This is a genomic window from Methylocystis sp. (genome assembly GCF_051061225.1).
Lineage (GTDB): Bacteria > Pseudomonadota > Alphaproteobacteria > Rhizobiales > Beijerinckiaceae > Methylocystis.
The window spans coordinates 217,409-272,724 of sequence record NZ_JBPFEB010000005.1 but is presented as its reverse complement, the minus strand read 5'-3'; the positions used below and the strand labels follow the sequence as shown (position 1 = coordinate 272,724).

The 55,316-nt window shown below is 65.4% G+C and carries 54 protein-coding genes and 1 tRNA gene (2 of these 55 running past the window's edge); 25 read left to right on the top strand and 30 right to left on the bottom strand.

Annotated features, from left to right (window positions below; all coding sequences use genetic code 11):
- A protein-coding gene (locus ACR652_RS01835; RefSeq protein WP_434504813.1) for a glycosyltransferase family 2 protein crosses the window boundary here: on the bottom strand, positions 1-146 show its beginning. The gene continues 832 nt to the left of window position 1, outside the view; 146 of the gene's 978 nt are visible here — the first part of the coding sequence; the start codon lies at positions 144-146; its stop codon lies beyond the left edge, outside the window.
- Positions 147-206: 60 nt separating this feature from the next.
- On the opposite strand from ACR652_RS01835, the gene ACR652_RS01830 reads away from it, so the two are divergent.
- Positions 207-1,061 (top strand): ChbG/HpnK family deacetylase, encoded by an 855-nt coding sequence (locus ACR652_RS01830; protein WP_434504812.1) that lies wholly within the window; start codon positions 207-209, stop codon positions 1,059-1,061.
- On the opposite strand, the gene nadC is transcribed toward ACR652_RS01830, so the two are convergent.
- The 4 genes from nadC to nadA form a co-directional block, all read right to left on the bottom strand.
- Entirely contained in the window at positions 1,058-1,909 is an 852-nt protein-coding gene (gene nadC, locus ACR652_RS01825) for a carboxylating nicotinate-nucleotide diphosphorylase (RefSeq protein WP_434504811.1), read from the bottom strand. The two genes, ACR652_RS01830 and nadC, sit on opposite strands and share 4 nt — an antisense overlap.
- Before the next feature lie 130 nt (positions 1,910-2,039).
- A complete protein-coding gene (locus ACR652_RS01820; protein ID WP_434504810.1) occupies positions 2,040-3,584 on the bottom strand; it encodes an L-aspartate oxidase in 1,545 nt (514 codons plus the stop codon).
- Positions 3,585-3,587: 3 nt separating this feature from the next.
- Entirely contained in the window at positions 3,588-4,208 is a 621-nt protein-coding gene (locus ACR652_RS01815; protein WP_434504809.1) for a DUF4202 domain-containing protein, read from the bottom strand.
- A 158-nt stretch (positions 4,209-4,366) separates the two neighbouring features.
- A complete protein-coding gene (gene nadA, locus ACR652_RS01810; protein WP_434504808.1) occupies positions 4,367-5,440 on the bottom strand; it encodes a quinolinate synthase NadA in 1,074 nt (357 codons plus the stop codon).
- A 223-nt stretch (positions 5,441-5,663) separates the two neighbouring features.
- Here nadA and ACR652_RS01805 point away from each other — a divergent pair, with 223 nt between their 5' ends.
- Positions 5,664-6,608: an aspartate carbamoyltransferase catalytic subunit gene (locus tag ACR652_RS01805; protein WP_434504807.1), complete on the top strand. Its 945-nt coding sequence runs from the start codon at positions 5,664-5,666 to the stop codon at positions 6,606-6,608.
- Positions 6,609-6,651: 43 nt separating this feature from the next.
- The gene (locus tag ACR652_RS01800) at positions 6,652-6,999 is read left to right on the top strand and encodes a hypothetical protein (RefSeq protein ID WP_434504806.1); all 348 of its coding nucleotides are present in this window, start codon (positions 6,652-6,654) and stop codon (positions 6,997-6,999) included.
- 190 nt (positions 7,000-7,189) lie between these two features.
- Here ACR652_RS01800 and cysK read toward each other — a convergent pair whose 3' ends face one another.
- Together cysK and ACR652_RS01790 are read right to left on the bottom strand one after the other, a co-directional pair.
- A complete protein-coding gene (gene cysK, locus ACR652_RS01795; protein ID WP_434504805.1) occupies positions 7,190-8,170 on the bottom strand; it encodes a cysteine synthase A in 981 nt (326 codons plus the stop codon).
- A gap of 20 nt (positions 8,171-8,190) precedes the next feature.
- Positions 8,191-8,994, bottom strand: a complete 804-nt coding sequence (locus tag ACR652_RS01790) for a sulfite exporter TauE/SafE family protein (protein ID WP_434504804.1) — start codon at positions 8,992-8,994, stop codon at positions 8,191-8,193.
- 264 nt (positions 8,995-9,258) lie between these two features.
- Between ACR652_RS01790 and ACR652_RS01785 the strand changes: the two genes are divergently transcribed.
- The 5 genes from ACR652_RS01785 to ACR652_RS01765 all read left to right on the top strand — a co-directional run bounded on the left by ACR652_RS01785 (position 9,259) and on the right by ACR652_RS01765 (position 13,290).
- Entirely contained in the window at positions 9,259-9,744 is a 486-nt protein-coding gene (locus tag ACR652_RS01785) for an RrF2 family transcriptional regulator (RefSeq protein ID WP_434504803.1), read from the top strand.
- A gap of 80 nt (positions 9,745-9,824) precedes the next feature.
- Positions 9,825-10,541, top strand: coding sequence for a protein-L-isoaspartate O-methyltransferase family protein (locus ACR652_RS01780; RefSeq protein WP_434504802.1), 717 nt, complete (start codon positions 9,825-9,827; stop codon positions 10,539-10,541).
- A 118-nt stretch (positions 10,542-10,659) separates the two neighbouring features.
- Positions 10,660-12,105 carry a TolC family outer membrane protein gene (locus ACR652_RS01775; protein WP_434504801.1) on the top strand — a complete coding sequence of 482 codons (1,446 nt, stop codon included), beginning with the start codon at positions 10,660-10,662 and terminating at the stop codon, positions 12,103-12,105.
- 129 nt (positions 12,106-12,234) lie between these two features.
- Positions 12,235-12,903 carry a PopZ family protein gene (locus tag ACR652_RS01770; protein WP_434504800.1) on the top strand — a complete coding sequence of 223 codons (669 nt, stop codon included), beginning with the start codon at positions 12,235-12,237 and terminating at the stop codon, positions 12,901-12,903.
- Positions 12,904-12,975: 72 nt separating this feature from the next.
- Entirely contained in the window at positions 12,976-13,290 is a 315-nt protein-coding gene (locus ACR652_RS01765) for an FtsB family cell division protein (protein ID WP_434504799.1), read from the top strand.
- 18 nt (positions 13,291-13,308) lie between these two features.
- On the opposite strand, the gene ACR652_RS01760 is transcribed toward ACR652_RS01765, so the two are convergent.
- The 6 genes from ACR652_RS01760 to ACR652_RS01735 form a co-directional block, all read right to left on the bottom strand.
- On the bottom strand, positions 13,309-14,196 hold the full coding sequence (locus tag ACR652_RS01760; RefSeq protein WP_434504798.1) for an MBL fold metallo-hydrolase: 888 nt from the start codon (positions 14,194-14,196) through the stop codon (positions 13,309-13,311).
- Positions 14,197-14,282: 86 nt separating this feature from the next.
- Complete coding sequence (locus tag ACR652_RS01755; protein WP_434504797.1) at positions 14,283-14,768, bottom strand: SH3 domain-containing protein; 486 nt, start codon at positions 14,766-14,768, stop codon at positions 14,283-14,285.
- Between the two features lie 116 nt (positions 14,769-14,884).
- Positions 14,885-18,289, bottom strand: a complete 3,405-nt coding sequence (locus tag ACR652_RS01750) for an error-prone DNA polymerase (RefSeq protein WP_434504796.1) — start codon at positions 18,287-18,289, stop codon at positions 14,885-14,887.
- A 198-nt stretch (positions 18,290-18,487) separates the two neighbouring features.
- Positions 18,488-18,688 carry a hypothetical protein gene (locus ACR652_RS01745; RefSeq protein ID WP_434504795.1) on the bottom strand — a complete coding sequence of 67 codons (201 nt, stop codon included), beginning with the start codon at positions 18,686-18,688 and terminating at the stop codon, positions 18,488-18,490.
- Between the two features lie 250 nt (positions 18,689-18,938).
- Positions 18,939-19,430 carry a hypothetical protein gene (locus ACR652_RS01740; protein ID WP_434504794.1) on the bottom strand — a complete coding sequence of 164 codons (492 nt, stop codon included), beginning with the start codon at positions 19,428-19,430 and terminating at the stop codon, positions 18,939-18,941.
- Between the two features lie 173 nt (positions 19,431-19,603).
- Positions 19,604-19,999, bottom strand: coding sequence for a DUF1622 domain-containing protein (locus ACR652_RS01735; RefSeq protein ID WP_434504793.1), 396 nt, complete (start codon positions 19,997-19,999; stop codon positions 19,604-19,606).
- 115 nt (positions 20,000-20,114) lie between these two features.
- Between ACR652_RS01735 and ACR652_RS01730 the strand changes: the two genes are divergently transcribed.
- Positions 20,115-20,375, top strand: coding sequence for a hypothetical protein (locus ACR652_RS01730; RefSeq protein ID WP_434504792.1), 261 nt, complete (start codon positions 20,115-20,117; stop codon positions 20,373-20,375).
- Between the two features lie 107 nt (positions 20,376-20,482).
- Here the strand turns inward: ACR652_RS01730 and ACR652_RS01725 are convergent, their stop codons facing one another.
- From ACR652_RS01725 to ACR652_RS01710, 4 genes are all read right to left on the bottom strand, one after another.
- Positions 20,483-20,854 (bottom strand): response regulator, encoded by a 372-nt coding sequence (locus tag ACR652_RS01725; RefSeq protein WP_434504791.1) that lies wholly within the window; start codon positions 20,852-20,854, stop codon positions 20,483-20,485.
- Complete coding sequence (locus ACR652_RS01720; protein ID WP_434504790.1) at positions 20,851-22,893, bottom strand: PAS domain-containing protein; 2,043 nt, start codon at positions 22,891-22,893, stop codon at positions 20,851-20,853. Before ACR652_RS01720 ends, ACR652_RS01725 begins: the two co-directional genes overlap by 4 nt.
- Positions 22,890-23,447, bottom strand: a complete 558-nt coding sequence (locus ACR652_RS01715) for a heme NO-binding domain-containing protein (RefSeq protein WP_434504789.1) — start codon at positions 23,445-23,447, stop codon at positions 22,890-22,892. Before ACR652_RS01715 ends, ACR652_RS01720 begins: the two co-directional genes overlap by 4 nt.
- Before the next feature lie 380 nt (positions 23,448-23,827).
- Positions 23,828-23,903: transfer RNA gene (locus ACR652_RS01710), tRNA-Ala, on the bottom strand.
- A 157-nt stretch (positions 23,904-24,060) separates the two neighbouring features.
- On the opposite strand from ACR652_RS01710, the gene ACR652_RS01705 reads away from it, so the two are divergent.
- From ACR652_RS01705 to ACR652_RS01685, 5 genes are all read left to right on the top strand, one after another.
- Positions 24,061-24,342 (top strand): YggT family protein, encoded by a 282-nt coding sequence (locus ACR652_RS01705; RefSeq protein WP_434504788.1) that lies wholly within the window; start codon positions 24,061-24,063, stop codon positions 24,340-24,342.
- Position 24,343: 1 nt separating this feature from the next.
- The gene (locus ACR652_RS01700; RefSeq protein WP_434504787.1) at positions 24,344-24,673 is read left to right on the top strand and encodes a DUF167 family protein; all 330 of its coding nucleotides are present in this window, start codon (positions 24,344-24,346) and stop codon (positions 24,671-24,673) included.
- Between the two features lie 12 nt (positions 24,674-24,685).
- The gene (locus ACR652_RS01695; RefSeq protein ID WP_434504786.1) at positions 24,686-25,744 is read left to right on the top strand and encodes a MaoC family dehydratase; all 1,059 of its coding nucleotides are present in this window, start codon (positions 24,686-24,688) and stop codon (positions 25,742-25,744) included.
- 282 nt (positions 25,745-26,026) lie between these two features.
- On the top strand, positions 26,027-26,545 hold the full coding sequence (locus tag ACR652_RS01690; protein ID WP_434504785.1) for a PRC-barrel domain-containing protein: 519 nt from the start codon (positions 26,027-26,029) through the stop codon (positions 26,543-26,545).
- A gap of 212 nt (positions 26,546-26,757) precedes the next feature.
- Positions 26,758-27,222, top strand: coding sequence for an Hsp20 family protein (locus ACR652_RS01685; protein ID WP_434504784.1), 465 nt, complete (start codon positions 26,758-26,760; stop codon positions 27,220-27,222).
- 54 nt (positions 27,223-27,276) lie between these two features.
- Here ACR652_RS01685 and ACR652_RS01680 read toward each other — a convergent pair whose 3' ends face one another.
- Positions 27,277-28,251 carry a hypothetical protein gene (locus ACR652_RS01680; RefSeq protein ID WP_434504783.1) on the bottom strand — a complete coding sequence of 325 codons (975 nt, stop codon included), beginning with the start codon at positions 28,249-28,251 and terminating at the stop codon, positions 27,277-27,279.
- Positions 28,252-28,732: 481 nt separating this feature from the next.
- On the opposite strand from ACR652_RS01680, the gene gltB reads away from it, so the two are divergent.
- From gltB to ACR652_RS01665, 3 genes are all read left to right on the top strand, one after another.
- Positions 28,733-33,424 (top strand): glutamate synthase large subunit, encoded by a 4,692-nt coding sequence (gltB, locus tag ACR652_RS01675; protein WP_434504782.1) that lies wholly within the window; start codon positions 28,733-28,735, stop codon positions 33,422-33,424.
- Between the two features lie 232 nt (positions 33,425-33,656).
- Entirely contained in the window at positions 33,657-35,075 is a 1,419-nt protein-coding gene (locus ACR652_RS01670) for a glutamate synthase subunit beta (RefSeq protein WP_434504781.1), read from the top strand.
- Between the two features lie 6 nt (positions 35,076-35,081).
- Positions 35,082-35,291, top strand: coding sequence for a hypothetical protein (locus ACR652_RS01665; protein WP_434504780.1), 210 nt, complete (start codon positions 35,082-35,084; stop codon positions 35,289-35,291).
- A 142-nt stretch (positions 35,292-35,433) separates the two neighbouring features.
- Here ACR652_RS01665 and ACR652_RS01660 read toward each other — a convergent pair whose 3' ends face one another.
- Both ACR652_RS01660 and ACR652_RS01655 read right to left on the bottom strand, forming a co-directional pair.
- Positions 35,434-36,105 (bottom strand): L,D-transpeptidase, encoded by a 672-nt coding sequence (locus ACR652_RS01660; RefSeq protein ID WP_434504779.1) that lies wholly within the window; start codon positions 36,103-36,105, stop codon positions 35,434-35,436.
- Between the two features lie 109 nt (positions 36,106-36,214).
- Positions 36,215-37,492 carry an SGNH/GDSL hydrolase family protein gene (locus ACR652_RS01655; RefSeq protein ID WP_434504778.1) on the bottom strand — a complete coding sequence of 426 codons (1,278 nt, stop codon included), beginning with the start codon at positions 37,490-37,492 and terminating at the stop codon, positions 36,215-36,217.
- A gap of 133 nt (positions 37,493-37,625) precedes the next feature.
- Between ACR652_RS01655 and ACR652_RS01650 the strand changes: the two genes are divergently transcribed.
- Genes ACR652_RS01650 through ACR652_RS01640 form a run of 3 tightly spaced genes read left to right on the top strand, consistent with a single transcriptional unit; the run spans position 37,626 to position 39,744 of the window.
- Entirely contained in the window at positions 37,626-38,078 is a 453-nt protein-coding gene (locus ACR652_RS01650) for a hypothetical protein (protein ID WP_434504777.1), read from the top strand.
- Between the two features lie 31 nt (positions 38,079-38,109).
- Positions 38,110-38,895 (top strand): ribonuclease T2 family protein, encoded by a 786-nt coding sequence (locus tag ACR652_RS01645; RefSeq protein ID WP_434504776.1) that lies wholly within the window; start codon positions 38,110-38,112, stop codon positions 38,893-38,895.
- Positions 38,896-38,898: 3 nt separating this feature from the next.
- Positions 38,899-39,744 (top strand): 23S rRNA (adenine(2030)-N(6))-methyltransferase RlmJ, encoded by an 846-nt coding sequence (locus tag ACR652_RS01640; RefSeq protein ID WP_434504775.1) that lies wholly within the window; start codon positions 38,899-38,901, stop codon positions 39,742-39,744.
- Between the two features lie 338 nt (positions 39,745-40,082).
- On the opposite strand, the gene ACR652_RS01635 is transcribed toward ACR652_RS01640, so the two are convergent.
- Positions 40,083-41,156, bottom strand: a complete 1,074-nt coding sequence (locus ACR652_RS01635) for an alkene reductase (RefSeq protein WP_434504774.1) — start codon at positions 41,154-41,156, stop codon at positions 40,083-40,085.
- Between the two features lie 176 nt (positions 41,157-41,332).
- Here ACR652_RS01635 and ACR652_RS01630 point away from each other — a divergent pair, with 176 nt between their 5' ends.
- Entirely contained in the window at positions 41,333-41,926 is a 594-nt protein-coding gene (locus tag ACR652_RS01630; RefSeq protein ID WP_434504773.1) for a glutathione S-transferase N-terminal domain-containing protein, read from the top strand.
- 41 nt (positions 41,927-41,967) lie between these two features.
- On the opposite strand, the gene lysM is transcribed toward ACR652_RS01630, so the two are convergent.
- Together lysM and ACR652_RS01620 are read right to left on the bottom strand one after the other, a co-directional pair.
- Positions 41,968-42,483 carry a peptidoglycan-binding protein LysM gene (gene lysM / locus ACR652_RS01625; RefSeq protein WP_434504772.1) on the bottom strand — a complete coding sequence of 172 codons (516 nt, stop codon included), beginning with the start codon at positions 42,481-42,483 and terminating at the stop codon, positions 41,968-41,970.
- A 116-nt stretch (positions 42,484-42,599) separates the two neighbouring features.
- Positions 42,600-43,286 carry an outer membrane protein gene (locus ACR652_RS01620; protein ID WP_434504771.1) on the bottom strand — a complete coding sequence of 229 codons (687 nt, stop codon included), beginning with the start codon at positions 43,284-43,286 and terminating at the stop codon, positions 42,600-42,602.
- Between the two features lie 283 nt (positions 43,287-43,569).
- On the opposite strand from ACR652_RS01620, the gene ACR652_RS01615 reads away from it, so the two are divergent.
- Positions 43,570-44,352, top strand: a complete 783-nt coding sequence (locus ACR652_RS01615; protein WP_434504770.1) for an SDR family oxidoreductase — start codon at positions 43,570-43,572, stop codon at positions 44,350-44,352.
- A 7-nt stretch (positions 44,353-44,359) separates the two neighbouring features.
- Here the strand turns inward: ACR652_RS01615 and ACR652_RS01610 are convergent, their stop codons facing one another.
- Complete coding sequence (locus ACR652_RS01610; protein ID WP_434504769.1) at positions 44,360-45,538, bottom strand: hypothetical protein; 1,179 nt, start codon at positions 45,536-45,538, stop codon at positions 44,360-44,362.
- 227 nt (positions 45,539-45,765) lie between these two features.
- On the opposite strand from ACR652_RS01610, the gene tsaD reads away from it, so the two are divergent.
- Positions 45,766-46,827: a tRNA (adenosine(37)-N6)-threonylcarbamoyltransferase complex transferase subunit TsaD gene (gene tsaD / locus ACR652_RS01605; RefSeq protein ID WP_434504768.1), complete on the top strand. Its 1,062-nt coding sequence runs from the start codon at positions 45,766-45,768 to the stop codon at positions 46,825-46,827.
- A 5-nt stretch (positions 46,828-46,832) separates the two neighbouring features.
- On the top strand, positions 46,833-47,381 hold the full coding sequence (locus ACR652_RS01600; protein WP_434504767.1) for a phospholipase D-like domain-containing protein: 549 nt from the start codon (positions 46,833-46,835) through the stop codon (positions 47,379-47,381).
- 54 nt (positions 47,382-47,435) lie between these two features.
- Here the strand turns inward: ACR652_RS01600 and ACR652_RS01595 are convergent, their stop codons facing one another.
- From ACR652_RS01595 to ACR652_RS01575, 5 genes are all read right to left on the bottom strand, one after another.
- Complete coding sequence (locus tag ACR652_RS01595; protein WP_434504766.1) at positions 47,436-47,888, bottom strand: type III secretion system chaperone; 453 nt, start codon at positions 47,886-47,888, stop codon at positions 47,436-47,438.
- A gap of 3 nt (positions 47,889-47,891) precedes the next feature.
- Positions 47,892-48,404 carry a hypothetical protein gene (locus tag ACR652_RS01590; RefSeq protein WP_434504765.1) on the bottom strand — a complete coding sequence of 171 codons (513 nt, stop codon included), beginning with the start codon at positions 48,402-48,404 and terminating at the stop codon, positions 47,892-47,894.
- Between the two features lie 66 nt (positions 48,405-48,470).
- Entirely contained in the window at positions 48,471-49,817 is a 1,347-nt protein-coding gene (locus ACR652_RS01585; protein ID WP_434504764.1) for a hypothetical protein, read from the bottom strand.
- Positions 49,818-49,910: 93 nt separating this feature from the next.
- On the bottom strand, positions 49,911-50,354 hold the full coding sequence (locus ACR652_RS01580; RefSeq protein WP_434504763.1) for a type III secretion system chaperone: 444 nt from the start codon (positions 50,352-50,354) through the stop codon (positions 49,911-49,913).
- A gap of 35 nt (positions 50,355-50,389) precedes the next feature.
- On the bottom strand, positions 50,390-52,282 hold the full coding sequence (locus ACR652_RS01575) for a hypothetical protein (RefSeq protein ID WP_434504762.1): 1,893 nt from the start codon (positions 52,280-52,282) through the stop codon (positions 50,390-50,392).
- A 381-nt stretch (positions 52,283-52,663) separates the two neighbouring features.
- On the opposite strand from ACR652_RS01575, the gene ACR652_RS01570 reads away from it, so the two are divergent.
- Positions 52,664-53,653 carry an NAD(P)H-dependent glycerol-3-phosphate dehydrogenase gene (locus ACR652_RS01570; protein WP_434504761.1) on the top strand — a complete coding sequence of 330 codons (990 nt, stop codon included), beginning with the start codon at positions 52,664-52,666 and terminating at the stop codon, positions 53,651-53,653.
- On the opposite strand, the gene ACR652_RS01565 is transcribed toward ACR652_RS01570, so the two are convergent.
- Positions 53,654-55,316 carry the 3' portion of a CHASE3 domain-containing protein gene (locus ACR652_RS01565; RefSeq protein ID WP_434504760.1) on the bottom strand. The gene runs 233 nt beyond the window's last position, so only the last 1,663 of its 1,896 coding nucleotides appear in the window; the start codon falls outside the window, past its right edge — the gene reads right to left on this strand; its stop codon occupies positions 53,654-53,656.

Below are 55,316 nucleotides of genomic sequence, written 5' to 3'. Positions count from 1 at the left end.
CCGTCGTCGATGAAGATCGCCTCAAAGGCGACGCCCGCCTGCTCCAGCGCCGGGACAAGCCGGGCCGCCAGCAGGCGAATATTGGGGCCCTCGTTGAATACGGGGATGACGACCGATATATCGGGACGCTGGGCAAAGTCGCGCATGGCCCTTTTTCAAGCAGAAATTCAGAGGCGCGGCAAAGCGAAATCGAGAGGTCGGGACAAATGGCGAGGGACCGGGTCATCGCGCTCTGCGCGGACGATTACGGCCTGTCCTACGGGGTGAGCGTGGGCATTCTGGAGGCGCTGGACGCCGGCCGGCTGACGGCGGTCTCGGCTTTGGTCAACGGCCCGCGCTGGCCGGCGATGGGGCGCGAACTGCGCCGGCGCGGCGCAAACGCCGACGTCGGCCTGCATTTCAACCTCACGCTCGGCCGGCCGCTGGGGCCCATGCCGGTCTTTGCGCCGCAGGGCAACTTTCCGCCGGTTTCGACCGTCATCCGCCTGGCGCTGCGCCGCAAGCTGCCCATGGATGAAATCCGCGCCGAGATCGACCGCCAGCTCGATCGCTTCGAGGCGGTGATGGAGCGTCCGCCGGAGTTTGTCGACGGGCATCAGCATGTGCACGGCCTGCCGGGCATAAGGGAGGCGCTGGTCGAGGCGATGGCGGCGCGCCGGCTCGCAGGCAAGGCGTGGCTGCGCAACGCCGCCGATGGGCTGCATCGAATCGTGTTGCGCCGCGCCCAGGCGCGCAAGGCGCTCGCCGTGCGGGGGCTGTCGTCGGGCTTCCGCCACGTCGCCCAGCTCCATGGCTTCGCGACGAACGACAGTTTCGCCGGCTTCTCGGACTTCGATCCGGGGAAGGACTACGCCAGAGCTTTCGAGACCTATCTGCGCGCGCCGGGGCGGCGCCATCTGGTGATGTGCCATCCCGGCCATGTCGACGATGAGCTGAAGGCGCAGGACCCCGTGACGATCACGCGCGAGCAGGAACTCGCCTTCCTGCTCTCGCCGCGCCTGCCCGAAATGCTGGAAAAGCGGGGGCTGAGGCTCGCGCGGCTGAGCGAGGCGATGCGTTAGGCGATCGCGATGTCCAGCCCCAGATCGAGCACCTTCGCCGAATGGGTGAGCGCGCCGACGGAAATCAGGTCGACGCCCGTCTCGGCGATGGCGGCGACCGTGTCCAGGGTCACGCCGCCCGAGGCTTCGCAAATCATCGCGCCATCAATCAGCGTCACCGCCTGACGCAGCTCCTCTGGCGACATGTTGTCGAGCAGCACGGCGTCGGCGCCTTCCTGCAAGACCTCGCGGAGCTGATCCAGCGTATCCACTTCGATCTCGATCTTGGTGAGGTGGCCGACGAAGGCTCTGGCGGCGCGCAGGGCGGGGACAACGCCGCCAGCGACCGCGATGTGATTGTCCTTGATGAGCACCGCGTCGTCGAGGCCGAAGCGATGATTGGCGCCGCCGCCGCAGCGCACGGCGTATTTCTCGAACGCGCGGAGCAGCGGCGTGGTCTTGCGGGTGTCGCAGATCCTGGCCTTCGTATGGGCGATGCGCTCGGCGTAGCGGGCCGTCAACGACGCAACGCCCGAGAGGCGGCCCAGATAATTCAGCGCCACGCGCTCGGCGGAAAGAATGGCGCGCGCCGGGCCTTCGATCCGCGCGACGATCGCGCCGGGCGCCACCCTGTCGCCATCGGCGAGCGGAGCCTCGAAGCTGATGTCCGCGCTCATCTGCGCGAAAGCCGCGCGGGCGAGCGCCAGTCCCGCGACGACGCCGGTTTCGCGCGCGGCGAGATCGGCGCTGGCCGAGGCGGAAGCGGGGATGGTCGCCTGCGTGGTGACGTCGCCGGCGCGGCCAAGGTCTTCCGCCAGCGCCGCGCGGACGGCGTCTTCGACAAGAAAGGGGGGGAGTTCGAAGCTCATGCGGGGATCTGTCTCTGCAAGCTGCCGCGACGTTTCGGAAGAGCCGCCAGTCTCGCCGCTCTCATCCCTCCCCCTTGCGGGGAGGGTGGCGCGCGGAGCGAGACGGGTGGGGGTCCACGGCGCAAAACTCTCACGCGCCGATCTCTTGGGCGAGCTTCAGCGCCTCGGCCAGCGTGATGCGCGAGCGGCGCGCGAAGGCCGGATCGGCATGCGGGAAATCCGAGCGGAACTGTGCGCCCCGGCTTTCGCGCCGCAGCCAGGCCGAAGCCGCGATCATCAGCGCGGTCGTCAGCATGTTGGAAATCTCGATGTCGCTCGTGCGCGACGACAGCCGGCGGATGGCGTGCAGCGCCCCCGAGAGCCCGGCGGCGTTGCGGATCACGCCGACATTGGCCGACATGAGATCGCGAAGCTCCTCGACCACCGCGAAATCGCGGTCATGCGCCTGCGGCTCGTTGCGATCGGACGCGTCCCGCAAACGCGCCTCCGGCAGCGGCGTGGCTGCTATGTCGGCGGCCGCCCGCGCGCCGAACACCACGGCCTCGAGCAGGGAGTTGGAGGCGAGGCGGTTTGCGCCATGCACGCCGGTCGAGGCGACCTCTCCGATCGCCCAGAGGCCGGAGAGGCTCGTGCGGCCGCGGGCGTCGGTCCAGACCCCGCCCATATGGTAATGCGCGGCGGGCGCGATGGGGATCGGCTGGCGCACCGGATCAATCCCGGCGCCCATGCAACTGGCGTAGACCGTCGGGAATTTCGCCGGAAACGCCGCGCCGATGGCGGCGCGGGCGTCGAGGAAGGCGCCGCGCCCGGCCTTGATGCTGGCGAACACGCCGCGCGCGACAATGTCTCGCGGCGCCAGTTCGCCGGCCGAATCGACGTCGAGCAGGAAACGCAGGCCGTCGCGGTCCACGATCGTGGCGCCTTCGCCGCGCAGCGCCTCCGTTGCGAGCGGCGCCGGATCGGCGTCGATGTCGATTGCGGTCGGGTGGAATTGCACGAATTCGGCGTCCGCGACAATGGCGCCCGCGCGCGCCGCCATGGCGACGCCGACGCCCCGCGCCTCGACCGGATTGGTGGTGAGCCGATAGAGGTGGCCGACCCCGCCCGTCGCCAGCACCAGCGCCGAACAGGGAATGTCGCAAATGCGTCCCGAGGCGTCGCGCGCCCGCACGCCGACGACGCGGCGGTCGCGCGTGAGAATCTGCTGGGCGGAAAAGCCGTCGACGACGGTGACCGAGGGCGTCGTCGCAAGCTGGCGCCGCAGCGTCTCCATGATGGCGCGGCCGGCGGCGTCGCCCATGACCCGCACGATGCGGCGGCGCGAATGGGCCGCCTCCTGCGACGGCGCGAAGCCGCCGCCGTCACGGCGGTCGAAGGGCGCGCCCATGGCCGCGAGGTCCTCGACCCGGTCGCGCGCCTGCTGCGCCATGCCGAGCGCAATGTCGCGGTCGACGATCCCGGCCCCCGCCGCCACCGTATCCTCCGCGTGCCGCTCCGGCGTGTCGCCGTCCTCGACGGCCGCCGCAATGCCGCCCTGCGCCCAGTAGGAGGAGCCGCTCGATCCGACCGGCGTCGGCGCGAGAATGGCGACAGGATGCGGCGCGAGTTTCAGCGCGCAGAACACGCCGGCGAGTCCGCCCCCGACGATGATGATGGGAGGAAGATTGTGCGGCATGAGCTAATCGCGCGCCACGGCGGCAAGGCGCGCCAGCGCCGCCGCCTCCTTCGCCACCGCCGCCGCGACAAGGGTGCGGGCGCGCTCGGGCAGGGGCAGGGCGAGCGCCGCGGCATGACCCTTCGGGGACATCTTGCACAGCGTCTTGCCGAGAATGTCGACGATCTTGTCGTCGTCATAGCCCTCGTATTTGACGAGGAAGTCCTCGAAATAATGTTCGAGGAAAACGACCGCCGCGACATTCTCCAGCGCCTGGGATTCGGGGTCCTTCTTGAGCTGCTCCTTGCGGATCAGCGCGCCGACATGGGCGATGACGTCTTCGTCGTAACCATTCGCGCGCATGATTTCCCCCGCGAGCGTCGCGTGATGGACGCGGCAGGCGCGCCGCCAGTCGTTGTAGCCGCGCCGCCCCTCAGGATAGTCGCCCCGCGCGATGTCCCAGCGACGTAAGTGCTGGGCGCGTGCGGCAATTTTCAGGAGATCGGAAGCTTCGGGGTAAATCGACGCCAGACGGGCGCTCATGCGTTCCGCATAGAGGGTCTCGAAGGCGCGGCCGTCAACCTTGCGGGGATCTTCGGCGTTGGCGGCGTCGATGGCTGCGAGTGTCGCTGCGAGCGCGGGCATGTGGTTTTCCGTTGTGGGGGCTTACCCCCTCCCTGTCGATAAGGGAGAGGGACGCTCACGATCAGCGCTCTCGGCGAAGCCCGGCTCTGCTCCCTCTCCCGCCATAGCGACGGGCTTCTCTGAAGACGCCCTATGGCGGGGGAGGGGTGGGGAGGGCGTCACCCCAGATCGATCATCCGCTGCACGCTCAGCCGCGCACGCGCCGCAATGGCCGGATCGACGACCACTTCCTCTCGCACATTCAGCAGCGCGTCGAGAATCTTCGGCAGGGTGATCCGCTTCATGTGCGGGCAGAAATTGCAGGGCCGGATGAACTCCGTGCCTTTGGTCTCCGCCGCGACATTGTCGGCCATGGAGCACTCGGTCACGAGCATGACCCTTTTGGGCTTCTCGTTGCGGACATAGTCGATCATCGCCGCCGTCGAGCCAGAGAAATCCGAGACCTCCACGACCTCGCGCGGGCATTCGGGATGGGCGATGACCTTCACCCCCGGATGATCGGCCTTGAAGCCGAGGATCTCGTCGGCGGTGAACAGTTCGTGCACCTCGCAGGCCCCGTGCCAGGCGATGATCTTCACCTGCGTCTGCGCGGCGACATTCTGCGCCAGGAAGCGGTCCGGGACCATGATCACGCGATCCGCGCCGAGGCTCTCGACCACCTTCACCGCATTGGACGAGGTGCAGCAGATGTCGACCTCGGCCTTCACCTCGGCGGAGGTGTTCACATAGGCGACGATCGGCACGCCCGGATATTCGCGGCGCAGGGCGCGAATGTCGGCGGCGGTGATGGAGGCCGCGAGCGAGCAACCCGCTTCCGCGTCGGGAATCAGGACCGTCTTGTGCGGATTGAGGATTTTGGACGTCTCGGCCATGAAGTAGACGCCGCCCTGCACGATCACCTCGGCGTCCGACTGCGCGGCGAGCTTCGCGAGCTGCAGGCTGTCGCCGATGTAGTCGGACACACAGTGATAGATTTCAGGCGTCTGATAATTATGCGCCAGAATCACCGCATTGCGCGTCTTCTTGATGTCATTGATGGCCTTTACATAAGGCGCGTGAAACGGCCATTCGACCGGGGGAATGACCTTCGCGACCCGCTCGTAGAGATGGGCCGTCGCGGCCTCCACTTCTGGAGTCCATTCGAGGCCGGGGCGAGGCAGGACGGGCAGGCGGGCGGCCGGATGCGCGGGCGTCGCCGGCGCAACTTCGATTTTGGCGGAATGGAAGGTCATGACTCCCGTGCCTTGTCTGTCTTGCCCTTCTTATGCTCAAAGTGAGTATAAGGAGGCCCTACAAAAACCCCGTGGCGGTCTCCGCCCGGAGCGCTCAGTCAGCCGAAGCTTAATGACAGGCGGCCCTGCCCGCAACCCCGGTTGTGTCCGGCAAATATGCTCGCGGGGAGCATAAATCAAGCGACGGGGTCGCGGGCCGCGCCAAAACTGCTATAGACGGCGCATGCAGCCGGACGTCCGAATTTTTCCGCACCGCCACCTTCTGGGCATCGAGGGGCTCAAGCGCCCCGACATCGAGACGCTGCTCGACATGGCCGAGCAGGCGGTTGAAGTGTCGCGTCAGGTGGAAAAGAAGAAGTCGAATCTGCGCGGGCGCACGCAGATCAATCTCTTCTACGAACCCTCGACCCGCACCCAGGCCTCCTTCGAGATCGCCGGCAAGCGCCTTGGCGCCGATGTGATGAACATGTCCGTCGCCCGGTCCTCCGAATCGAAGGGGGAGACGCTGCTGGACACGGCGACGACGCTCAACGCCATGCGGCCGGACATCATCGTGGTGCGCCACGCCCAGGCGGGGGCGGCGCATCTTCTGGCCCGCAAGGTCGACTGCTCGGTGGTGAACGCCGGCGACGGCGCGCATGAACATCCGACGCAAGCGCTGCTCGACGCGCTGACCATCCGCCGCAACAAGGGCCGCATCGAGGGGCTCACCGTCGCCATCTGCGGCGACATCCTGCATTCGCGCGTGGCGCGCTCCAATCTCATCCTGCTTTCGGCGCTGGGCGCGCGGCTGCGGGTGGTGGGGCCGTCGACGCTTGCGCCCGACAGCCTGTCGCGCCTGGGCGTGGAGGTGCATCACGACATGCGCAGGGGCCTCGCTGGCGCGGACATCGTGATGATGCTGCGTCTTCAACGCGAGCGCATGTCGGGCGCGCTGGCGCCGAGCGCGCGCGAATATTTCCATTTCTTCGGCCTGGACGAAGAGAAGCTCGCCCATGCCGCGCCCGACGCGCTGATCATGCATCCGGGGCCGATGAATCGCGGCGTCGAGATCGATTCGGCGGTGGCGGACAGCGCGCGCTCGCTGATCCGCGAGCAGGTGGAGATGGGCGTCGCCGTGCGCATGGCGGTTCTGGAGGCTCTCGCGCAGCACCTGCCGAATGTGTAATATCGCCTTAAAACAGGGTCCGCGGACCTATACGGGGTGAGAAATGCTCAAGTTGATCCGTTTTCTCGGGCTGGTGTCGCAGTCGATCTTCATCCAGTTCGTCCATCTCTTCGGCCTGATCGCCTTCGTGGCGTCGGCCGCGCTCGGCTGGTTCCGCCTGCCGTCCTGGCTGGTTCCCATCCTCGCCATCGTCTGCGGCGTCATCTCGGACAAATTCGTGGATGAAAGCTCCGTCAGCAGCCTGCTGGAAAAGGCGCAGAACGCCAATCAGCGCGGTGGATTCCTGATCGTCGTCTACTTCGTGATCTGCGCCGTCGGCTATGTGGCGGGGGCCTATGGCCGCCATTATCTGCGCGAGAAGAGGATGATCGCCGCTGCTTCCAAGAAATAAGGGGGCAGGGGGCATAACCGCCCCCACCCCAACCCTTCCCGCCATAGGGCGTCTTTAGAGACGCCCGTCCAACAGACAGGCTATGGCGGGAGAGGGAGTTAGATTCGGGCCTTCTTGAACCAGAATGCGGATCGCGAGGGTCCCCTCTCCCGCGCAGGGATGGGGAGGGGGCTCGCCCCTCCCTGATTTGTCACAGTCCCTCGAACAGCGCGGTCGACAGATAGCGCTCGGCGAAGGATGGGATAATCAGCACGATATTCTTGCCCGCCGCCTCCGGACGGCTCGCGATTTCGAGCGCGGCGGCCACGGCGGCGCCCGACGAGATGCCCACCGGAATGCCTTCGACGCGCGCCAGCAGCCTGGCCGTCTCGAAGGCGGTCTGATTGCCGATCGTCACGATTTCGTCGATCACGCCGCGATCCAGGATCGGCGGCACGAAGCCCGCGCCAATGCCCTGAATCTTGTGCGGTCCCGGCGGACGGCCGGACAGCACGGCGGAGTCCTCGGGCTCGACGGCCACGACGCGCAGGGCGGGGTTGCGCTGCTTCAGCACCTGGCCGACGCCGGTGATGGTGCCGCCCGTGCCGACGCCCGAGACGAAATAATCGACATGGCCGTTGGTGTCGTTCCAGATTTCCTCGGCGGTCGTGACGCGGTGGATTTCCGGATTGGCGGGGCTCTCGAACTGCTGCGGAATGACCGCGCCGGGGGTCTCGGCGGCCAGTTCGGAGGCTTTGGCGAGCGCGCCCTTCATGCCTTGCGCGGCCGGGGTCAGCACAAGCTCGGCGCCGAGCAGCGCCAGCATCTTGCGCCGCTCGATCGACATGGATTCGGGCATCACCAGAATCAGCCGGTAGCCGCGCGCCGCCGCCACGAAGGCCAGCGCAATGCCGGTGTTGCCGGAGGTCGGCTCGATCAGGACGGACTGGCCGGGCGTGATCTTGCCGGCGGCTTCGAGCGCGTCGATCATGGCGACGCCGATACGGTCCTTGACGCTCGAGATGGGATTGAAGAATTCGAGCTTGGCGAGAAGATTGGCCTTCACGCCCTTCTGCTCCGCAAGCCGATCGAGACGCACGAGCGGCGTGTCGCCGATGGTCTGGGTGATGGAGTCGTAAATCCGGCCGCGCCCCGGCTTTGCGGGCGGCGTGAAGGCCTTGTCAGTGGACATATGCTCCTCCCAAGCGGTTTCTAGATCGACAATTTGACGCCGACCGCCGCCATCATCGTCGCAAGGACCGGCCGCAGGAAGTGGTCCGGCACGCGCGCGGCGAGATGGCTCCCAATGGCGATGCCGGGCAGGGAGCCGACGAGCAGCGAGAACAGCAGAAGCCAGTCGACGCCGCCAAGCAACCAATGCCCGAAGCCCGCCACGAAGGTCAATGGCACCGCATGGGCGATATCCGACCCGACAAGCCGCACCGTTTGCGTGCGGGGATAGAGCGCGAGCAGGATCGTCATTCCGAGCGCGCCCGCGCCCACGGAGGAGATCGACACCAGCACGCCGAGGAAGACGCCGAGCGTGATCGTCAGCCAGCAGACCCGCGTCTCGCTGAGATTGTCGAGATGGCGGGAGATGTAGTCGAGAATGACGCGCCGAAACAGAATGGCGACCGCCGTCAGCAGCAGCGCGAAGCCCAGCGCCGAGGTGATCAGGCCATTGGCCGCGTGGGTCGCCTTGTGGCCGAGCCAGGACAGGGTCAGCAGCGTCGCGATCGTGGCCGGGATCGAGCCCGTGGCCAGGCGTCGGGTGATGCGCCAGTCGACCGTGCCGTTGAGCGCGTGAACGAGCGTGCCATTGCTCTTGGTGATGGCCGCATAGAGAAGGTCCGTCCCGACCGCCGTCGTCGGCGCGATCCCGAACAGCAGCACCAGGATCGGCGTCATCAGCGAACCGCCGCCCACGCCGGTGAAGCCGACAAGGGCCCCGACCACAAAGCCCGAGACGGAATAAAGCGGATTGAACGCGTGGACGGCATCGGCGAAGGCGAACATGACAACTCTATTCCACTTTTGAATTCCGTGTATTACCCTGTCGCACAGCCCAGGATTGTCAATTCAGTGACCCAAAAGCGGCTGGCAGTCAATTCTTTATTCTACCTAAAAACTAAACTAGCTCACGCCTGCGTCAAGCCGCGGCCGGTATATTAAAAAAGGTTAATATGTGATTAAGTCACGCAGACATCGAAAATCACTGGAGTAATATGGCGTGTGTCGCGACGGTCGCGCGCGTCGAACGAATCTGTGGTAAGTTTTCGAATGCTTACGAAAAAGGCCAAATACGGTCTCAAGGCGATGGTCTATCTGGCCGGGATCGAACCCGGACAGACGGCGCTCGTCGCCGACATTGCGTCCGAAAACCAGATCCCCAAGAAATTTCTCGACGCCATTTTGAGCGAACTGCGCAACGCCGGTTTTGTTCACTCCAAGAAAGGCAAAGGCGGCGGCTACATGCTGGCGCGGCTGCCGGCCGAGATCAGCGTCGGCAATCTGGTGCGCGCGCTCGACGGGCCATTGGCCCCGATCCATTGCGCGAGCCGGAGGCTCTACCGCCGCTGCGACGACTGCGTCGACGAGACGCACTGCGCCGTGCGGCTGGTCATGCTCGAGGCGCGCGACGCGATCGCGCGCGTTCTGGACAATACGTCCCTCGAGCAGATGCGCGCGCTCGGCGCGGCTGGACTGGAGCTTGTCGAAGGCAAGACCAGGAAAAAGGCCTCCCGGGCGGCCATGGACATGGCGTGAGCCGGAACCTATAAAGCCCGCGCCGGCGCTCGCGTCGGCGAATCTGCGGAAATCAGAGGCCGGCGGGAGCCGGGAAGCGAATGTCGGAAGCAGCGGTGGCGACGGTTCGTCGGGATGCGGAGCAGGGTCAGGCGGCGGCCGAGTTGCGCCGCACAATGGTCGAGCGCCAGCTTCGTCCCTTCGACGTGACGGACGTTCCGCTGCTGGAGCGTTTCCTCAACATTCCGCGTGAGTTGTTCCTTCCCGCAAGCCAGGAGGCGGTGGCCTATTCCGATTTGGCCGTGACCGTGCGCGGCGCGGGCGGCCATAGGCGGACGCTGCTGCCGCCGCTGGTGCTCGCGCGTATGCTCCAGGGCGGCGCGCCGCGGCCGGGCGACAAGGCGCTCGTGATTGGCGGCGCCGGCTATTCCGCCGCGATTCTGTCGGACCTCGTCGGGGACGTCGTGGCGCTCGAGAGCGATCCGGAGCTTGCCGAGCGCGCGCGCGACGGCCTTGCGGCGCTCGGCGCCGGAAATGCGCGGGTCGAGGTGGGTCCGATGGGGCAGGGCTGCCCCTCCTGTGGGCCGTTTGATCTGATCTACGTCGAGGGCGGCGTGGAGACGGGCCTCGACGCGCTCTTCGCGCAGCTCACGGCGAACGGCCGCCTTCTGGCGCTGGTCACCCCGGAGGCGGGCGCGGGCCAGCATGTCGTGCGATATGAGCGGCTGGCCGGACAGCCGGCCGGACGCATCTCGCTCTTCAGCGCGAATGCGCCCGTTCTCGAAGGATTTGCGTTGGCGCCGTCGTTCACCTTCTGACGTCGCCGTTTCGTCCAACCGCGTTTCCAGCGTTCCTGTGTCGCGTTCGTCGGGCTTCGCCGAACGCAATTGGCGAGTCGTGACTCCAGCCTGGCTGGAGAGCAAAGGGAAGGCAAGAATGGACAGTGCGGCGTCGGGCAAGCCACAGGCGGCCGGTCTCCACACTCTCTCGAAGGGCGCGGCGGTCGTTGTCGCGCTTCTTTCCGGCGCGCCGGTCCAGGCGCATGCCGAGACGCTGCGATCGGCGCTGGCGCGCGCCTATTGTGGCAACCCGGACCTGAACCAGAGCCGCGCCGCCGTCCGCGTTCGTGACGAGGACGCGCCCAAGGCGCTGGCCGGCATGCGTCCGAAGGCGAATATCCAGGCCTCGGCCGGTCCGGAATACGCCAATCTGCGCTTTCCAGCCGGACGCGATCAGTCCGGCCAGCGGCTGTTCCAGCTCGAAAAATACACGGGCTGGCCGCGCGGCACGACCTTGAATCTCCAGCAGAACATCTTCGACGGCAACCGCACCGAAAACTCGGTGAAGCAGGCTGAATCGAACGTCTTCGCCGCCCGGGCGACCATGCGCCTCACGGAGCAGGCGATCCTCCAGAACGGCGCCACCGCCTATATGAACGTGTTGCGCGACACGGCGGTGATGAATCTGCGCAAGAACAACATCGCCGTGCTGGAGCAGCAGCTCAAGCAGACGCAGGACCGTTTTCAGGTCGGCGAGGTGACGCGCACCGACGTGGCGCAGGCGGAAGCGTCGGTCGCGCAGGCGCGTTCCGAGTTCTACGCCGCGCAGGCGCAGCTCAAGAACAGCATTGCAAACTACCATCAGCTCATCGGCGACGATCCGAAAAGTCTTCAGCCGGGCGCCTCGGTCGAGCCCTTGTTGCCGACGTCGCTCAACGACGCCATCGGGGTCGCGCTGATCGAGCATCCCGGCGTGGTGTCGGCCCTGCATCAGGTCGACGCGGCCGAGCTTGCCGTAAAGGTGGCCGAGAGCGCGCTGATGCCCAATCTTTCGCTCAACGCGCAGGTCTCCAACCAGTACGACTCCTTCCTGGGCATCCCCGGCACCCGCCAGTTTTCCGCGCAGGCGGCGGCGCAGCTGAATGTTCCGCTCTATCAGGGCGGCGCCGAATACGCCTCGATCCGGCAGGCGAAGGAGCAGCTTGGACAAGCGCGGCTCAACGCCGATTTGCAGCGCGACAGCGTGCGCGCCAGCGTCGTGTCGAGTTTCGGGCTGCTGGAGACGGCGAAAGCGTCGATCATTTCGGGCCAGGCGGCGGTGAAGGCGGCGGAGACCGCGCTCGCCGGCGTGCGGGAGGAGGCCAAGGTCGGCCAGCGCACCACGCTCGACGTGCTGAACGCGCAACAGGCGCTGCTCAATGCGCGCGTGAGCCTCGTCATCTCCCAGCGCGACCGTGTCGTGGCGTCTTACGCCGTGCTCGGATCGATTGGCCGACTTTCTGCACAGGAACTTGATCTCAACGTGACTTTGTATGACCCGACAATTCATTACGAGCAGGTGAAGACCAAATGGTGGGGCACGGACACGCCTGACGGGCGCTGATTGGAACGTCGACGGGGTGACAGCGCGGCGCGAAAGGTGTGGAATTCCAAAGAGCCAAGTTGATTCGCGACGGGCAGCCGGTCACATCTTGGGCTCGACACCACGCAACCTTTTGTAAGAAAGCACTCCATGAGCGCAGCGAACGCCTCCGTAGCCCCGTCGCCTTCTCTCCAGGATGAGACCCGCGCGAACGAGCCGTCCATGGAGGAAATCCTCGCCTCGATCCGGCGCATCATCGCCGACGACCAGACCCTTCCGGGCAATCGTCGGGAGCGCGAGGACCGCCGCCGCCGCGAAAGCGCGGACGCCGGCGTGGAGACCCCGGCCGCCGCGCAGAACTATCCCGAGCCTGCCGAGGCGATTGCGCTGGACGAGGATGAAATCGCGAGCGTCATGACGGTCGAAGAGGAAAAGCCTCAGCCGCCCGCCATCGCGGAAATCCGCCATCTGCGCCTCAACCGCGCCCTGGTCGAGCAGGCCGCCCCGGCCGAAGAGCCGGAAGAGGCGGAGGCGGAAGAAGAGGTCGAGGACGAGGAAGAGTTCTCTTCCGCGTATGAGCCCGACGAGGCGAGCGAGGGGGAGGCGCTGGTTTCTTCCAGCACGGCGACCTCCGTCGCCTCCCATTTCGAGGCGCTGGCGGCGAGCATGATTTTCAAGGACAGCGGCCTCCTCCAGCAATATGCGCAGGAAATGATGCGCCCGATGCTCAAGCAGTGGCTCGACGACAATCTGCCGGTCATTGTCGAGCGGCTCGTGCGCGCCGAGATCGAGCGGGTTGCGCGGGGCGGACGCCGCTGAGGCGCTTTAAGGGGCGTTAACGCTCGCTACAGGAGTTGGCGTTAGCATTCCCTTATGCACAGGCTCCGCGCGTTGATCCGATCGTTGATCCTCCCCGTCATGCTCTATTGCGTGGCGGGGACTGTCGCGTCCTACTTCGTCTGGCACGGCGTCAACGGCCAGAGAGGCCTCAAGACGGGCGAGGAATATGAGCAGAAGCTGGCGCAGCTTCGTCAGGAGCGCGATCTGCTCAAATTCCAGCGCATGCAATGGGAAGCCCGCATCGCTCTGATCAAGGGCGAGAAGATCGACGCCGACGTGCTCGAAGAGGAAGCCCGCAAGCGACTCGGGCGCGTGCACAAGAACGATGTCGTCATTCTGCTCCCGCAGGAGAGCGGGCAGCAGTAGGCCGCCAGCCTTTCCATCTCACTCAGCGCGCCGCGCATAACGGGCGAAAAGCGTCGGCGGGCCGTCGCTCTCGACGACGCCGCGCGCGACGAGGTCCTCGAGATGGGCGAAGACCGTCATGGCGGCGGCTCCATGCAGGCGTTTGTCGACGCTTTCATAAATCCGGGCGACCATGGCCGGGATCGTCGCATCGCCGTCCGAGAGGCGCTGGAGGATCGCCGCTTCACGCGCGCGGCGGTGATGCGTCAGAGCGCGCAGATACCGCTGCGGCTCGAGCACCGGATCGCCATGGCCCGGCCAGTAGATCTCATCGTCTCGCCGCCGCAGCCGCTCGATCGACTCCATGTAGTCCGTCATCGAGCCGTCAGGGGGCGCGATGACGGTCGTCGACCAGGCCATGATGTGATCGCCGGTGAACAGCGCCTTTTCCTCGCTGAGTTCGAAGCAGAGATGATTGGCGGTGTGGCCGGGCGTCTCCAGCACGCGAACCGTCGAGTCGCCGAGGTCGATCCGGTCGCCCTCGGCGAGGATCGCGTCGGGGGCATAGGCCGTGTCATGCGAGGCGTCGAGGCCGGGGCCGGTGACGACGATGTCCGGCGACGGCGCGTAAGGGGCGCAGCCGGCGATGACCGCCCCGGTCGCTTCCTTCAGCGCGCGGGCACCGGGCGCGTGGTCGCGATGCGTGTGGGTGACGAGAATATGGCGCAGGCGCTCGCCGCGGATGGCGTCGAGCAGGGCGGCGATGTGGCGGGGGTCGGCCGGGCCGGGGTCGACAATCGCGACCTCGCCCGAGCCGATGATGTAACTGCAGGTGCCCGTGTGGGTGAAAGGCCCGGCGTTGGGCGCGATCACGCGACGCACCCGCGCCGAAACGCGCTCCGATGCGTGACTCTCAGACGCGTTCATCTCTCCTCCTCCGCCGCTGCGGAGAAGATAGAAGCTTTGCGCCTGTTTCAAAAGCGGGCGGCGGCGGGCCGCCCGCTGCTCATGTCTTACATGGGGAACAGGGCGCCCTGGCGCTGGAGCAGAGTCTCCATCATGTAGCCGACCTTGCCGTCGTAATTCACCTGGCACCAGCGGGTCTGCCAGCCGGCGACGCAGCCGCCCTGGTTGACCGTGGCGCCGCCGGGAACGGCCGCGATCACCGGATAGCGCACGCCCGGGCCCTTGTAGAGATTGGCGAGTTCGGTCGTGACGACCGGCGCGACGACGACATTATTGCCGGAGGGCGCGAGGGCGCCGGCCGCCACGTAACCCTTGGTCGCGCCATAGGCGACCTTGCACCAGTCGCGTCGCCAGCCGCCGCCGCAGTTGAGCACCGTTACATCCGCGCCAGCGGGGATCGTGGCGACCACGGGCCATTTCGTGCTGGGACCGGAACGGACATTCGCCGGGCTGGAAACAGGCGCGGCGAGCGCCGCGCTCGCCGCGAAAGCCGCGGAGAGGGCGGCGAGGCGCAGAAGCGAAGAAAACATCATTGGAATCTCCCTGTTAACTCTTGTCGTTGAGCCAATAAGCCGAGACTAACGGCGTTTACGACGAATGGTTCCGGTGTGGCCACGATTGGCTTTGACCTTGGTAAATGTCTGCCAGTTCAATGAAAATTCCGCGCCTTGGGCATGGCTTCGCTCTTCGCGACGCGCATGGTTTCGAGAAGGCGCAGATCGGCGGAAAGATCGTCCACGCGCTCGGCCACGACATGGATGACGCCGCAGTCCTTTTGCAGCCGGCCGGTCACGGAAACGAAACGCGCGCCGATGACTTCCGCGCGCTGGCGTTCGAGGAGCTTCGGCCAGACGATGATATTGGCCTGGCCCGTCTCATCCTCGATGGTCATGAAGACGACGCCCTTGGCCGTGCCGGGCCGCTGCCGCAGCAGCACGAGGCCGGCGACCGTCACGCGGCGTCCGGCGCCGTCGGGAAAGTCCGTCAGGGACGCGCAGGGCAGGGCGCCGCGCGCGGCAAGGCGGGATCGCAGGAAGGCGACGGGGTGGCCTTTGAGCGAGAGCGAGAGAAAGCGATAGTCCTCGACGATCTCCTCGCCCGGCGGCATGGGCGGCAGATGCGCGTCCGGCTCCAGCGGCGAAAAAGAGAGGTCGCGCAGAAGCGGCAGATCGTCCCGGTCGCCGGCGCGGTTGAGCCCGGCCGCGGCCCAGAGGGCGTCCCGGCGCGAGAGGCCAAGCGAGGCGAAGGCGTCCGCTTCCGCCAGCCGCATCAGCGTCGCGGGCGACAGCTCGGCTCGCAACCAGACGTCGCGAACGGAATCATAGCCCTTGCCGCGTCGGGCGACGAGACGGCGCATGTCTTCTTCGCTGACGCCCTTGATCTGGCGGAAGCCGAGGCGAATGGCGTGGTGGCCATGGATATCGCCGGCCATGTCGGCGTGGCGGCGGTGGATGCGTTCAGCAGAGACCGCAATCTGCGTGTTCTCATCCCTCCCCCTCGCGGGGAGGGTGGCGCGCGCAGCGCGACGGGTGGGGGCTTGCCACAATGGCTGTGATGGGGCCTTACCCCACCCGACCCCGCCTTCGGCGGGGCTGCGCTCCCCGTAAAGGGGAGGGATAGGTGTTGCATCGGCGTTGTCGGAAACGCCCGGCTGCTCCGGTTGCCGCAACGTTTCACGCGTTGGCTCCAGCGTCGAGTCCCACTCCGAGGCGTTGATGTCCACAGGTCGGGTCTCGATCCCATGCTCCCGCGCGTCGCGCACGATTTGCGCGGGCGCATAAAAGCCCATGGGTTGCGAGTTCAGCAGCGCGCAGGCGAACACGTCCGGGTAGCGGCATTTCAGCCAGGCCGAGGCATAGACCAGCAGCGCGAAGGACGCTGCATGGCTTTCCGGAAAGCCATAGGTGCCGAAGCCCTCGATCTGGCTGAAACAGCGCTCGGCGAATTCGCGCGCATAGCCCTTGGCCGTCATGCCGGAAATCATCTTGTCGCGGAAACCGCCGATCAGCCCGGCCCGCTTGAAGGTCGCCATGGCGCGGCGAAGCTGATCGGCTTCCGACGGCGTGAAGCCCGCCGCGACAATGGCGATGCGCATCGCCTGCTCCTGAAACAGCGGCACGCCATAGGTCTTGCCGAGCACCTGCTCCAGCTCTCTGGAGGGATAGGACACCGGCTCCTTGCCCATGCGGCGGCGCAGGTAGGGATGCACCATGTCGCCCTGAATGGGGCCTGGCCGCACGATCGCGACCTCGATGACGAGATCGTAAAAGCAATTCGGCTTGAGCCGCGGCAGCATCGACATCTGCGCGCGGCTTTCGATCTGGAAGACCCCCACCGTGTCGGCGCGCGAGATCATCGCATAGACGCGCGGGTCTTCCGACGGGATCGAGGAGAGGCGATGCGCGATCCCGTAATGTCGCGCCAGAAGTTCAAGACCCTTGCGCAGGCAGGTGAGCATGCCGAGCGCCAGCACGTCGATCTTCAACAGGCCCAGCGCGTCGAGATCGTCCTTGTCCCATTCGATGGTGCTGCGGCCTTCCATGGCGGCGGGGGCGACGGGGACCACTTCGTCAAGCCGGTCGCGGGTGATGACGAAGCCGCCGGAATGCTGCGTCAGATGACGCGGAAAGCCTTCGATCTCCTCGGCCAGCGCCAGCGCCTTGGCGAAGCGCGGTTCGGCTGCGTCGAGGCCGAGGCGCGCAATATCCTCGCCGCGCGTGGCGGGATCGCCGCCGCGCCCGAAGGCGGCGGAGGTCAGGCGGCCGAGCAGATCGTTCGACAGACCGAAAGCCTTGCCGATTTCGCGGATCGCGCTCTTGCCGCGATAGGTGGTGACGGCGGCCGCGAGCCCCGCGCGCTCCCGCCCGAAGCGTGCGTAGATATATTGAATCACCTCCTCGCGCCGTTCATGCTCGAAGTCGACGTCAATGTCGGGTGGCTCGTTGCGCGCGGCCGAGACGAAACGCTCGAACAGCAGGTCGTGCTTCGTCGGATCGACCTCCGTCACGCCCAGACAGAAGCAGATGACCGAGTTCGCGGCCGAACCGCGCCCCTGCGCCAGGACGCCCTTCGAGCGCGCGAAGCGCATGATGTCGTGAACGGTGAGGAAATAGGCGGCGTAGTTCAGCTCCGCGACAAGCGTGAGCTCGCGTTCGAGCGTTGCGGACACATGCTCGGGAACGCCATTCGGATAACGCGCTTTCGCCCCCTCGCGCGCGAAGGCGGCAAGCGCCTCCTGCTCGCTTGCGAAGCCTTCGCGCAATTCGTCCGGATAGTCATAGGCGAGATCGGTGAGGCGGAAATCGAGCGCCTCGATGAAGCGCGCGCTTTCCGCGACGGCCTCGGGCGCCTCCTGGAACAGCCTCGCCATTTCGGCCGCGCCTTTGAGATGGCGCTCGGCGTTCGCCGCGAGACGAAAGCCCGCCTCGTTCAGCGTCGTCTTTTCGCGGATGCAGGTCAGCGCGTCCGCCAGCGGACGGCGCTCGGGAACATGCATATGCGCGTCATTGACGGCGACGAGCGGCAGGCCGAGCCGTTCGGCCAGAGCGATGCGACCGAGCAGGCGCGCGCGCGGGCGCGGGCCGTAAAGCGCCGTCCCGGCCAGCCAGAGGCGGCCCCGCAGCGTGTCGAGGAGCGCTGGCGGCGGGGCGCCATTCTCCATCACGATGACATGCTGGCCGTCGCCGAAATCGAGGAGGTCCTGAAGAACCAGCGCGCAATCGCCTTTCTGCGTGCGCATATTGCCGCGCGTCAACAGCCGGCACAGGCGCCCATAAGCCGCCCGGTCCTTCGGATAGCAGAGGATGTCGGGCGTTCCGTCGCGGAAGACGAGACGCGCGCCGATGGCGAGGCGGAAATCGCCGGCGCTGTCCCGATGCGCGCGCAGATAGGAGAAGGCGCGCACCACGCCCGCAAGCGAATTGGGGTCGGCGATCCCGATGCCGCAATGGCCGAGCGCCAGCGCCGTCGCCGCCATTTCTTCCGGATGCGAGGCGCCGCGCAGGAAGGAAAAATTGGTCGTCACGGCAAGTTCGGCGTAGCGGGGCGCAGACATTGGCGCGGGCATGGACGCAGCAGGGAGATGTTAGGATGTTCTCTTATTGTTCCCTTTTTCCGCTCTGCGTCAAGCCGCGCGGAAGAAAAAAAGCCCCGCCGAACAGCGGGGCTGAAGGCGCGCCGCCGAAACGGCGCCATCTAATTTTGTCTGAGCAAATACGCACTCAAATACATACGCCTGAAACCTTCGACCAATTCAGTCGAAGACCGCGCCGAGCGCCGCGCCCAGCAGGCCGACGACCACGGCCGCCGGCAGAATGGCGTAGTCGCCGATCAGAATGGCGCCGATCACGCCGCCGATCAGCGCCGCGACGCCGCCGCCGACAAACTTGCCCGTATTGCGTTCCGTCTTTTCCGCCTCAGCCGAGCCGGCCTTGTGCATGGTCTCGTTTGACATGGCGTCTTCCCCGACGATGCGATGATTGCCGCAGCAGGTTTTCACTAGCGATGTCATGTGAGAGCGCGATGAGGCTTTTGTGATCGACCGGTGAGACTTTCGTGAACGGCGCCGTTACCTGACCGTCGCGGGACTTTCGCAGCGGCGCACAAGCGTCTGGCGGAAAGGCCGTTCAACGCGGCCATATGAGCAAAAAAACAGCCGGCGCCTTTGGGGCGCCGGCTGAAAAATTTCGACCTGATCAGGCTGGTTATTGAGCCGCGGGCTCTTCCGCCGGAGCGTCGCCGGGAGCGGCGGCCTTGGGCTTCGGCTTCGCCTTGGGCTTCGGCTTCGCGGGGGCCTCGGCGGCGGCCGGTTCGGGGGCAGGAGCCGGCGTCTCGGCGGCGGCAGGCGCGGGAGCCGGTTCGGCCGCAGGCGCGGGCGCCGATTCTGCGGCCGGGGCCGGCTCGGCCGGAGCCGCGGCAGGCGTCTCGGCGGCGGCGGGCGTTTCAGCCGGGGTCGCCTCGCCGGGCGGCGCGGCGGAGACGTCCGGATTCGCCGGCGCTTCGCCCGGCGCGGCGTTTTCCGCGGGGGCGGGCGCGGCCTCGGCCGGCGGCTGCTCTTCAGACTTCGGCGCCGTCAGCTTGCCGATCGCCGCCCGAAGGGAGGCGACGCCTTCGCTCGGCGCCGCATAGACGCCGAGGCCAAAGCCAATTGCGCCTGCGACGAGAGCCGTCACAATGGTCGATACAATACGCGCCATCCGATGCGTTCCTCCAGAATGTTGGTTGTCATGCCCGAGCCGGGTGAACTGATGCCCGTTTACGAGTATCTATGGATCGTAGCAATTCTGAGACGGGAGTGGTGAGGCGAGGCCTTTTCTAGCCTGTCCCGGGACAGGCGCGCAAGCCGCTATTGTGAACGCATTTCATATCTTCAAAGCTGCTCGCGCTTTGCGTCTTCCCGCGCCCATGGCCAGCGACCCTCGATTTCCACCTCCAGCGAAAAACTGAGGAAGGTTCGAATCAGAACGATCAGGCCGAGCACCGCGAGGTTGTGCAGCGAGGGCGTCACGGCGACCGTGCCGATGATGTCGGCCGCGACGAGAAGCTCCAGCCCGAGCAGAATCCCGCGTCCGAGATTGGCGCGATAGCGGCGCAGGGCGGATTGCCAATCGCCGGACGTCAGGCCGCCGTGCAGAAAGGCGATTGTCGCCACGACCGCGGCGACGACGATCGACATCACTCCCGCCGCCTCGATCACAGCCGAGACCTGCGAAAGTTCCGGATTGAGCTCCGCGCGGGTCGGAAGATGAAAAGCTGCGAAATCCATGCGTGTCTTTGACCTATGGCCCAGATTGCGCAAGAGTGTGTGCGTGAACCAGAAAGCGCAATTGGCAAAAGAACTTGTCGCACTCTTTCCCGCCAGCGCCAAAACAGGAACGTCCATGATGAGGAAACATATCGGCGCGGCCGCGCTCGCGGGCGCCATGATCATCTCCGCCTGCGGCGTCGCGCATGCGCAGTCCGTCGCGCAGATGGAAAGCCGCTTCGCCGCCGCGGACAAGAATGGCGACGGCAAGCTGACGCTTGCGGAAGCACAGGCCGGCATGCCGCGCGTGGCGAAGAATTTCAGCAAGATCGACCGGGACGGCAAGGGCTATGTCACGGTTGACGACATCAAGGCGGCCATGGCCTCGATGATGTGAGCCGATCAGGCCTCCGCCCCTCGTGTTTCGAAAGCGCCTCTCGGCGCCGCCGGAAGCATGGGGGGTCGGATCGCGTTTCAGGCGCGACCGGCGTGTCGGACAGAGGGTCAGCCCTGAAGGAGATCCCGCAAATCCGCCATCTCCGCAGGCTTGACGAGATGGTGGTCGAAACCGGCCGCCAGAGTGCGTTCCCGATCTTCGTTGCGTCCCCACCCGGTCAGGGCGACGACCCGGAGCGGGCGCCGTAACGCGCGCGTGCGAATTTCCCGCACAGTCTGGTAACCGTCCATGTGCGGCATGCCGATATCAAGAAAGATCAGCTCCGGCGCGAAGGATGAGAAGGCGTCGAGTCCGGAGGCGCCCGAATAGGCGACGCAAACGTCAGCGCCGAGACGGCGCAGGATCATCGCGATCGTGTCGGCGCAGTCGATATCGTCGTCGATAACCAGAACGCGCCGGCGCTCGGGCTGAATGCTCATGCTCGTTTGCTTTCAGAGTCCGTCGCGAGCGGCATGGCGACGAAGAATTCACTGCCCTTTCCGACGCCGGCGCTCACGGCGCTGACGCGGCCGCCGTGAAGGTCCACGAGATTTCTGGCGAGAGCAAGGCCGATGCCGATCCCTCTCTTGTCGTCTGGCCGGCCGTATTCGACCTGCGCGAAGAGGTCCCAGATCGAGGCGAGCTTTTCGGGCGGGATGCCTCGCCCGTTATCGGTCAGCCGCACGGCCGCCTCGGCCCCCTCGATGGAGGCGTCGAGGCGAATGACGCCGCCCGGGGGCGTGTATTTGACCGCGTTGTCGAGGAGATTGGCGAACACCTGCACCAGCCGCACCTTGTCGCCGAAAATGGGCAGCGGGGCCGGGGACGCCTGATACAGGAGCCGGTGACCCTTGCTCTCCAGTTGCGGCCGCACCAGGTCGATGGCCTGCGGCAGGATCGTGAGCAGATCGGTCGGCTCCTTCTTCAGCGCGATCTTGCCATGGGTGATGCGCGCCACCTCGAGAAGATCGTCGACGAGCCTTGTCAAATGATCGACCTGGCGTTCGGCCTTTTTCAAAGCCGCCAGATTGTCCGCCTGGGCGCCGGGGTCTCCGCCATCCGGCATTTGGGCCAATTGCAGCGCGCTCTTGATCGGCGCGAGCGGGTTGCGCAGCTCATGCGCGAGGGTCGCGAGAAATTCATTCTTGCGCAGATCCGCTTCCTTCAGCACGCGGACACGACGCTGGTCGGTGATTTCCTCGACGAGCAAGGTGAGCCCGACGACCTCTCCGGTCTCGTCGAAGGCCGGATACCAGCTTTCGTTGAAATAGCGGACCACGCCCGGCTGGGCCCCGGTTTCGCCGGTAATGTCTTCGTAGCGGGAGGGGCGGCCGGTCTCGATGGCGATGCGCGCTTCCTCTTCGACGCGCGCCGCCACATTCGGCACGATCTCGCGCACGCCTTTTCCGATATGATCCTCGATGGGCACGCCATTGATCTCGGCGAGCCAGCGATTGACGCGGCGATAGCGCAGATCGCGATCGAAGAGGCAGATGCCGATGGGCGCGGTGTTGTAGATCCATTCGAGTTCGTCGCGCTGGCGCTGCGCCTCGTCGCGTTGGCTGCGGGCGTCCTTCTCGCTGCGCCGCAGCGCCTCCTCGGCGGCCTTGCGCTCGGTCACGTCTCTCCCGATGGCCATGAGGTTCGCGACTTTCTGCGCGTCTTCCGGCAATCGCTGCACCTCGATCGACAGCCAGTAGCGGCTGCCGTCGCGCCGCCTTTGCGGCAGTTCGGCGCGAAACACCTTTCCCTCGCGCAGGCAGGCGTCGGCGTCGCTGAAATCGACCGGCTCCGGCGCCGATTCGAGCAGAAAATCCCACAGCCGCCGGTGATGTACGTCCTCCGCCGGCCATCCCGTCATGCGCGTGAAGGCGTCGTTCGCCCATTCGAAACGCATGTCGGCGTTGGTCAGCATCACCGCATTGTCGGTGGAGGAGGCGACGAGCGCCAGCTTCCGGGCCCTGGCCTCCTGCTCGATCAGCGCGGCGCGCTTTTCGATGAGCTTCGCGTTCAATTGCCGCAGATCATTGGCCGCCGTTTCCTGCGTCTGCAACAGATGCAGGAGGTCGAGCGTCTGATCGTGAACCGCGAAATCGGTGAGCGCGAGGCCATATTCCAGAAGCTGATCGGACCGCGTGAGCCAGGGGGTCGCGAGCAGGACGCCGAGATCAGCTTCGGCGATCGACAGGAAGCCCCCACGCAGCAGCCGGAGATTGCTCCTGTCCTCGACGATGAACAACTGATCGGCGTTTTCGGCAAAGAAGGCCGGCGACAGCCTGCCGCGCGGCCGCACCAGCCGGAAAACATCATCGAGTCTTTCGCCCGGCCTCGCCATCGGGCAAATCTTCCGCAGGGACGGGCCCACTTCGGCCAGCACGCCGTCGCCGGTCCAGGCCAGATAGAAGGGGAAGGCGCGCAGGAACTCCTCGACAGGGAGGTTGCCTCCAAGCGCCTCCGGCTGCGGAATGACGGCCATCATGCCTCGGGGGCGCCCCAGGCCACCTCGAAGATGTCATGACTGGCGCCGGCATCCTTGGAGGCGACAAGCGCGATCTCCAGAGGCGTCTCGTAGAGCTTGCTCAGGCCTTGCAGCAATCCCACCATGAAGCTCGTGAGGCCCGGGCGCTCGGTGAAGTAATGGAGACGCAGCGAAGTCTCTCCGATGTCCGTGCAGGCGAACTCCGGCGGCCTGAGCTGCGGGTAGATCAGCGCGACGCGCGTGTGGAAGTTCGGCAATTTGATGAGAAAATCCTTCAGCGAGGCGCCGCCGGACTTGAGCAGCGCCCCGTAGGATTCCGCGCCGGTCTTGAGAACCCAGAATTCGCCGAAACGGACAAGGAATTCGTCGGCGGAACAGCCAAGCGTCTCGGCGGCCGCGCCCACCAGGCGGTAGGCGAGCTCATCCGGATAAGGCTCGTTGCCGACCAGAAAGTCGACCTCGACCCCGGCCTTTTCCTGGACGGCCTCCCATTGCGCGCCGCCGTGCTGCGAAACAATGAGATCGCCGATGGCTTTTGTAACAATGCCGTACATTGTGGAAAAATGTCTTCAGGTCAGAAGTTTGTCAATGGCCAAGCTGGCGCGAAGATGATACTTTTCCACGTTTGGGCGCAAATGTCAGAAACAGTCAGGCGCCACTCGTTTTTGAATGTTACCAAAAGACGCCCGGGCGCGGCCCGGCGGGATGACAGGGGCGCGCCTCCCGGCTCGATCTGCGGGCGGTTGCGTCTAGATTTTGAAGGAGCCGTCCCGTTCTGGCCAATGTGACGGTCAGGCCAAGGCGACGCTCGTCCACGGTCGCCGCCTTGGCCGTTTCAGCGACAGCGGTTCCCGGCCGCGCAGGGGCGCATGTCCGGGCAGGCCCGGCCTCGGCGCCAGGCGATGCAAGATACTGCGATGTCGTGGAATTTCCCTGGTGGAGCTGGGGGGATTCGAACCCCCGACCTCTGCAGTGCGATTGCAGCGCTCTCCCATCTGAGCTACAGCCCCAAGGTGACGCGGTGGATACTCGGCGGGGGTTTTCCTGTCAATCGCCCATTCTGCTTTCCGACAATTTTTCCTCGATCCCGCCTCCCTGTGTGAGAGGTTGCCGGGCGGGGGCAGGGAGGCTAGACAGGCGGCTGCCCTTCATTCGCGGGACGTTCTCATGTCTTATGCGGTCGTAAGCCTTCTGCTCACTGTCCTCGACCTTTACTGGTGGGTGGTGATCATCTCCGTCATCCTCTCCTGGCTCGTCGCCTTCGACGTGCTCAACACGCGCTCCCAGGCCGCCCAGACCATCTGGCGCGCCGTGGATGCGCTGACCGAGCCGCTGCTGCGCCCGATCCGCTCGGTGCTGCCGGCGGTTGGCGGGCTGGATCTGTCGCCGCTGATTCTGCTGCTCGGCATCCAGTTCCTGCAAAACCTCCTCAGCCACAGCGTGGGCTGATTTGGCCGAGGCCGACGCGCCGTGGACGGCCGAGCCTGACGGGGTCACGCTCTGGATCAGGCTCACCCCCAAGGGCGGGCGGGATGGAATCGACGGCGTGGACGTTCTCGCCGACGGCCGCGCCGTGCTGAAAGCGCGCGTGCGGGCCGCTCCGGAAGACGGACGCGCCAATGCGGCGCTGATCGAGCTCATTGCCAGGGCGCTCGCCGCGCCCAAAAAGGCGGTGACGATTCGCTCCGGCGACACGAGCCGCCTGAAGAAGCTTTTCATCGCGGGCGATCCCGCGCCCATCATCGACGCGCTGGCCCGGCTGGCGCCAACCAAAGGCTAAACGAGCGACAAGATGAGCAAGTCGAAAATCAACGTCGGCAATTTCTTCGAGGATTTCAGGATCGGCCAGATCATCCGCCACGCGGCGCCGCGCACCGTCACGGTCGGCGAGGTCGCGATCTATACGGCGCTCTATCTGCCGCGCTTCGCCGTCCAGTCCTCAAAGGCCTTCGCGCAGGCGATCGGCTACACGGACGCCCCGATCGACGACATGCTCGTGTTTCACCTGGTGCTCGGAAAGACGGTGCCGGACGTCTCGCTCAATGCGCTGGCCAATCTCGGCTACGCAGACTTCAAATTCCTCGCGCCGGTCTATCCGGGCGACACGCTCGACGCCGTGTCGGAGGTCATCGGCCTGAAGGAGAACTCCAACCGGGAAACCGGCGTCGTCTATGTGCGCACGACCGGCAAGAACCAGCGTGGCGAGACCGTCCTCTCCTACGCCCGCTGGGTCATGGTGAAGAAGCGTGACAAGGACGCGCCGGTCGGCCCGACGGTCGTGCCGGATCTGCCCAAGGCGGTCGCGCCGTCGGAGCTCGGCAAGGCCGTGCCGCCGATCAATGTCGTGGCTTACGACAAGGCGCTCGCCGGCTCTCCCTTCCTCTGGGGCGATTACGAGGTGGGCGAGAAGATCGACCACATCGACGGCATGACGGTGGAGGAGGCCGAGCACATGCTCGCCACACGCCTCTATCAGAACAATTCGAAAGTGCACTTCAACCAGTATTACGAATCGCAGGGCCGCTTCGGGAAGCGCATCATCTATGGCGGCCATGTGATCTCCATGGCGCGCGCGCTGTCCTTCAACGGACTCGAGAACGTCTTCCACGTCTCGGCGGTGAACGGCGGCAAGCATGTCAATCCGCTGTTCTCCGGCGGCACCATCTTCGCGTGGAGCGAGGTGCTGGACAAGGCCGAGATTCCGGGTCGCAGCGACATCGGCGCGCTCCGCCTGCGTCTCGTCGCGACCAAGGACAAGCCCTGCGCGGAGTTCCCGCTCAACGCCCCCGACGGCAAGCCGGACCCGGCCGTGCTGCTCGATCTCGATTACTGGGCCGTGCTGCCGAGGTAAGAACCGCCGGGCGCGCGCGCCTTCCCCTTGCGGGGAGGGCGGCGCGCCGCCTGCCGGCATCCATAAGGATTGATAGAAATTCATTTTTGTATTGCCTAAAGCGGCGCGCTCGGCTCGTTTTGTCGCCTCCCGCAACGCTAGGAACAACCTCCGGGTCCGTCTGTTGTTAGCGCACGTGAAATAGGTCTCTTCACGTAACCTGATCTGACAAGTGCGCGATTTCATATCGGGCGCATGCGCGGCATGCGGCCGGACGTCGCGCTGCGAGACGGAGTGACAGACATGATCAAGGCGATTGTGTTCGCGGCCACGCTGGCCACGGCGGGCGCTGGCGTTGTTTACGCGCAGCAGAGCGGCACGACCGGCGGATCGCCGGGAACGACGATGGGAACGGAGCGCGGAACCGGCGGGACGACCGGCACGATGGGCGGAACCAGCACGATGGGAACGGCCGGCAGGGCCGGGACGACCGCCCAGATCATGTCGACGCTACCGCAGCATGTGACGGCGGTGTCGAACTGGTACGACCAGAACGTCTATGACACGCAGGACAACAAGATCGGCGAGATCAAGGACATGCTGCTCGACCGCGAGGGCAAGGTGCAGGCCGTGATCGTGTCGGTCGGCGGGTTCCTCGGCATGGGCGAGAAAGACGTCGCCGTCGCCTTCGACGCGGTCAACCCCGCGCAGCGTGAGAACCGCTGGTGGCTGACCATGAACGCCAGCAAGGATCAGTTGCGCACGGCGCCGGGCTTCCGCTTCGACCGCTCGAAGCAGGCGTGGACGATGGCCTCCCGCTGACGCGAGGCCGCGATAGAGACAGGGCCTCGCCACAGCGCCGCGGCGGGGCCTTTTTGCGGGTGAAGGCCTCCGGTCGTCGCCCGCCGCCGTCACCCCTTGAACTCCGCTTCCCCCATTCCCAGATCGAGAACTGCGCGGGCCATACCGGACGCGCGAACAGGCGCGGCGCGTTACGCAGCGCGCCGCATGTCGCTTCTTGTGGAGGATATGTCATGCGTCACTTCGATCTCTCGCCCCTCTATCGTCAGACCGTGGGCTTCGATCGTCTTTTCAATCTTCTGGATCAGGCCGGCGGCGTCGACGGCGCCTCGACCTATCCGCCCTACAACATCGAGCGAACGGGCGAAAACGCCTATCGCGTCACGCTCGCGGTCGCCGGCTTCTCGCGCGAGGAGTTGTCCATTGAGACCCGCGAGAACGCCTTGTCCATCAAGGGCTCCAAGGAACAGACCGGCCCCGGCGAGGGTCGTGAAATGCTGCATCAGGGCATTGCCGCCCGCGCCTTCGAGCGTCGCTTCCAGCTCGCGGACCATGTCGTTGTCACAGGCGCCAGCCTCGTCAACGGCTTGCTGCATGTCGACCTCGTGCGCGAAATTCCTGAAACGCAGAAGCCGCGCCGCATCGAGATCGGCGCCTCTGCGCCGACCGCCACGGTCGTGGAATCCAAGGCCGCCTGAGCGGCAGGCGAAGCCTGATGAGAAGAGGCGCCCCGGCGGGCGCCTCTTTTTTTGTCATTGCGCGGCTTTCGGCGAGGCGACGCCCGAGGGCGTCTTCGCGCTCGCGGTGGACGGAGCCATTCCGGCGGCCGGCGCGGAGGGGGTGACGACCGCCGCTCCGTCCGCCGACCGGGGCGGCACGATCGCCCGATGAGACCCGCCGGTGGAGCGCGCCGCCACCGGCCGGCCGGGGAGGGCCTTCCTGCTCTCGGAGGGCGCGGCGGACATGGGCGCCCGCCTGTTCTCCGCCGTGGCGCCGGAGTCGGTCTTGGCCTCGCCCGATTTCGTCTCTGCGTTGGCGGCGGCGGGCGCCGGCGGCTTGGCCGCGTCCGATTTCGGCGACTCGGCGGGCGTTTCGGCGGGCTTGGAGGGTTCGACCGGTTTGGCCCATTCCGACGCTTTGACGGCGTCCGGGGGTCTCGGGGGCTCGGCCGGCTTCGCCGCGTCCATCGGAGCGGGGGCGGGCGCGTCTGGCGGCGGCGCGATCTTCGCCCGTGCAGCCGGAGCGCGCGCCGCGTTCTCGGCGGTTGGCGTCTGCGGCGCGACGCGGGCAGGGCGCGGTTCGGCCCGCGCGCCCCGCTCACGGCGAGGCTCCCTCGCCGCCGAGCCTTGCGCGCCTCGATCATCCGCACGTCTGCGCGCGTCATCGGGGGCCGGTCCGAGCCGGGTCACGTGGAGCACCTCGCCCTCGTAGGGATCTATATAAAAGCGCGCCTGATCGCCGCCCGCGCCCACTCCCGTCGCGACGATCTCGTCGCCGCGCCGACCGAGCGGGCCGACCAAGCCATAGCCCGCGCCGGCAAGAATGCGCGCGATCGCCCGGCGTGAGCCGTAGCGCGGAAGTTCGTCGTCGTCCGGCCGCAGATTGTAGCGCCACGTGTGAACGAACGGCCGGAAAAAGAACTGCGCCGAGGCAGGGCCGGCCGCGCAGCAGGCGAGGGCCAGGCCGAGCGCGAGCGGCTTGCGCCATTTCCAGCAGTCGGAAGACATGAGTTGCTATCCCTGAAGCGTGCCCCACGCCGGGCTCATCTTCTCCCGGATTGCGGCGAGCATTGGACCGCGCAGCGGCTGCCCCCAAATGCTTCGCCCGAATCCTGGGCGGTTGCTTGTCACCGGGGCATAAATCTGGCAACAATCGTGGGCGTCGATATGTCAGTGCTGCTGACCTTTCGACGTCGCCGACCGATCGCAGGCCGCCCATGGCCCGAGCCCTGTTGCATAAAGATGGCGGGCTTGGGGCGGGGAGGCGCGATGGGTCCGTTCTGGCGCGCCTTTTGCTGAAGGCGCGGCGGCCGGGCCGGGGCAGGCGCTTGAAACGAGCGGCCGCGTTTGGCCGGATGCGAGCGGGGTCTGGACGAAGCGCAAGGCCGCTTCTATCCGTCCAGTTCTTGCTCTATGCAGTATTTTTGAATCGAGGATGGGACGGGACGAAGGCGCTTGAAGCGCCGCGCCACGTCGGGGAGACGCCGCCATGACGAAGGTCGTTGAGATGAAGGCCATGCAGGAAAAGGTCGCGCTCGGCCGCGATCCCGCCCTTCCTGTCGCCCAGGGCCTTTACGATCCCGCGCAGGAGCATGATTCCTGCGGCGTCGGCTTCGTCGCCAACATGCACAATCAGAAGTCCCACGCCATTGTGGAGATGGGGCTCCGGATTCTCCTCAATCTCGACCATCGCGGCGCGGTGGGCGCGGACCCCAAGCTCGGCGACGGCTGCGGCATTCTCGTCCAGATCCCGCACGACTTCTTCAAGGCGGAATGCGCGAAGCTCGGCTTCCAGCTTCCGGCGGCGGGCGAGTACGCCATCGGCCAGTTCTTCATGCCGCGCGATCCCGAAGTCCGCGCGCGCGCCAAGGCCATTCTCGAAGAGCAGATGCGCGACGAGGGCGTGGTCGCGCTCGGCTGGCGCGACCTGCCGGTGGATTCGAGCGACCTCGGCGACGCCGTGCGCGCCGTGGAGCCGCACCACATCCAGCTCTTCATCGGCCGCGGCCCGGATGTGAAGGACGCGGACGATTTCGAGCGCCGCATCTATCTCGCGCGCAAGTCGTCCTCCAACGAGATTTACAAGCTCGAAGGCGGTCGCGAGTTCTACTCCGTCTCCGTCTCGACCCGCACCATCGTCTACAAGGGCATGGTGCTGGTGTCGCAGCTCGGCAGCTATTTCCTCGACCTCAGGGACGAGCGCTTCGTCTCGGCCATCGCGCTGGTGCATCAGCGCTTCGCGACCAACACCTTCCCGTCCTGGCGTCTGGCGCATCCGTATCGTTTCGTCGCCCACAACGGCGAGATCAACACGCTGCGCGGCAATCTGAACTGGATGGCGGCGCGCCAGGCGTCGGTGACCTCGCCGCTCTTCGGCGACAATATCAGCAAGCTCTGGCCGATCTCCTATGAGGGCCAGTCCGACACCGCCTGTTTCGACAATGCGCTCGAATTCCTCGTGCGCGGCGGCTATTCGATGGCCCATGCGGTGATGATGCTGATCCCCGAGGCCTGGGCGGGCAATCCGCTCATGGACGAGGATCGCCGCGCCTTCTACGAGCACCACGCCGCGCTCATGGAGCCGTGGGACGGCCCCGCCGCGATGGCCTTCACCGACGGCCGCCAGATCGGTGCGACGCTGGACCGCAACGGCCTGCGTCCGGCGCGCTATCTCGTCACCGACGACGGCCTCGTGGTGATGGCGTCCGAAATGGGCGTGCTGCCGATCCCGGAAGAGAAGATCGTCACCAAGTGGCGCCTCCAGCCGGGCAAGATGCTGCTCGTCGATCTGGAGCAGGGCCGCATCGTCTCCGACGACGAGATCAAGAAGGAGCTGTCGCTCTCGCACCCCTACAGGGAGTGGCTGGCGCGCACGCAGATCAAGCTCGAGGACCTCAAGCCCGTCGAGGCGCGCCCGGCGCGCGCCGACGTGTCGCTGCTCGATCGCCAGCAGGCCTTCGGCTACACCGAGGAAGACCTCTATCTGCTGATGTATCCCATGGCCGTCACCGGCCAGGAGGCCGTCGGCTCCATGGGCACGGACACGCCCGTCTCGCCGCTCTCCGACAAGGAGAAGCTGCTCTACACCTATTTCAAGCAGAACTTCGCGCAGGTGACCAATCCGCCGATCGATCCGATCCGCGAGGAGCTGGTCATGAGCCTCGTGTCCTTCATCGGCCCGCGCCCGAACATCCTCGATCACGAGGGTTCGGCGAACAACAAGCGGCTCGAGGTGCGCCAGCCGATCCTCACCAATGAGGATCTCGAAAAGATCCGCTGGATCGGCATGGTCGAGGACAGCTTCGACACCAAGACGCTGGAAATCTCCTACGACTCCAGCAGGGGCGCGGCGGGGATGCGCGGCGCCATCGAGCGCCTGTGCCAGCGCGCCGAGGAGGCGGTCAAGGGCCATTACAACATCATCATCCTGTCGGACCGCATGGTGGGGCCGGACCGCATTCCGATCCCCGCGCTGCTCGCGACGGCGGCGGTGCATCACCATTTGATCCGCAAGGGCCTGCGCACCTCGGTCGGCCTCGTCGTCGAGACGGCTGAGGCGCGCGAGGTGCATCACTTCGCCTGTCTCGCGGGCTTTGGCGCCGAGGCGATCAACCCCTATCTCGCCTTCGACACGCTGGAAGCCTCGGTCTCCGAATTCCCCAGCGACGTCGACGCCGAGACGGCGGTGAAGCGCTACATCAAGGCGATCGGCAAGGGCCTGCTGAAGGTCATGTCCAAGATGGGCATTTCGACCTATCAGTCCTACTGCGGCGCACAGATTTTCGACGCCGTGGGACTCGCCCAGAGCTTTGTCGATGAATTCTTCACCGGCACGACGACCCGCGTCGAAGGCGTCAGCCTCGACGAGATCGCGCGCGAGTCGGTGCGCCGCCATCGCCTCGCCTTCGGGGACGCGCCGGTCTATCGCGACGCGCTGGACGTCGGCGGCGACTACGCGTTCCGCATGCGCGGCGAGGCGCATAGCTGGACGCCGCAGACCGTTTCGCTGCTTCAGCACGCGGTGCGCGGCAATGCGCAGGAGCAGTATCGCGCTTTTGCCAGGGCGCTGAACGAGCAGGACGAGCGCCTGCTCAATCTGCGCGGCCTGTTCCGCATCAAGGGCGCCGAGGAAGACGGCCGCAAGCCGGTTCCGCTCGAAGAGGTCGAGCCGGCGAGCGCGATCGTCAAGCGCTTCTCGACCGGCGCCATGTCGTTCGGCTCCATCTCGCGCGAGGCGCACACCACGCTCGCCATCGCCATGAACCGCATCGGCGGCAAGTCGAACACGGGCGAGGGCGGCGAGGAGCCGGATCGCTTCAAGCCGCTGCCGAACGGCGACACCATGCGCTCGGCGATCAAGCAGGTCGCTTCGGGACGCTTCGGCGTGACGACCGAATATCTCGTCAACGCCGACATGATCCAGATCAAGATGGCGCAGGGCGCGAAGCCCGGCGAGGGCGGCCAGTTGCCGGGCGACAAGGTGGACGCGGTCATCGCCAAGGTGCGTCACTCGACGCCGGGCGTCGGCCTCATCTCGCCGCCGCCGCATCACGACATCTATTCGATCGAGGATCTCGCGCAGCTCATCTTCGATCTGAAGAACGTCAATCCGAAAGCCGGCGTCTCGGTGAAGCTGGTTTCCGAGGTCGGCGTCGGCACGGTGGCGGCGGGCGTCTCCAAGGGCCGCGCGGATCATGTGACGATCTCCGGCTATGACGGCGGCACGGGCGCGTCGCCGCTCACCTCGATCAAGCACGCCGGCAGCCCGTGGGAAATCGGCCTCGCCGAGACCCACCAGACTCTCGTGCTCAACGGCCTGCGGTCGCGCATTGCGGTTCAGGTCGACGGCGGCCTGCGCACGGGCCGGGACGTGGTCGTCGGCGCGCTGCTCGGCGCGGACGAGTTCGGCTTCTCGACGGCGCCGCTGATCGCCGCCGGCTGCATCATGATGCGCAAGTGCCATCTCAATACCTGCCCGGTCGGCGTCGCGACGCAGGACCCGGTGCTGCGCAAGCGCTTCGCCGGCCAGCCCGAGCATGTCATCAACTTCTTCTTCTTCGTCGCGGAGGAAGTGCGCGAGCTGATGGCGCAGATGGGCTACCGCAGCTTCGACGAACTCGTCGGCCAGATGCAGATGCTCGACAAGACGAAGGCCGTCGCGCACTGGAAGGCGCAGGGGCTCGACTTCTCGAAGCTCTTCCACAAGCCGGCGGGCGAGGGCGCCCAGATCCGCCACAGCGCCTTCCAGGATCACGGTCTGGAGAAGGTTCTCGACAACAAGCTCATCGAACAGGCGCGTCCAGCGCTGGATCGCGGCGCGAAGGTCTCGATCGAGACGCCGATCAAGAACGTCGACCGCACCACGGGCGCCATGCTCTCCGGCGAAGTGGCGCGCATCTATGGCCACGCCGGCCTGCCCGAGGACACGATCGGCATTCGCGCGACCGGCACGGCGGGGCAGAGCTTCGGCGCGTTTCTGGCGCGCGGCGTCACGCTGCAGCTCGAGGGCGAGGCCAACGACTATGTCGGCAAGGGCCTGTCGGGCGGCAAGCTTGTCGTCTATCCGTCGCGCGACGCCGGCAAGATCGATCCGTCGAACTCGATCATCGTTGGCAATACGGTGCTCTACGGCGCCATCGCGGGCGAGTGCTATTTCCGCGGCGTCGCGGGCGAGCGCTTCGCCGTGCGCAACTCCGGCGCGGTCGCGGTGGTCGAGGGCGTCGGCGACCACGGCTGCGAATACATGACCGGCGGCGTCGTGGTCGTGCTGGGTCAGACGGGCCGCAACTTCGCGGCCGGCATGTCGGGCGGCATCGCCTATGTGCTCGACGAGGACGAGACGTTCTCGACGCGCTGCAACCTCGCCATGGTCGATCTCGAACCCGTCGGCGCGGAAGAGACCGTGATGACCGAGGCCTATCACCAGTCCGGCGACCTCGAAACGCATGGCAAGGTCGATATTCTCGCCGACATGACCCGCTTCGACGCCGAGCGTCTGCGCCAGTTGATCCAGAACCATCTGCGCCACACGGGCTCGACCCGCGCGCGCGAGATTCTGGACAATTGGGAGGACTATCGGCCGAAATTCCGCAAGGTCATGCCGATCGAATATCGCCGCGCGCTGACCGAAATGGCGGCGAAGAAGGCGCAGCCGAAACGACTGGCGGCGGCGGGCGAATAGGCCGGCCGTCGATCCAGGGACGCGGCGCGGGGCTTTGAAGGCTTCGCGCCGTGCGCGCGTCGGGCGATCAGCTTGACGGGCCAATCATGAAAGCGTTTACAACGCGACGCAAATCCCGCTGTGGCGGCGGCTGTCGGCAGGTTGGCGGAAGACGCCTTTGTTTCCTGCCAGATGATTGGGGCGCTTTTGCCCCGGTCGCGGCTGGAGCCCGATGCGAAAGGTTGGATGCACGATGGGCAAGGTCACGGGCTTTCTGGAAATCGACCGTCAGGACCGCAAATACAAGCCGGCGGCCGATCGCATTCGTCATTACGACGAATTCGTCATTCCGCTGACGGAGGAGGCGACCCGCAGCCAGGCCTCGCGCTGCATGGATTGCGGCATCCCGTTCTGCCACAACGGCTGCCCGGTCAATAACCAGATCCCGGACTGGAACGACCTCGTCTATCACGGGGGATGGAAGCGCGCGCTCGCCAATCTCCATTCGACGAACAACTTCCCCGAATTCACCGGCCGCGTCTGCCCGGCGCCCTGCGAGGCGTCCTGCACGCTCAATCTGCAAGACCAGCCGGTCACCATCAAGACCATCGAGTGCTCGATCGTCGATCGCGGCTTCGCGGAGGGCTGGGTCGTTCCCGAGCCGCCGAAGCGCAAGACGGGCCGGCGCGTGGCCGTCATCGGTTCCGGCCCGGCGGGTCTCGCGGCCGCGCAACAGCTCGCGCGCGCAGGCCATGACGTCAATCTGTATGAGAAGGCGGCCAAGGCCGGCGGCCTGCTGCGCTACGGCATTCCGGACTTCAAGATGGAAAAGCATCTCATCGACCGCCGCGTCGAGCAGATGCAGGCGGAGGGCGTGACCTTCCATTGCAACGTCAATGTCGGCGTCGACGTGAACATCCGCGACCTGATCGCGAGCCATGACGCCGTGGTTCTTTCCGGCGGCGCGGAGAATCCGCGTGATCTGCCGATCCCCGGCCGCGAGCTGCGCGGCGTGCATTTCGCGATGGATTTCCTGGGGCAGCAGAACCGCCGCGTCTCCGGCGAGCCGCTCACCACCAATGAGCCGATTTTCGCGACCGGCAAGCATGTCGTGGTCATCGGCGGCGGCGACACGGGCTCCGACTGTATCGGCACGTCGGTGCGTCATGGCGCGCTGTCCGTGACCCAGCTCGAAATCATGCCGCGCCCGCCCGAGAAGGAAAACAAGCTGCTGACCTGGCCCGACTGGCCGCTGAAACTGCGCACGTCCTCCTCTCACGAGGAGGGCTCGGCCCGCGAATTCTCCGTGCTGACGAAGGAGTTCGTCGGCGAGGGCGGGGCGGTGAAGGGGCTGCGCTGCGTGCGCGTCGACGGCAAGATGCAGGAGGTTCCCGACAGCTCCTTCGTGATCCGGGCCGATCTCGTGCTGCTGGCGATGGGCTTCGTCTCGCCGGTGCGGGAAGGGCTGCTGGAGCAGGCCGGGGTCGATCTCGACAACCGCGGCAATGTCGCGGCCGACACGAAGAGTTACAAATCGACGCGCGAAAAGGTTTTCGCGTGCGGCGACATGCGGCGCGGACAATCGCTCGTGGTGTGGGCCATTCGCGAGGGGCGCCAATGCGCCCATGCGGTAGACCTGCACCTGATGGGCGAAACAAATTTGCCAAGGTGAGGAAACATGGTCAGCGAGAAGCTTAATCTCTGGTATTGCGACATTTTCGTCGCCCAGCCGTGGCAGTTCTTCTTTCTGCTGATGGCGCTGGCGGGGGCGTTCTTCTACGGTCGCGGCCAGCATAAGCTCGGCTGGATTCTGATCGGGATCTGGGTGGTGGTGACGATCACATTCTCCGCGCTGACCAATTTCGTTTTTACCTGTAATCTGGAGTAGCGCCGGATTTTGAGGGGCTTGCGCCCCTCACCCCAACCTTCTCCTCGCGAAGGAGAAGCGGCCGGGTGAGGGGCAAGGTCCCATCCGCAATGAAAAAGCCCCGGCTCATCACCGGGGCTTTTCATTGTGGGGGTGTCCTGCCTCAGAGAACGACCACCGTGGCTCCGACCTTCACGCGCCGGAACAGATCGATCACGTCATCATTGGTCATGCGGATGCAGCCGGAGGACACAGCCTGACCGATCGTCCAGGGCTCGTTGGACCCGTGGATGCGAAACATTGTGTCGTGGTCGCCGGAATAGAGATACATGGCGCGGGCGCCGAGCGGGTTTTCCTCGCCGCCCACCATGTGACGCGGCAGATCGGGACGGCGCTTCAGCATATCCTTCGGAGGCGTCCAGTCCGGCCAGCTCTCCTTGCGGCCGATGCGGACGCGGCCCTTCCAGGTAAATCCCTCGCGTCCGACGCCGATGCCGTACCGCATCGCCTGACCATTGCCGAGCGACAGATAAAGCGCGCGGCTCGCGGTGTCGACGGTGATGGCGCCGGCGCGTTCCCCGGTGGGGTCCGCCACGATTTCGCGCGTGGCGGTCGGGTATTCGCGACCCAGTCGCATGTCATCCGGCTGCGTGGCCGGCGCGGACGCCTGCTGCGCGTCGCCGCTGTAAGAAGCGGTCATGTCGGTTGCAGGCTGGTCCTCGAAGAGGGCCATGAAACCGCGCTCGTCCGCCATCGCGCCGGCGCTGACTCCCGTCATCAGCGAAAAGGCCGCAACCGCCAGAAAGCGACCCGAACCCAATTTTAAATGAGGCATTTTTGTGGCTCCGCAAAATCTCTGGCGAGAAAATGCCTAAGCCTGTCCTTTGGTTCCGCTCGAACGAACGTAAACCTGAATTTTTGCCGTGATCGGGATCGGCTGGACGTCAGTGCGTCTGCGGGGCGGGAGACTTCCAGGAGTAATCATCCGCGCGATTGGCGCGCGCCGGCTGATCTCCGCCCTCGACGAACACATGCCGCGCGAGCGCCTGCGCATCGGCGCCGGAGGACGCCGATTTCGGCGCCGGGCGCGCCAGTTCGCCGCCGGCCGATCCGGCGCCGCTGAGCGTCTGGACAGGGCCGATGGCCGGACGGTCCGGCAGGGCGGGCGCATTGGAGCTGAGCGGATTCACCGGGGAACGGAAGACCACCGGCGCGCCATTGTTCGGCGCGGGCGCGGCGGCCTCGGATGGCGCGCCTGTCGCGGGCGCCGTCGCGGTGGGTTGCTGGTCCGGCGCGGGTCTCGCGCCCTCGTAGAGCTTCTTGATTTCATTGGCGACGAAATGCGCGACGCTGAGCCCGCCCGCTTCCGTCAGATGCACGCCGTCGGCGGTGCGCAATTTCACGATCTGGCCGTTGATGTCAGGCCCGAAGGCGCTGAACTGGCCTTTCTCGTCCGCCAGCGCCTCCCACAGATCGACATAGACGCCGCCGTCCTTCGAAACCTCTTCGCGGAACAAGTCGTTGAGTTTGGCCATGTCCGCCGAGAAGCTCTCATTCTTCATGACCGGCAGGCCGACCCAGATCACCGGGATCTTTTTCTCCCGGAAGGCGGCGAGCATGGCGTCGATGCGGGCCTTGTAAATTTCCCGCCAGCGCGGGGAGAGCGGCTCTTCGCTTTTGGCGCCGTCCCGCAGCGACTGGCGATCGTTGGAGCCGATCATGATCACCGCGACGTCGATCTTCTGGGGGCCGTTGGCGAGGTCCCGCGCGGTCTTGGGCCAGTCGTAGTAATCGTCGCGCACCAGCCCCGAGCTTTCCCTGGCTTTCTTCAAGATGCCGATTTCGGGTTTGTCGGCGAAGGTTTCTTCCAGGCCGTTTCCGAGCTGTTCGCCGAAGGCGTCGCCCATCACGGCGACGAAATAATTGGCGGCGGCGTCGGGCTTCTCGCTCTCCGCGGGCGTCGCCTCCTGACGCTTCGCGCGTTTCGCGGCGCGGCTGGCGTCGCCGCTGCGCCAATAGGTGGGCGGGCGGTTCTCCTGATGCGGCATGATGCGGCGCACGCGCGGTTGCGCGGGGCTGTGGCTTTGCGGCGATCGACCGCCCGGACTGCCGAAGATGCTGCCGAAGAATTCCGAAAAGGGGTCCTGGGCGCTCGCCTGCGGCGCGCCCGTGACGAGGATCGCGAACGCCAGCGCCGCTATCGCCAAAAGCCGGGAAAACATGGCCATAACTCTACGCTTCGTCGCCATCTGCGCACTATAAGGGCGATGGCCGCCGCTTCGCAAATCGCGTCTTGACGCGGGAAGCCCGTTCGGGTCCCAATCGAGCGCCGAGTCGGACCACAGGGAAACGGGAATGCGGAAATTCGCCTTGGGAGTCGCCCTTGTGGCGTTTGTCGGTGGAGGCGCCTCCGGCGCTCTCGCGCAGATGCGCGAGCACGATCCGCCGGCCGAATACCGCTATCCGCCCTACACGGGAGCCATGCGGCTCTGCTCCGACCCGACCGTGCTGAACGAGATTTCCTTCAGCTTCGCCGATCGCGAGGCGGATTACTGGAACTCGGGGCTCACGATCGAGAGTTTCTACCCGCCGGAGGAATTCGGCTATCGCACCAACGGCCTGAGCTACCTCCCGCGCCGCTACTGCCGCACGCTGGCGCTGTTCAACGACGGGGTGGTTCGCAAGGTGGTCTACAATGTCGGCGAGGCGCTCGGGTTCATCGGCGTCGACTCGGGCGTCACCTGGTGCGTCGAGGGGCTTGACCGTAACCATGCCTTCAGTCCGAATTGCCGCGCGGCCGGACCTTGAGCGCGGCCGCGTTTCGGACCAGGGGTTTCACATGTCGCGTTCTCATCTGACCGCCGCCGGCGCGGCGGCGCTTGCCGTTGTTTTTGCTGTTCTGGCCTTCGCGTCGCCCGCGCCCGCCAAGGACGACGATTGCATTCTTGACCATTGCGCCGATCGGCTGCCGCCCAAAGCGCAGCCCGAAATGACGCCGCCGGTTCCGGAGACGTCGCCCGACGAGGCGAAATCAGAGGGAAATTTCCGCAGCGGCGCGCCGTCGAAGGATTTCGATTTTTACGTGCTGGCGCTGAGCTGGTCGCCGGGTTTCTGCGACAGCGTCGAGGGGTCGCATGATCAATGCGAGCCGGGGAAGGGGCTCGGCTTCGTCGTGCATGGGCTGTGGCCGCAATATGAGCGTGGCTTCCCGAGCGATTGCGCCGGGCCGCGGTCGCCCTCGCGCATCGCGCTGGAGCGCGCCGCCGGTCTGTTCCCGGACGAGCGTCTGGCGCGCTACGAATGGCGCAAGCATGGGACCTGCTCGGGCAGGAGCCCGAGCGACTATTTCTCGGACGTCGCCCGCGCCCGCGAGGCGGTGACGATCCCGGCGCTGTTCGTGCGGCCCGCGCGGGAGCAGACATTCACGCCCATCGACGTCGAGCGCGCCTTCTACGACGCCAATCCGCGCCTGCGGGCGGGCATGATGGCCGTGTCCTGCCGGCGCAACGTCTTCGACGGGGTGCGCATCTGCCTGTCGAAGGACCTGCGGGAGTTTCGGGCCTGTCCGGATGTCGTCCAGCATGGCTGCCGCCAGCGCGAGATCGTCGCGCCGGCGCCCTTGTGACGCATGAATTATCGACACGGCTTCCACGCCGGCAATTTCGCGGATGTCTTCAAACACGCATTGCTGGCGCGGCTGATCGTGTATCTGACGCGGAAGGAGACGCCCTTCCGCGTCATCGACACCCATGCCGGGGAAGGGGCCTATGACCTTGCGGCCGAGGAGGCGGAGCGCACGCTCGAATGGCGGGGCGGGATCGGTCGCCTCGCGGATCTGAGCGGCGCCGACAGCGAGACGCTGGCGCTGCTGGCGCCCTATCTCGATTGCGTCGGCGCCTTCGGCGCCGACGGGCGCCCGGCGCTCTATCCCGGCTCGCCGATGATCGCCGCGCGGCTGATGCGCCCGCAGGATCGCGCACTGTTCTGCGAACTGCGCCCAGACGCCTTCGAGACGCTGCGGTATCGCTTCGGCCGCGACGCGCGCGTGAAGACCATCCACATCGACGGCTATACGGGGCTTGGCGCCTATGTGCCGCCGAAAGAGCGGCGGGGACTGGCGCTGATCGATCCGCCGTTCGAGCGGACGGACGAGTTCGAGGTGATGTTCGAGGCGTTTCTCGCCGCCCATGCGAAATGGCCGACCGGCGTCTACGCGCTGTGGCATCCGTCCAAGGACGCACAGGCGGAGAAGCGGTTTCTCGCGGCCTTCGCGCGGGCGGGCGTCAAACGCGCCTTGCGTCTGTCCTTCGCGGTGGCGAGCGGCGGCAAGGGCCTGCGCCGCACCGGGCTCGTCGTGGTGAATCCGCCGTTCGTGTTTCAGGAAGAGGCGCGCAGGATATTGGCGTTTCTCGCGCCACGGCTGGCGCAGGGGCCCGGCGCGGGGTTCGAGATCGAGCCGCTGACGGGGGAGTGAGAAGCCTTTCAAGATGGTCCCATACCTTCGGCGGTCGAAGACCGCCGGGTGGGGTTCAAGCCGCTACGACTGTGGATCGGGCAGGCCCCCACCCGGTCCCTTCGGGACCACCCTCCCCGCAAGGGGGAGGGATAAGCTCGCGAGCAGCGTTTGCGCTGATTTCACCGTCAATCTTGCGGCATGAGCCCCATACCTCCCCTTCACGGGGAGGTCGGCGGTCGAAGACCGCCGGGTGGGGTTCAGGCCGCTCAGCCGTGATGGGGCCTGACCCCACCCGACCCAGCTTTGCGGGGCTGCGCTCCCCGCGAGGGGGAGGGATCAGCTCATCCCCGGGAGCCTCACGGCATCGCTGGATAATCCGTATATCCCTCCGGCCCCTGCGTATAAAACGTCTCGGGCTTTGGCGCGTTGAGCGGCGCGTTTGCGGCGATGCGCGCGGGCAGGTCCGGGTTGGCCAGAAAACTGGCGCCGAAGGCGACGGCGTCGAGCTTGCCATCCCGAATAGCGGCGTCGGCCTCGGCGGTGCCATAGCCCATGTTGCCGATGAGCCCGTTGCTAAACTGCGCGCGCGCCGGCGTCATGACGTCCGCCTTCTGCTCCTGGAAGAAATCCGCGCGCATGACATGCAGATAGGCGAGGCCCAGATCATTGAGCGCCGCCGCGAGCCACGCCGTCAGCCCGACGGGATCGCTGTCCCTCATGCTGTTGTAGCTGTTGAGCGGCGAGATGCGCAGGCCCACGCGGTCGGCGCCCCAGACATCGACCGACGCCCGCAGGATTTCGAACAGAAGACGCGCGCGATGTTCGATCGGCCCGCCATAGGGACCGCTGCGCCGGTTTGAGCCGTCGCGCAGGAATTCGTCGATCAGATAGCCATTGGCGCCATGCAGCTCGATCATGTCGAAGCCGGCGGCTTTCGCATTGCGTGCGGCGGCCGCGAAGCCAGCGACGATTCCCGGCAGTTCGTCGTCACGCAATTCGCGCGGCGTCACATAGGGCTGCATGCCCTGCGGCGTCATGACCTGACCATTGGTGATGGCGATGGGCGAGGGGGCGACCGGCGTGGCGCCATCGTTCAGAAGCGGATGGCAGGCGCGCCCGCCATGCCAGATTTGCAGTGCGATGCGCCCGCCTTTGGCGTGCACGGCGTCGGTGACGCGCTTCCAGCCCTCGACCTGCGCCTGCGAATAAATCCCCGGCTCGCGCCAGAAGGCGGAATTGCCTTCGATCGCCATGGTCGCTTCGGCGATGATCAGCCCCGCCGAAGCGCGCTGCGCGTAATAGTCCGCCATCAGAGGGCCGGGTACATGGCCGTCTTCCGCGCGGCAGCGCGTCAGCGGTGCCATCAGGACGCGGTTGGGCAGGGTCAGCGCGCCGAGCTTCAGCGGCGAGAACAGGGCTTCGTGGGCCATGAGCATTCCTTCTGTGGGGTCGCCCGGTCCCGCGGGCGGCTCAGGCTGAGGTGGGGCAATCTTCCTGCCGATGCAAGCGCGCCGCGCGGTTCTCCCGCTCAATCTGGGACGCGCGCCAGATTGGCGCCGCCGCCGCGCTGATGTAGGGATCGCGCAACAGAAAGAAGCCCGCGCAAATGATGATCCTTCGCTACTCAGCCGCCTCGCCCTACGCCCGCAAGATTCGCGTGGCCGCCGAGCTTCTCGGGCTCGCCCAGCGCATCGAAATCGTCGCGGCGAGCACGGCTGATCCGAACGATTCGCTGCGCCGGCAAAATCCGCTCGGCAAGATTCCAACGCTCGTTCTCGAAGACGGCTCCGCGCTCTACGACAGCCGGGTGATCGCCGAATATCTGGATCATCTTGGCGGCGGCCGGCTGATTCCGGCCGATCCGTCGCGCCGTTTCGAAGTTCTGCGCCTTCAGGCGCTCGGCGACGGCGTCAATGATGCGGCGCTGCTGATCCGCTACGAGACCGCCACGCGCCGCCCCGAGCTGCGCGATCAGGACGCCATTGATCTTCAGCAGGGCAAGATTGACCGCGCGCTCGCGACGCTGGAGGCGGCGCCGCCGTCCGGTCCGGTCGATCTCGGGCAGATCGCCGTGGCCTGCGCGCTCGGCTATCTCGACTTGCGCTTCGAGGGCGCCTGGCGGGCGCGTTATCCGAAGCTCGTCGGCTGGCTGGACACGTTTGAAAAAATGGTTCCGGCCTTCGCCGCGACAAAGGCCTGACGCTCTCCCCACTCATGCGGGGAGAGGTCGGGAAAGACGGATCAACCCTTTCCGGCGATCTCCGCCGGCGGCGCCCAGCCGCCGGCCTTGGCCAAAGCGGCGCCGCCGACGCCCGGAAGGCGCAGACGCTGGCCGGGGTAGATCTTGTCCGGATGCTTCAGCATCGGCTTGTTGGCCTCAAAGATCTCCTCGTAGCGGGCGCCATTGCCGTAATAGGTCTCGGCGATCTTCCACAGCGTGTCTCCCGCCACGACGACGTGAACGCCGGAGGGCTGCGTCGGATCATGATCAGGGGCGATGAGATTGTTCTCGACCTGCGCGACGCCCTTGCTGTTGCCGACGGCCAGGACGATCTTCTCCAGTTCCGCGCGTGAGTTCACGGCGCCGTTCAGGGTCACGCGGTCTCCATGGACCTCGATGTCGACGCCCGAGACGTCGAACCCATGGCTTTCCAGTTCCTTCATCAGCGCGTCCGCCGGGGCGGCGGAGGAGTCGGTCGCGCCCGCGACAGCCGGCGCGGCTTTGCTCTTGCCGGTGAAAAAATCAAAAATGCCCATGCGACGTTCTCCCCAACACCCGCGCGTCAACGCGGTCTGCCCAAGTCGTCGCGAGGGCGCAGCCGCTCCTCGCGATGACCGTTGAGGCAACGTCTCGTGGGGACGATCGTTCCTCGCTAGAAATGGTAATTCACGCCGCCCCGGACCGTCGATTGATCGACGCCCGAATAGGTCTGGAACGGCGAGGAGGCGAAATAGGTGTCGGACCCCGTTGAGGTGTAGAGATATTCGCCCTTGGCCGAGACATTGGGCGTGACCAGATATTCGACGCCGGCGCCGAGCGCCCAGCCGGGCTGAAAGCTCGACTGATAGCCGGCGAAGCCCAGGCCCGCGACGCTGATGGAATTGCGGCTCCCCGCAAAACCCGCGGTCGCGAAGATCAGCGCGCGGTCCATCACATAGCCCGCGCGGCCGCGAATGGTCAGTATGTCGTCCGTATTGCCGCGCGCCGCGACGCCCCAGAGCGGCGCGACGTCGGTGCCGATCCAGGCGAAGGAGAAATCCGCTTCGGCGCCGATCAGGAAGTTTGGCGAGAGCTGATAGTTGTAGCCCCCCGTCAGGCCGATCAGCCCGCCATTGGCGCCGCTGACGAGGGCGCGGCCGCCCGAGCCCTGGAAATCGGCGAAGCCCCAGCCGCCCTGCACGCCGGCGTAGAAGCCGTTCCAGAGGAAGGCCGGGGGCGGGGGCTCGTAGGCGGGGGCCGGCGCGGCCCGGCGCCGGGGCAGATCGGCGGCGGAGGCTGATGCGACTCCGAACAGCGCGACAAGAACAGACGCAAGAGAAGCGGCGCGTTTTGCGGTCATCACTCAACTCCCAACGCCGCAAGGAACTCGCGCGGCGACGCAAAAGAGACTGAAATCATTCAGCTTAATGAGTGGTTGCCGAGCGGCGCCGTCAGCGTGGCCGAAAGATGGCGGTAAGGGAGCGTGACGCCGCAACGCCGGCTCGGTCCTTTGGAATTCGGTTTGGGCCGGTCACAGGGGTTAACGCGTCGCGACCGCCGCGCTTCGAATATGGCTAATGTTGTCTAAATGATTGACCGGCAGCCCCGTTCGTGGGAAGCGGCGCCCCATAGGGAGAGCGGCGATGAACGAGAGGGGCGACCCTGGCGACACCCATTCAGGCCCCGCGCTGGTGACGGGAGCGGCGCGGCGGATCGGCCTCGCCATCGCCGCGCGCCTGGCGCGAGAGGGGCGGCCGGTGGTGCTGCACGCCTCCCGCCGCTCGGCCGAGGAGGCGGAGCTTGCCGCCGAAGCCATCCGCCGGAAGGGCGGCGAGGCGCTCGTCGCCGTCGCCGATCTGGCCAGGACTGAGGAAACCGAGCGGCTCGTCCCACAGGCTGCGCGCGCCTTCGGGCCGTTGACCCTGCTCGTCAACAACGCCTCGATGTTCGAGGTGGATGACGCCGGGGATTTTTCGGCCGATCAATACGAACGGCTGATGGCCGTCAATCTGCGCGCGCCGCTGCTGCTCGCCCGCGATTTCGCGGCTCAGCTCCCGGCGGGCGCGGACGGCGCCATCGTCAATATGATCGACCAGCGCGTGTGGCGGCTGACGCCGCGCTATTTCAGCTACACTTTGTCGAAGTCCGCGCTGTGGACGGCGACGCGCACCATGGCGCAGGCCTATGCGCCGCGCATTCGCGTCAATGGCGTCGGGCCGGGGCCGGTCTTTCCCAATGAGGCGCTGGGTGATCGTGACTTCGAGATCGAGGCCCATGGCGTGCCGCTCGGTCATGCGGCGGATGTGTCGGGCGTCGTTGACGCGGTGCTGTTTCTGAGCCGCGCAAAGAGCGTCACCGGCCAGATGATCGCGGTCGACAGCGGTCAGCACCTCGCCTGGCGCACGCCGGACGTCGCGCCGGAGTAGCGGCGCGTCAGCGGGTCAGTTCGGCGGCGAGTCCCGTCATGGCGCGCTGATTGCCGATCGTGCTCAAATGGCGGTCGGCGTCGCTGACATTGACCTCTTTTCCGCCTTCGACCGGAATATTGATCAGGTCCTCCTTCGGGACGATCTTCGACATGACCGCGTCGAAATTCCGGTCGACCGTGAACCAGCCGCCCTGATCCGTGCCGACGCAGACGATCGTGTGGGAGGGAAGTTTCTTCGTGATGTAGAAGACCTTCATCTTCGCGCCGTGCTGCCCGGAAACGTCCTTGATCTGCGCGAGCAGAAGCCCCGTCAGGCGCCTTTGATAGTCGTCCATCTCGGTCTGGGGCAGCATGTAGGGTGCGTAATGCGTCTTGGAGGCGGCGAGATCCTCAAGCGACTCCATCCTGTATTTGTCGGAGAGACTGTAGCGGTCGCCCGACGTCAGAAGCGCCTGCTGATCAGCTTTCGGATATTGCGCGCAGGAGGGCGAAGTGCTGCGCGGACGGATCGGCAAACGCGTCTTCCAGGCGTCGCTGATCATCTGGGCGACCGGTTTGTTCTTCGCCTTCCCGTAGACCTCCGCCATCAATTGCGTGATCGCATAACCGCCGTAATAGAAGGAGGCCGCATAATACGGCCCGTCCAGCCTGTCGTCCTTGACGAGAAAGGTCGGCTTGATCGGACCGGCGACGACGGTCGCGCTGCGGTCCGCGAAGGTGTTTTCCCAGAAGTCGTTGCCGGGCGTCGCCCAGGCGAGCACCATGTCCGCCCGCCAGTCTTTCAGATAGCGGTCCAGCGCCTGAAGCTGCTGATCCTGCCCCCAGCCGCTCGCGGCGAGGGAGAAAACCTTGACGGGGCGCCCCATCCGGCTGGCAAGTTCGGCTTCGAGCAGACGCTCGGGCATCTTGTCGAGCGGTTCGGAGGCCGCCTCCACCTGGCTGTCGCCGACGAGGACGACAACATAATCGTCCTTCCCATATTGGATCGGCTGGCCGCGATAGCCCAACTGATTGGCTTCCGCGTCGCCGGTCGATTTGCTCAGCAGGCGCCTGGGCGAAGCCGCCCATCCCCAGCCCGAGGGAACGGGCTTGATTCTGGCGACATGCTCCAGGAACAGTTCGAAGCCGGCCAAGGCGACGATGGTCGTAACCACAACTGCCGCAATATCTTTCTTTGAAACCATGACGGACTTTGTCCCAACGCTTCCCGGGGGGACTTTCTGATACAAAATGCAGGAGCGGGCAAGCCGACGGACCAGCCGCGCCGGCGGCCGGCCAGCGCACGGGGGCCGGCCCGTCAACCCTTCGCAAACCATGCGTCCCTAAAGTCGCGCGCGGTTGCGGTTTGTTCTCCATGGGGCTACAGCCTGCGGGCGGTCAACGAGGCGCCTTTTGCGCCTGAGGAGTTTGAATGCGCGTTTTGGGCATCGAGACCACCTGCGACGAGACCTCGGCCGCCGTGGTGTCGGACCGGCTCGGCGGGGACGGCGGCGAAATCCTCTCAAACGAGATTCTGAGTCAGATCGCCCAGCATGCCGCCTATGGCGGCGTCGTGCCCGAAATCGCGGCGCGCGCCCATATCGACGTGCTCGACCGGCTGATCGTCCGCGCCCTCTCCAACGCGAAGGTCGGTCTGGAGGACATTGACGCCATCGCCGCGGCGGCGGGGCCGGGGCTGATCGGCGGCGTGCTGGTGGGTCTGACGGCGGCCAAGGGACTGGCGCTCGCGAGTGGGAAGCCGTTTATCGCGGTCAATCACCTCGAAGCCCACGCGCTCACCGCGCGGCTCACCGACCCTCTCGATTTTCCCTATCTGGCCCTGCTGATTTCCGGCGGCCATACGCAGCTCGTCGCCGTGCGCGGCGTCGGCGATTACCGTCGCCTCGGCTCGACCGTGGACGACGCGGCGGGCGAAGCTTTCGACAAGGTCGCGAAGATGATGGGTCTGCCCTATCCCGGCGGTCCGCAGATCGAGGCGCTGGCGCAGGAGGGCGATCCGCATCGCTTCGATTTCCCGCGTCCCATGCTCGGGCGCGGCGGCGCGGATTTCTCGCTCTCCGGCCTCAAGACGGCCGTGCGGCAGCAGATCATCAAGATCGGAACGACCACGGATCAGGACAGGAAGGACCTCGCGGCCTCCTTCCAGGCGGCGATCGTGGACGTCATCGTCGATCGCGTGCGCGGCGGCGTCCGCCTGTTCTCCGAGAGCGAGGGCCGGCCGAGCGGGCTGGTGATCGGCGGGGGCGTCGGCGCCAATGGCGCCATCCGCCGCGCGCTGACGCGGCTGTGCGCCGAAAGCGGCCTGCGCTTCGTGTCGCCGCCGGCCAGCCTGTGCTCGGACAATGGCGCGATCATCGCCTGGGCCGGACTCGAGCGCCTGAAATGCGGTTTCACGAGCGAGCTCGGCTTCGCGCCGCGCGCGCGCTGGCCGCTCGACGCCGTCGCCAGCGAGACGCATCACGGCAAGGCGTGACGCGCTTGCGGCGCGGTCTTCCCGTCGCCCTCGCGGCGCTGCTCATCGCCCCCGAGCCTCAGGCCGCCGGCCCGCTCTCGCAGGAGCCGCTGATCGCCGGCCTGCAAATCTTCTACGGGCCCGGCGACGGTTTCGAGACGGTCGACGCGCGCCTCATCAACGGCGCGCGCGCGTCGATCGACATGGCCGCCTATGTGCTCACCGACCGAGCGCTGGTCTCGGCGCTGGGCCGCGCCGCCATGCGCGGCGTGAAGGTGCGGGTCTATCTGGACGGCGAGGAGACGAGGCGCAACGCCGGGGTTCTCGACATCGCCGACGCGCCCAATCTCGAAGTGCGGCGCAAGGCGCGCAACCGCGATCTCATGCATCTGAAGAGTTATCAGGTCGACGGGCGCACGCTGCGCACGGGCTCGGCCAATTTTTCCGTCTCCGGCGAAACCTATCAGGACAATGATCTGATCGTGATCGAAAGCCCGGAGGCGGCCGCGCGCTTTCGTGACGCCTTCGAGCGGCTCTGGGCGCGGCCGGACAATCAGCGCCTGGGGTATCGGTAGGGCGCTTCCCGCCAGTGGCGCTCGCGGAGTCGCATGAGCCTCCGTGAAAAGCCCTCAGCCACGGATGATCATGTCGTCCTGAGAGACGTCTTGCGGCTCGGCCTCGTCATCGAGAGCCAACCGCGGCAGGGTTTCGATCCAGTACTGAACACGACTCACGAACTCCTCGACGGCGGACAGGAGCTTGTCCGGCGTCATTTCGGGAAGCGACAACGCGCGGACCAGCAGAATCTCGTCCGTCTCGGAATCGACCGCGAAGGCTGCGGCGCCATTCGCGCCGTCGCCTGCGTTCAGCTCCAATAGCCGCAGGGGGAGGGCGGGGCGGTCCTCGTCAAGGTCGCCGAGCACGCCCGAGAGGCGAAGGACCTCGTCGTCGGGGTCCTCATGAAGGAAGATTTCCACATCTTCGCCGATGATGAGCGCGCAGACGCCCTCCTGATCGAACGCAAGCTTTCCGAGACCGATCTGGTCGCCGAGGCTCTCGAGCGCTTCGGTTGCGTTACGCATGGGTTAGCCTCCGGTCTTCTCGGCGACGTCCGGGATGGGTCCTTTCGGCATTGCGAATGTCCCGAAGTAATCCACAACCAAATTCGATCGCTCTGAATCAGGTTCGAGCCATCCGCGCTTGGCTTCCTTGCCTGAAATGTAAATTGTCGCGTTTACGGAAGCCGCGAGGTGATGACTGGCTTCTCCAGCCTCGTCATTGCCTCTCGGGCCGACGTGGATGAAATTCTCCGGCGCTCGACGCTCCTCAATCTGAATTCTGTCGAACTCATGCTTGTATGAAAGTCCGATGACAAAGTCCTCTCCGTCTTTCTCGATGCTCGTAAAGCCGCTTTGATCAGTTCCGGATGAGGCAACGCCCTCCTTGGCGCTGCGCGTGAAAGCGCAGAACGAGTCTTCCTCGTACCAGAATTCCGCCATGTGCAGCGCAATTCCGCTCGACAGGAGTTTGGACAGGACCTGTGACTCTTCCTCCCCGGCAAATTTCTCCAGGGCCGCTTGAATTTCAGCCTGTGTCATTTTGGAGCAATCCAGGGAGAAGTTGCTCTTCGGATCCCTTAGAACGATCTTTTCGTTTTCCGGTGTCTAGTCCTTCACTTGCAACAAGAGCGTATCAAGCACGGGTTGAAGGTCTCCCTTTTCTCGCTTGAGAAACTGGGTACGGGATCCGGTTGCGGCTCCACTGTCATCTATCGTGAGCCGATCCTTCAGAGCTGATCGAAGATCGCCAAGTCGCACGTCGAAGGCCGCATCCCCAAGCTGGCTCGCGACACGCGTTACTTGTTCACGGTCTATCGGCTTTTGGTCGCGAAAGGTGAAACCATGCTTCTGGGGCGGCGTCAGGTGCTCGAGAAAATAATTTTCAAAATTCATCATGCAGAATTTCTCCCTGTACGCGCGATTCTCTATGCTGCGAATTGCCGTCGCGAGACACGACTTCGCATCGGGCAAGTTGGAGAGTCGATCTGCAATCTCCAAAAATTTTCTGATGTTCTTCTCGTGAATCGCTTGATCAGGCGCCTTCGCTTTTTCTTCAATCTTCTTCATCGTATTCGTTTGCATGCTCTTAAGCTGCTTCGTCTCAAGCGACACACGAAGTGAAGATTGTTTCTTTACCGCTTGTTTAAACACATAATCCTTTTTCTCCTCGATGTGAGGATTCACTTCCTTTACGATTTTCTTGTGCTCCAAAAAAATATCGAACGGCAGGTTTTTGTTTTCTTTACCTTTTTCAAATTTGGCGTGAATATCAGTCAGCTCCTCTTTCGTTGAAAATTCACTACAGAGCTTGCCCGCCGATTTTTGGAGGTCTTTTATATCGTCCGTTTGCTCTCTTGCTCTTACTTTCACACGTTCAGAGCTTCGGATGCCGGCGCTGGAACGACTGTGATTATCGTAGGCATTTACATTATTGTGAATACCGGAGTTGTTGTTGCTATAGGTTTCGGCATTATTGTAAACACCGGTATCTGCGTTATTGTGAACGTCGTTGCGGCTGTAATTGTTGCTGTTTTTGATATCAGCGTTGATGTAATCATTGTCGAAAATCTCGCCGAACTGGTGTGAGCCGCCAAGGATGCCGCCGCCATAGCCGGTGCTCGGGGAGGGAGAGGGAGAGGGGGATTTTCCAACATTGCTTTCAGGGGACGCGCGGTGCGACATCTTGACCTTGCCCCTGGGCGATTTGATCCCTTTGTATTGGACGCCGTCAGACTTCGAGCGGTGCGCCCTTGACCGATTCCCGTGAACGGAGGGAGAGGGGGAAGGGGAAGGTGAAGGGGAGGGCGCGACGTTGTTCGCTACGCGCACCGTATTCTGGCCGAGCGTGCCCGTGCCGCCGCCTTGCGGCGCGCCATCGTCCGTCCTGGCGTCCTGATCCGAGGCTATGGGAGACCGTGGGCTGTTGGGGCCAGAACCGCTGATGTTTGACATGACGATCCTCCTGCATCGCACGCGTTTCGAATGGCGTGCAAGACTCAAAGACAAGCTCAGATTTGGCTGCGCATATCCGTTTGCCGCGGGGCGTCAGCCGCGCAGCACCACGGCGTCGGGCGCGTGTTCGTCCGGCGAGTCGTCGTCGCGGATGTCCATGCGCGGCAGATATTCGATCCAGAACCCGAGCCTGTCGACGAAATCCTCGACCACGGCGAGCAACGCTTCCGGCGACAGTTCGGCAAGCGAGAGATGGCGTGTGAGAAGGATTTCGCCGGTGAGGGGATCGGCGGCGAAGGCCGCCGGTCCATTGTGATCGGCCGCGTTCAGCTCCAGCAACCGCCGGGCGAGAACGTCGTCGCGAAGATCGCCGACGACGCCGGTGAACTGGAGAAAGTCCTCGTCCGGATCGCCGTGAAAGAAGAGTTCCATGTCCTCGCCGACAATAAGTCCGCAGACGCCCTCGTCATCGAATGCGAGTTTGCCGAGTCCGGTTTGCGCGCCGAGATGTTCCAGAGCCTGAGCTGCGTTGAACATGGATATCTCCATCGAGTTTGGAACATGGGGCGACTTTACTGAGGCATTGCGAACGAGCCGGAGTAAGTTTTCGTGAACGTGGACTGCGGGCTTATTGAAATCTCACCGCGATGAGCCGCCGTCCCCGATATGACGAGCCTGCCAGTCAATGCGATCTCCAGGCACTGGATAACGCCTGCATTGCCGGCGTTATTGTTCGCATTATTGTTATTATTAGCGACGCCCCCGTAATCGTCCATCTTCCCTACGATGATCTCGGCTCCGTCAGGATAAAGCGTGGCTTTCCAGGGGAAAATCGTGTAATCGATGTCAGCGATGAAGTCCTCGCCGACTTTGGAGACGGTGATTTTGGCAGACGCGATCTGCATTGCGCCGTCATGTGTATGGACTCCGTCCCTGGTCGCTACCATGGGAGTACGGTAGGATGCCGCGGGAGAGAAGTTTAATGACTGATCGCCCTTGCGTTCCTCCCATATGAGCTGCGCAAGCTGGACCTGATGCAGCACGCAAGAGAGGACCGTAACGGCCTCGTCGGATCCGGCAAACTCGCGAACAGCCGCGATGCTCTCCCCGATGTCTTTTTCATAAGTCGAGTAGACGCGATCTCCCGAGAAGATAAAGTTCATGCGCGGCCAGTCGGCCTCAGCCTTGGCGGTTATTCTTGCGTTCGCGACAGTCCCGACGTTGGTACGCAGATATTTCTGGGCATGCGCCTCGATATAGGCGGCCGCCGTGTAGGAGTCGTGCCCCTTGCCGAGGGTCAGATTCTCAAAATTGCGCGCAGGCAGGGCCTGGTTCGTGAAACTGGATGCGACGTAGCCCTCGTTATCCACGTCGAAATCTTTCCCCAAGACATTCCGTATATCCTCCAGACGCACCTCGGCTGCGGCCGTCTTCAGCGCGCGCACCGCCGGCGTGGAGATGTCGGGCAGCATCGGAGTCGCGGTTTGTCGCGCGATTGGCGTCTCGATCGTGATGAACTTGCTGCTTGATTTTCTTCCTATGCTCTTCCGCAGCGACGTTCTCAACGAGACCTTTTCCTTCTCCGCTCCGCTTTTCTTCGCATCCGCCTTGCCCGCGAGCTCCGTGAAGTTCTGACAGCAAATCTTTTGGCGCCCGTACAAGGGTATTTGCCGAATATGCGTTGCAAGAATCTGGCGCGCAGCGTCCTCTGACTCTGATTTGATGAGTTTTTGGAGGGCGGCGAATTTTTTTACCTTTTTATCTCGATGATTGTCGATGATGGCGGTGAACAGCTTGTCGGCCTTCGTCGTCAATTTCTCCTGCATTTTTTCGGATAGTTGCCTGGACACTCCCTTTCCAGTGACCGGCAGCGAAACCGAACGGGTGAAAACATCGGAAACCGTGCCCGCGCTTCGATCGAAGCTCGTTTCTCCGAAGGGGTTTTCAAAAAAGCTTCCCTCTGATGATTGGGCATTATTCGCGCGGCGAGAGGTCTGGCTTTGCGTGGACGGTTCGAGTTGCCGGGACCAGCCGCTTTCGTGGAGCGGGGGCTCGCTCCCGCCCTTGCGATCTTCGTCGCTGTCACTGGGTTCGATGATATCCCTGTCAGGGTTGAGATTATTGGCGGTGAATCGACGGTTCAAATCGCCGTTGGCGTTGTTCGCCGAGAAATTGTTGGCGGTGAAATTAAGCTCGTCCCCCCAGAGATCGTTCGCTGAGAAATTTGTGGGCGCCGGGATCTGCGACGGGGAGGGAGACGGCGTCGTGGAGGATGACGGCGACGGCGACGGCGACGGCGACGGCGACGGGTTCCCTGTCGCCTTGAAGGGCGTCAGCGTGGATTCGGCGTCCGTCTCCAGATGGCTCCCTCCGCCCCCGTCCGGCGACTCTTTTATGCTCGATAAAAGTTGCTTTTTTTGCCCCTGGGATTTCCGCCTGTTCATCTTGTTGTACGTCGTCTCCACGCGCCTCAAATTTCCGGAGACCGATCTCCGAACGGGGCGATCGCCGAGCGTGTTGGTCTGCGTGTTGTTGGTCGCGTTGTTGTTCGTGTTTCCGACGGTGGGCGACGGGGAGGGCGTAGGCGACGGAGAGGGCGAAGTCGACGGAGAGGGCGAAGGCGGGGGAAAATTGCTCCAGGACATGGCGTGTTCCGATCGCAGGATGGCAGAGCGCTGGAGAAAGACGTTAACAAATGGTAATGACACGCTCCAGCTATCCACGCGCGAAACTGCTGTGGGGGGAGCCGTCCTGCTTGCAGTTTTGAGTGAAGGGCGCGAAGCCGCTATAAGCCGCCGCGAGGCGGCGCGGCGTTCGCGCCCGCACACATCGCGGAACCACAGCTCATGACGCGCGACAGCATTGCAGTTCTCGGCGCGGGCGCCTGGGGCGTCGCGCTCGCCGATGTGGCCGCGCAGGGACGTGAGCGCGTGCCATTGTGGGCGCATGATCCGGCGCATGCGGCCGCGCTCGCGAAGGATCGGGAGAACCGCCGCCATCTGCCGGGCCTGCCACTCGCTCAGGCCGTTGTCCCGGTGAGCGATCTCGCCTGTATCGAGGGCGCGACGATCGTGCTGGCTGTCGTCCCGGCGCAGGCGATGCGCGACGTCGCGCGCGCGGCGCGGGCGCATCTCCCGGCGGGCGCGGCCTTCGTGATCTGCGCCAAGGGCATCGAGCGGGACCGGCGGCGCTTCATGAGCGAGGTCGTAGCCGAGGAACTGCCGCAGGCGCGTCCGGCCGTTCTGTCCGGACCGAGCTTCGCCGCCGACGTCTGCCGCGGCCTGCCGACCGCCGTGACTCTCGCGGCCGAAGACGAACCGCTGGCGCAGCGGCTCTGCGAGGCGCTGTCGACCAAGAGCTTCCGCCTGTATCGCTCGACCGATCTTCTCGGCGTCGAGATCGGCGGGGCCGCCAAGAACGTCTTCGCCATCGCTGCGGGCATGGCGGCGGGCCGCCGGCTCGGCGCAAGCGCGCAGGCGGCGCTGATCGCTCGCAGCTTCGCGGAGCTGATGCGTCTCGGCCGCGCGCTGGGCGCGCGAAGCGAGACGCTGATGGGCCTGTCCGGCCTCGGCGATCTCGTCCTCACCTGCGGCTCGGCGCAGTCGCGCAATTTCGCCTTCGGCCAGGCGCTGGGGCAGGGGGTTTCGGTGAAGGATGCGTCCGGCGGCAAGCTGACCGAGGGCGCCTTCACGGCGCGTGTGCTCGTCGAAATGGCGAAAGCCGCTGGCGTGGAGATGCCGATCGCCGAAGCGGTCGACGCCATTCTCGCCTCGCGCCTGAGCGTCGACGCCGCCATCGAGGCGCTGCTGATGCGGCCGCTGAAAGCGGAAGGCTGATCAGCTCTTGCCGGCGTAGAGATCGGCGCGGGCGTCCAGCGCTTCGCGGATTTTCCTGGCGAGCTGCACGAGCGTGAAGGGCTTGGTCAGCAGATTGACGTCCGGGTCGAGAATGCCGTTGCGCACGATCGCGTGCTTCGAGTAGCCGGTGATGAACAGGACATGCAGCGCATGCCGGCGAAACACTGCCTCGCGCGCCAGCCTCGCGCCGTCCATCTCCGGCATGATCACGTCGGTGATCATCAGCGCGATATCGGCGCGATCGCGAATGATCCGGATCGCCTCTCGCCCGCTCGCCGCCTCGATCACCGTGTAGCCGAGTTCGCGCACGCCCTGCGCGGTGACGCGCCGCGCGGTGTCATCGTCCTCGACGAGGAGAATGACCTCCTCCGGCTTGCCATGCGGGAAATCGTCCTGCCTGGGCGCAGGCGGCGGCGGCGGGACCTCTTCGCCCTCTTCGACGTAGCGTGGAAGATAGAGCTTCACAGAGGCGCCATGGCCGAGCTCGGAATAGATTTTGATGTGGCCGCCCGATTGCCGCACGAAGCCATGGACCTGTGACAGGCCGAGCCCGGTGCCCTTGCCGATGGGCTTGGTCGTGAAGAAGGGATCGAAGGCCTTGCTCAGCACCTCGGGCGACATGCCGTGGCCCGTGTCCGAGACGCAGATGACGACATATTCCCCCGGACGCGCGTCGGGATTGTCGTCCGCATAAGCCTCGTCGAGTTCGGCGTTGCCGGTTTCGATGGTCAGGCGCCCGCCTTCGGGCATGGCGTCGCGGGCGTTGACCGCCAGATTGACGATCGCGCTTTCCAGTTCGTTGGGATCAACCTTCACCGGCCAGAGATCCCTGGCCAGGACGGTGGCGAGCTCGATGCGCGCGCCCAGCGTCCGGTGCAGGATCGCCGACATGCCGTTGACGAGCTCATTGGCGTCGAGCGGGGTCGGGTTGAGCGGCTGGATGCGGGAAAAGGCGAGCAGGCGACGCACCAGACCGGCGGCGCGATCGGCGCCGTCCATCGCCGAGGAGATGAGCTGATCGACGCCGTCCTCGCGGCGGGCCAGCTTGCGTCGCATGATGTTGAGGCTCGCGACGATCACGCCGAGCATGTTGTTGAAGTCATGCGCGATGCCGCCGGCGAGCTGGCCGAGCGCCTCGAGCTTTTGCGATTGCCGGAGCTGCGCCTCCACGGCGCTGCGCTTGGTCGACTCCTCGATCAGCTCATTATAGGCGAGGCGCAGGGAGTCGCTCGACTTGCGCAGCGCGTTGAACTGCCGGTGCGCCATCAGAACAGAGAAGATCGCCACGCCGCCCAGCAGCACGATCATGACGGCGACGGCCATCTGCAGGGCGTCGGACGCCTGCGACATGCGGTCGTCGCGGATCCGGTAAAGCTCCTCCTCGCCGCCGATCATTTCGGCGATCAGGCTTTCGATCTGATCCATCAGGACCTTGCCGCGCCCGCTTCGCACGAGGTTCCCGGCTTCGTCGAAACGCTCCGCCTTCATCAGCGCGAGCTTCTCGTTCAGCAGATCCAGACGGTCCTTCAGCAAAGGCCGCAATTTCTGGAGCCGCGCCAACTGGTCGGAATTGTCGGAGACGAGTTTTTCGAGTTCCGCGACGCTGTCATCGACAGCCGAGGGCCAGTTCGTTCGGCTGAGA

Excerpts from the sequence above, each read along its gene's own strand:
- ACR652_RS01830 (WP_434504812.1), top strand. The coding sequence starts at position 207 with ATGGCGAGGGACCGGGTCATCGCGCTCTGCGCGGACGATTACGGCCTG.
- ACR652_RS01585 (WP_434504764.1), bottom strand. The coding sequence starts at position 49,817 with ATGTCAAACATCAGCGGTTCTGGCCCCAACAGCCCACGGTCTCCCATA.
- ACR652_RS01640 (WP_434504775.1), top strand. The coding sequence starts at position 38,899 with ATGAATTATCGACACGGCTTCCACGCCGGCAATTTCGCGGATGTCTTC.
- ACR652_RS01660 (WP_434504779.1), bottom strand. The coding sequence starts at position 36,105 with ATGCCTCATTTAAAATTGGGTTCGGGTCGCTTTCTGGCGGTTGCGGCC.
- ACR652_RS01690 (WP_434504785.1), top strand. The coding sequence starts at position 26,027 with ATGATCAAGGCGATTGTGTTCGCGGCCACGCTGGCCACGGCGGGCGCT.
- ACR652_RS01715 (WP_434504789.1), bottom strand. The coding sequence starts at position 23,447 with ATGTACGGCATTGTTACAAAAGCCATCGGCGATCTCATTGTTTCGCAG.
- nadA (WP_434504808.1), bottom strand. The coding sequence starts at position 5,440 with ATGACCTTCCATTCCGCCAAAATCGAAGTTGCGCCGGCGACGCCCGCG.
- gltB (WP_434504782.1), top strand. The coding sequence starts at position 28,733 with ATGACGAAGGTCGTTGAGATGAAGGCCATGCAGGAAAAGGTCGCGCTC.
- ACR652_RS01595 (WP_434504766.1), bottom strand. The coding sequence starts at position 47,888 with ATGCGTAACGCAACCGAAGCGCTCGAGAGCCTCGGCGACCAGATCGGT.
- ACR652_RS01695 (WP_434504786.1), top strand. The coding sequence starts at position 24,686 with ATGAGCAAGTCGAAAATCAACGTCGGCAATTTCTTCGAGGATTTCAGG.
- tsaD (WP_434504768.1), top strand. The coding sequence starts at position 45,766 with ATGCGCGTTTTGGGCATCGAGACCACCTGCGACGAGACCTCGGCCGCC.
- ACR652_RS01615 (WP_434504770.1), top strand. The coding sequence starts at position 43,570 with ATGAACGAGAGGGGCGACCCTGGCGACACCCATTCAGGCCCCGCGCTG.
- ACR652_RS01610 (WP_434504769.1), bottom strand. The coding sequence starts at position 45,538 with ATGGTTTCAAAGAAAGATATTGCGGCAGTTGTGGTTACGACCATCGTC.
- ACR652_RS01770 (WP_434504800.1), top strand. The coding sequence starts at position 12,235 with ATGAGCGCAGCGAACGCCTCCGTAGCCCCGTCGCCTTCTCTCCAGGAT.
- ACR652_RS01750 (WP_434504796.1), bottom strand. The coding sequence starts at position 18,289 with ATGTCTGCGCCCCGCTACGCCGAACTTGCCGTGACGACCAATTTTTCC.
- ACR652_RS01635 (WP_434504774.1), bottom strand. The coding sequence starts at position 41,156 with ATGGCCCACGAAGCCCTGTTCTCGCCGCTGAAGCTCGGCGCGCTGACC.
- ACR652_RS01630 (WP_434504773.1), top strand. The coding sequence starts at position 41,333 with ATGATGATCCTTCGCTACTCAGCCGCCTCGCCCTACGCCCGCAAGATT.
- ACR652_RS01725 (WP_434504791.1), bottom strand. The coding sequence starts at position 20,854 with ATGAGCATTCAGCCCGAGCGCCGGCGCGTTCTGGTTATCGACGACGAT.
- ACR652_RS01790 (WP_434504804.1), bottom strand. The coding sequence starts at position 8,994 with ATGTTCGCCTTCGCCGATGCCGTCCACGCGTTCAATCCGCTTTATTCC.
- lysM (WP_434504772.1), bottom strand. The coding sequence starts at position 42,483 with ATGGGCATTTTTGATTTTTTCACCGGCAAGAGCAAAGCCGCGCCGGCT.
- ACR652_RS01815 (WP_434504809.1), bottom strand. The coding sequence starts at position 4,208 with ATGCCCGCGCTCGCAGCGACACTCGCAGCCATCGACGCCGCCAACGCC.
- ACR652_RS01655 (WP_434504778.1), bottom strand. The coding sequence starts at position 37,492 with ATGTTTTCCCGGCTTTTGGCGATAGCGGCGCTGGCGTTCGCGATCCTC.
- ACR652_RS01580 (WP_434504763.1), bottom strand. The coding sequence starts at position 50,354 with ATGTTCAACGCAGCTCAGGCTCTGGAACATCTCGGCGCGCAAACCGGA.
- ACR652_RS01780 (WP_434504802.1), top strand. The coding sequence starts at position 9,825 with ATGTCGGAAGCAGCGGTGGCGACGGTTCGTCGGGATGCGGAGCAGGGT.
- cysK (WP_434504805.1), bottom strand. The coding sequence starts at position 8,170 with ATGTCCACTGACAAGGCCTTCACGCCGCCCGCAAAGCCGGGGCGCGGC.
- ACR652_RS01745 (WP_434504795.1), bottom strand. The coding sequence starts at position 18,688 with ATGTCAAACGAGACCATGCACAAGGCCGGCTCGGCTGAGGCGGAAAAG.
- ACR652_RS01665 (WP_434504780.1), top strand. The coding sequence starts at position 35,082 with ATGGTCAGCGAGAAGCTTAATCTCTGGTATTGCGACATTTTCGTCGCC.
- ACR652_RS01800 (WP_434504806.1), top strand. The coding sequence starts at position 6,652 with ATGCTCAAGTTGATCCGTTTTCTCGGGCTGGTGTCGCAGTCGATCTTC.
- ACR652_RS01650 (WP_434504777.1), top strand. The coding sequence starts at position 37,626 with ATGCGGAAATTCGCCTTGGGAGTCGCCCTTGTGGCGTTTGTCGGTGGA.
- ACR652_RS01720 (WP_434504790.1), bottom strand. The coding sequence starts at position 22,893 with ATGATGGCCGTCATTCCGCAGCCGGAGGCGCTTGGAGGCAACCTCCCT.
- ACR652_RS01645 (WP_434504776.1), top strand. The coding sequence starts at position 38,110 with ATGTCGCGTTCTCATCTGACCGCCGCCGGCGCGGCGGCGCTTGCCGTT.
- ACR652_RS01590 (WP_434504765.1), bottom strand. The coding sequence starts at position 48,404 with ATGACACAGGCTGAAATTCAAGCGGCCCTGGAGAAATTTGCCGGGGAG.
- ACR652_RS01740 (WP_434504794.1), bottom strand. The coding sequence starts at position 19,430 with ATGGCGCGTATTGTATCGACCATTGTGACGGCTCTCGTCGCAGGCGCA.
- ACR652_RS01685 (WP_434504784.1), top strand. The coding sequence starts at position 26,758 with ATGCGTCACTTCGATCTCTCGCCCCTCTATCGTCAGACCGTGGGCTTC.
- ACR652_RS01820 (WP_434504810.1), bottom strand. The coding sequence starts at position 3,584 with ATGCCGCACAATCTTCCTCCCATCATCATCGTCGGGGGCGGACTCGCC.
- ACR652_RS01785 (WP_434504803.1), top strand. The coding sequence starts at position 9,259 with ATGCTTACGAAAAAGGCCAAATACGGTCTCAAGGCGATGGTCTATCTG.
- ACR652_RS01755 (WP_434504797.1), bottom strand. The coding sequence starts at position 14,768 with ATGATGTTTTCTTCGCTTCTGCGCCTCGCCGCCCTCTCCGCGGCTTTC.
- ACR652_RS01620 (WP_434504771.1), bottom strand. The coding sequence starts at position 43,286 with ATGACCGCAAAACGCGCCGCTTCTCTTGCGTCTGTTCTTGTCGCGCTG.
- ACR652_RS01680 (WP_434504783.1), bottom strand. The coding sequence starts at position 28,251 with ATGTCTTCCGACTGCTGGAAATGGCGCAAGCCGCTCGCGCTCGGCCTG.
- ACR652_RS01730 (WP_434504792.1), top strand. The coding sequence starts at position 20,115 with ATGATGAGGAAACATATCGGCGCGGCCGCGCTCGCGGGCGCCATGATC.
- ACR652_RS01735 (WP_434504793.1), bottom strand. The coding sequence starts at position 19,999 with ATGGATTTCGCAGCTTTTCATCTTCCGACCCGCGCGGAGCTCAATCCG.
- ACR652_RS01775 (WP_434504801.1), top strand. The coding sequence starts at position 10,660 with ATGGACAGTGCGGCGTCGGGCAAGCCACAGGCGGCCGGTCTCCACACT.
- ACR652_RS01760 (WP_434504798.1), bottom strand. The coding sequence starts at position 14,196 with ATGAACGCGTCTGAGAGTCACGCATCGGAGCGCGTTTCGGCGCGGGTG.
- ACR652_RS01570 (WP_434504761.1), top strand. The coding sequence starts at position 52,664 with ATGACGCGCGACAGCATTGCAGTTCTCGGCGCGGGCGCCTGGGGCGTC.
- ACR652_RS01805 (WP_434504807.1), top strand. The coding sequence starts at position 5,664 with ATGCAGCCGGACGTCCGAATTTTTCCGCACCGCCACCTTCTGGGCATC.
- nadC (WP_434504811.1), bottom strand. The coding sequence starts at position 1,909 with ATGAGCTTCGAACTCCCCCCCTTTCTTGTCGAAGACGCCGTCCGCGCG.
- ACR652_RS01670 (WP_434504781.1), top strand. The coding sequence starts at position 33,657 with ATGGGCAAGGTCACGGGCTTTCTGGAAATCGACCGTCAGGACCGCAAA.
- ACR652_RS01705 (WP_434504788.1), top strand. The coding sequence starts at position 24,061 with ATGTCTTATGCGGTCGTAAGCCTTCTGCTCACTGTCCTCGACCTTTAC.